The sequence below is a fragment of the Vibrio sp. 10N.286.55.E10 genome (genome assembly GCF_002872555.1).
GTDB classification, from domain to species: Bacteria; Pseudomonadota; Gammaproteobacteria; order Enterobacterales; family Vibrionaceae; genus Vibrio; species Vibrio crassostreae.
In genome coordinates this window covers 1-50,304 of sequence record NZ_MCSD01000012.1, presented here as the reverse complement: position 1 = coordinate 50,304, position 50,304 = coordinate 1, and the positions used below count along the sequence as shown (strand labels likewise).

Genomic DNA, 50,304 nt, shown 5'->3' with positions numbered 1-50,304 from the left:
CATCTCTCGCATCTCTCGCAGTATGTTACAAGCAATAAAAAGCCCCGCAAGCTTTCACTTGCAGGGCTTTTTTAGTTACTTGAGAAAAGGGCTAATTACTTACCAGCTTCTTTTTCTGCTTTAACTTTTGCAATCACTTCGTCAGCAACGTTAGTTGGACATGGTGCGTATTGTGCGAATTCCATAGAGAATTGGCCACGACCAGAAGTGATAGTACGTAGGTGACCGATGTAGCCGAACATCTCAGAAAGAGGTACGTCAGCTTTAATACGAACACCAGTTACGCCAGCTTGTTGATCTTTGATCATACCACGACGACGGTTAAGGTCACCGATAACATCACCAACGTGATCGTCTGGAGTGAACACGTCAACGTTCATGATAGGCTCAAGAAGTTGCGCGCCAGCTTTAGGCATAGATTGACGGAATGCGCCTTTCGCTGCGATTTCAAATGCGATTGCAGATGAATCGACTGCGTGGAAACCACCATCGAAAAGTTCAACTTCAACGTCTAGAGTTGGGAAGCCAGCTAGTACGCCGTTTTCCATCATAGATGCGAAGCCTTTCTCAACTGCAGGCCAGAATTCTTTAGGAACGTTACCGCCCACAACTACAGAGTTGAACTTGAAGCCAGAACCTGCTTCGCCTGGTTTGATACGGTAATCGATCTTACCGAATTGACCAGAACCACCAGATTGCTTCTTGTGCGTGTAGCTATCTTCAATTGCTTGAGTGATAGTTTCACGGTAAGCAACTTGAGGAGCACCTACAGTTAGGTCAACGCCGTATGTACGCTTAAGGATATCTACCTTGATGTCTAGGTGAAGTTCACCCATACCTTTCAGGATAGTTTCGCCAGTCTCTTCGTCAGTCTCAACTTGGAAAGATGGATCTTCTGCAACCATTTTACCGATCGCGATACCCATTTTCTCAGAACCGCCTTTATCTTTTGGAGATACAGCGATTGAGATTACTGGAGTTGGGAATACCATTGGCTCAAGCGTTACTTGGTGCTTAGGATCACATAGAGTGTGACCAGTTTGCACGTTCTTCATACCAACGATCGCAATGATGTCACCAGCTTGTGCGCTAGTTAGTTCGTTACGGTCATCAGCTTGCATCTCAACCATACGGCCAACACGTTCTGTTTTGCCAGTGAATGAGTTAAGAATCGTGTCACCTTTGTTCAGTTTACCAGAGTAAATACGAACGAAAGTTAGAGCACCGAAGCGGTCATCCATGATTTTGAATGCAAGCGCTTTGAAAGTTTCTTCTGTAGAAACGATAGCGTGTTCGCCAGTTTCTTCGCCAGCTTCGTCCATTAGAGGTTGAGGATCAACTTCAGTTGGAGAAGGTAGGTAATCTACAACAGCGTCAAGAACGATTTGTACGCCCTTGTTCTTGAATGCAGAACCACAGAAAGTTGGGAAGAATGCTAGGTCACGAGTACCTTTACGGATACAACGCTTAACGTCTTCGATAGAAGGCTCTTCACCTTCCATGTAAGCTTCCATTAGGTCATCGTCTTGCTCTACAGCAGTTTCGATTAGCTCTTCACGGTATTGCTCTACGTCATCTACCATGTCCGCAGGAACATCTAGAATTTCGTAGTTTTCAGGAAGACCAGTGTCATCCCAAACGTATGCTTTACGGCTTAGAAGGTCTACAACACCCACGAATTCATCTTCGCGGCCGATTGGTAGAACCATAACTAGAGGAGTAGCACCTAGAACGTTTTTAACTTGGTCAACAACGTTGTAGAAATCTGCACCCATACGGTCTAGTTTGTTAACGAAGATCAGACGAGATACTTCTGATTCGTTAGCGTAGCGCCAGTTAGTTTCTGATTGAGGTTCAACACCACCAGAACCACAGAATACACCGATACCGCCATCAAGTACTTTAAGAGAACGGTATACTTCAACTGTGAAGTCAACGTGTCCAGGAGTATCGATAACGTTTAGACGGTGACCGTTCCAGAAACAGCTTACAGCTGCTGATTGGATAGTAATACCGCGCTCAGCTTCCTGTTCCATGAAGTCAGTAGTTGATTCGCCATCATGTACTTCACCAGTCTTGTGGATTTGACCAGTTAGCTTAAGGATACGCTCAGTGGTAGTTGTTTTACCCGCATCAACGTGCGCGAAAATACCAATGTTTCTGTATTTCGATAAATCTGCCATTGTCTTACTCTGTTAATAGGATATAAAATGCGCGCAGAGTATATCACAATCTGTGAAGACTGATAGCTTTGCATGCATTTGGGACTAAAAAACTTTGCCTTTTTCTAACATATAGAAAAAGGCACTCAGTAGTAACAATCTAAATGATTGTTAATTATAGTGCTAACCCAAAGCCTAATCGGCGTTAAGGTTAGGCTGAATTGCTGCTGTATAGAGTAGCTGAAGTGAGTTCAATTACAACTCATCAAAAGCATTAATTGCTTCCGATAATTTTTTCACACCATGGATCTGCATTCCAGGAATGCCACCTTTAGGCATGTTCGCTGCCGGTACGATTGCTTTCTTAAAGCCGTGTTTAAATGCTTCATTTAAACGCTCTTGTCCGCTCGGTACAGGTCGAATCTCACCCGCTAGACCTACTTCTCCAAACACCACCACATCTTTTGGCAATGCGCGGTCTCTGAAACTTGAAAGTAGAGCCATCACCAACGCAAGATCAGCACTGGTTTCGGTTACTTTAACACCACCAACGACATTCACAAACACATCTTGGTCAGCCATTTGTAAGCCGCCGTGTTTATGCAGCACCGCTAATAATAATGAAAGCCTGTTTTGCTCAAGGCCGACAGCGACACGACGCGGATTTGCCAGCTGGGAATAATCCACCAGCGCTTGGATTTCAACAAGCAATGGACGAGTGCCTTCCCACACAACCATCACCGAACTACCCGAGGTTTCTTCTTCACCACGAGACAAGAAGATTGCGGATGGGTTACTAACTTCTTTTAGTCCTTGGCCTGTCATGGCAAATACGCCAAGCTCATTGACCGCACCAAAACGGTTTTTGTGGCTGCGCAGTGTTCTAAAGCGGCTATCTGTTCCGCCATCCAATAGAACAGAACAGTCAATAATGTGCTCAAGCACTTTTGGCCCGGCTAAGGTGCCGTCTTTAGTTACGTGTCCCACCAAGAACACCGCAACATTATTTTGTTTTGCGTAGCGCGTTAATGCGGTTGCCGATTCACGAACCTGAGCAACACTGCCCGGTGAAGACTGAACATCAGCAACGTGCATAACTTGGATGGAGTCGATAACCATGATCTTTGGCTGTTCTTTTTCAGCAACCTGACAGATCTTATCTACGTTGGTTTCAGAGAGCATCTTTAGGTGCTCTTTTGGTAATCCAAGTCGAGAGGCACGCATTGCAACCTGCTGTAAGGATTCTTCACCTGTTACATAAAGAGTCGGCAGTTGAGAAGAGAGCTGACACATGGTCTGCAATAATAGTGTTGATTTACCCGCGCCTGGGTTACCACCAATCAGGATCGCAGCTCCAGGGACAACACCACCACCGAGTACGCGGTCGAGCTCTTTGAAGCCACTACTAAAGCGTGGCACTTCTTGTAGATTAATTTCAGATAATGTCTGAACGCTCGATTCTGTTACTGCACCTGCATAACCAGATAATCTTTCATTGCGCGCTACTTGAGGTGAAGCGGCTAACCTAACTTCTGTAATCGTGTTCCAAGCACCACATGCGTTGCACTGCCCCTGCCAACGTGGAAAGTCAGCACCACAGTCATTACACACATAAGCTCGTTTTGCCTTAGCCATAAAACCTCAATAATTTACTCAGTTACACAATGATGTTGTCAATTTGTGACTTATTTGACCGTACGGGTGAAAATAAACGTTGCAGTCATACCACTTATACTTAAAGATCGATTTAAACTAGTCGATAACATAAATGCACCGTCCATTCTAACAAGAAAAGTATGCAGCAATCTGAAATTCTATCTGTAGCAGAACGTCTTATCCCGGCCTACCACGCCGAAGATTTCGAATTCCTTCTTTCTCAAATGACAGAAGGCGAATCTCCGTCTCTAAAACTGCTGGTTAAAATGGAACTGAATCGTATCATGGCTCCGTGTACAAAGAGCATTGATTTACGTGGGCGCATTGATAATGAATGTCGTCAGTTCACGTTAGACGGCCGTAAACACTGGCTCGATGACATCGCTTTAAACGCGTATCAACGTGGCACTAAAAAGTTTAAAGGTTACACAGAAGGCGCATGGGAGTTAGTAATGACTCCGCGAACTCAACCAATGAGCGTTGTTAAAACATCTTCTCAAGGTAACCACGACATTACTAGCGCCAATAGCCCGTACGAAGCTGAAGCGATTAATCTAGGTTACGACTTAAAGCGTCAAGAGAACAGACTCAAGATTAGCTCACAGGTTGAGATCACCACATCGAAAGGGCAAAGCCTACATGGTGTAACGGTTGATATTTCTCCGTCGGGCGCAAAGTTCAAGGTGCCAAGCGCCTTTCGATACAACCTCGGTGAGATCATCAGCGTTAAATTCTCAGAGCTTATCGAAAAGTCCCAAGAAAACGATGTTAACCAAGCTGTTGAATTTCGTGTTTTGGGTATCGACGAGTCTTATGAGAACAACGCGGTCAAATTTCTAAGAACCATCAAGGTAAGCGACAACAATGTTGTGGCTCGCTTACTCGATGAGTCTTTAAATAGCATCAGTAAGAAAACCAGCCATGAGAACCAAGATAGGATCATTCGAACTCGTACGCGAGGAATCGAACACACCTATCTAAAGCATACTTGTAACCTTCCGCTGTTCTTCAGCGGCAGTGAACTAAAGCTTGCCCTACTGACGGATAACAACCATCCGTTGTGGCAATACTGGCACGACGAGCGAAATCAACAAGCGCTGGGCACCCTGTTCAACGAGCAACGTATGAACCTGCTGGCGAAACCAGGAGTGAAGGGAACCAGTAACGTTATCTACTCTTTTACCCATGAACACCAAAACAAGACCTTGTTCTATTCAATGATGCTACCTGAAGCCTCTCGCGAACAAAGACAACTGTTTTGGCACATTGGCGGTAAACGTAAAAGTTGGAAGGCGTTCAAGTTCTCAGTTTTCGAACTTTCAGACACCGAGCAACAAGCGTTAGCCAAACACTCGGATACTCTGGCTCAAAGCTCAGCGCAACTGACGCATTGCGGTATCTTGCAAGAAATTGGCGATCACGAAAGTGCGGCTGATTATCTGTTAAGTGAAAAGCCACGTATTCCAAGCAGTGAACTGAACCGCTTTCGTCACCCACGCACTGTGGTTGGGAATATTCAAAGTATCTACTTTGATTCTCAGACTCGCCGTAAAGAACCGAGATACCAATTTAAATCACCGTTACAACTTACGTCACAAGATGGCGCTGCGGCAAGCGGACACACTTTAGATATCTCGAAGCGTGGACTGAGCATTAACCTTGAACACCCAATGGTCCTCAAGATTAATGATCCGGTATTGGTGAACTTCAATGAACTGCAGCTCTATGACAAGAACCTGCCATTGAGCACCGTGCCTTACCATGTGATCCGAGTGAGCCCGAATGGCCGCAACGTACAGCTGGTTATTGCTGAGAACGCGAAGACGATGCGTACTATCGCTTTCCTAAATGGGCTTATCGATCAGAACCAAAGCAAGCTGATTAAAAAGAAAGAGATACTGCCAACCAACTCGTTGCTCGAATCGTTACACAATATATTGCTTAGCAAGATGGTCAGTAACCCTATCTTCATTGATAAGCCAAGCTCAACATTGCGCTGTAAGATCATAGGCGTGAACTTCCCATTGAATAAGCACCTAACGTTGCTCGCTAAACTTGGACACAACCAAAAGTTCTCTCTAGAGCCGATCTTTAAAGGCCACACTAACTCGCTACTGGCCGAGCCACTGAAAAGAATCGAAGGCGCTGAGCCCAAACACCATGACGTGTATATTGCTGCGGTAAAGTTTGGTGACAAGATCCAATCGGTGCATACCAAGTTGGTGAAAGATTTCACCTCAGCAAAAGAGCGCATCTTATTCATCAAGAAGGCGCAGCACTTGGGTAATGTGTATGTATTGCGAGTCACCACGGCACCTATCTTTAACCCGCTAACAAGTTTATTCCAATCGGATTTAGAAGAGCTTTCACGCATCAGCATGCATCAAGCTAAGAAACTAGAGAACGAGATCACCGCTTTTATCGGCTATGGTGAGATTGAAGACATCACAGATGAAGTGTTGATTCGATTAGAGCTTACTCGTTAGGTTAATCTCCATTGACTGGATTGGAAAATAGAAAAAGCAGGCTCATCGCCTGCTTTTTTTGTATCTGATCTCGACTATAACTTCCGGCAAATACAACTTCCCAATCAAGCCTTAAGGTTTTGCCTGCCAGCTGATTTTTTGCTGCTTAGCTAATACACCCGACAAGATACAAAGCACACCGCCTAAACCTGCGTAACGAACAGCGGTTTGAGCTTGCTGCTCTACTTTTGGTTTCGCGTGGTAGGCAATGCCTAAACCTGCAGAGCCCATCATCACCAAGTCATTGGCACCATCACCAACGGCAACGGTATTGTGCAGTTCCAATTCGTACTCTTCAGCCAACTCTACCAAAATATCGGCTTTGGTTTGCGCCGAAACCACGTCACCCAACACTTCCCCCGTCAATTTACCCTTAACGATTTCTAGAGTATTCGACTGAGCATGGTCAAGATCCAAGGTATCTTTCAGGTAGTCAGAGAAGTAAGTAAAACCGCCTGATGCAATCGCCGTTTTCCAGCCAAGCTTATTAAGCGTGTTCACAAGCCCAACCAGATCTGGCATGAATGGCAAAGATTGGCGCACTTGCTCTAATATCGACTCATCCGCACCTTTCAGTGCTCCTACTCTTTGGCGTAAGCTCTGTTCAAAGTCGAGCTCACCTTGCATTGCTCGTTCGGTGATTTCAGAGACTAACTCTCCCACTCCAGCCAGTTTGGCAATCTCATCGATACATTCAATTTGAATCGCTGTGGAATCCATATCCATCACAATCAAACCTGGCTTAGATAAGTCTGGGACCTCGCTAAGGCAAGCATAATCAAGCTTTAGCGCTTGGAGGATTTCTTCATGTGCTGGTGTTAGGTTGCCTGACATCAAAGCCACTTCATAATGCCCAACTTTCCACGTATCGAGGATGGTGTTGTAAGTGCCAGTGAAAAAGTCGATGTCATCGAAAAATTGTGGAGATAGGTACTCACCAAACACAATCCAATTAGCTTTGGATTTAGCGAGTTGAGAAGCGAAACGAGTCTCGGGGAGTCGAGTTAATAATGTCGTATGCCTTTTTATCGGCAGATATTTCTGAGCGTCCATGTGTATGATTCCTAATTAACTATGCTAAACGTTAACCTATTGCAATTTGAAAACGCAAGTCTCAATATGTCTTAATCATAACATTTGTTTATTTCAGGCTTCGTGAAACATGAATGAATCATTGTTCTCAATACGTAACGCTTTACGAATGCTAGCCCTTATTTTGTTGGCTACCATGTTCGTTGTAACGATTAAAAATACGGTCGTGATCAGTAAAGGTAACGAGAAGATCCAAGCGAAACAGTTGGAAACCCTTACCAAGCTGCTTATCTCTCAGGCATCACTTTCGGCCAGCAAGATGATTACGCAACAAGACCAAGAGCGATTACTTGATCTTACTAATCAGCTGTCTCAAGACCGACTGGTGTTCGATACCACCATCTATGATGCAGAGGGTATCCGACTGGCTTCGAGTGAAAAAGCGCTCTCGGTGCGCGAGGTTCTTGGCTTAGATACGCCACTTTCAACAGCAAGTATTGGCAGACAACAATTAGTTGAACCTATTTATTCACCGGAGAAAACGATCATCGGCTTTATTCGAGTGACCTTCGAAACCGGTAAGATGACAGCAATTTCTGATCACCATTATCGAAAAAGTGATCGCTATATGATCGGTATGGTGTTGATGGGGTTTGTGAGTGGTGTGCTGTTCATTATGCTGATTCGCAGAAGGCCAACCAAGTCTGGTGAGAACTTACTGTTGAAGAATGTAAGCTCATAAACATCGCGTTTAACTTATCCAATAAAAAGCCCCGACGCTCAGGCAGCAACGGGGCTTTTTGTTATCTGTTCACTTATCAAGCTAAGACAAATCAAGATTATTCTTGGTCACCAAGCAACACAGAGTCTAGTGCGATAACCATCATGTCGTTGAAAGTCGTTTGACGTTCATCTGATGTAGTTTGCTCACCAGTCTTGATGTGGTCAGAAACAGTACAAATCGTTAGCGCTTTCGCACCGTATTCAGCACATACGCCATAGATGCCAGCCGCTTCCATCTCTACGCCAACAATGCCATATTTGTCCATCACTTCGAACATTTCTGGATCTGGCGTGTAGAACAACTCAGCCGAGAACAGGTTGCCAACTTTTACATCAACACCACGTACTTTTGCTGCATCTTCTGCCGCACGTACCATTTTGTAGTCTGCGATAGCTGCGAAGTCGTGACCTTTAAAGCGAATACGGTTCACTTTTGAGTCAGTACATGCGCCCATGCCAATAACCACATCACGCACTTTGATATCTTCGCTCACTGCACCACAACTACCAACTCGAATGATCTTTTTTACACCAAAATCTTTGATTAGCTCAGTCGCGTAAATAGAACAAGATGGAATGCCCATACCATGTCCCATAACCGAAACCTTACGACCTTTGTAAGTACCGGTGTAACCAAACATGTTGCGAACGTCGCACACTTGAACCACTTCTTCTAAGAAGGTTTCAGCGATGTATTTAGCACGTAGCGGGTCGCCTGGCATTAAAACTACGTCAGCGAAATCACCCATTTCAGCATTAATATGTGGAGTAGCCATTGAAAATATCCTTAATCTCAAAACAAAAAAGAAGAGAGAGGTTTCCCTCTCTCTTAGTTAACTATTATAGGAAGCTTGTACCGTGTCCCATTGGCGATGTGCCAAAGTATGACGCTAAGCTTTGGCCGATATCAGCGAACGTATCGCGACGACCTAGAGAACCCGCTGGAACCTTCTGACCGTAAACAATCACAGGGATGTGCTCACGAGTATGGTCTGTGCCTGGCCATGTCGGATCACAACCGTGGTCTGCCGTTAGGATAAGTACATCATCTTCTTTCATCATATCGATGATTTCATTGATGCGACCATCGAAGTACTCAAGTGCCGCTGCGTAACCAGCAACATCACGGCGGTGGCCGTAAGCTGAGTCGAAGTCAACGAAGTTAGTAAACACAATCGTGTTATCGCCCGCTTCATTGATCGCTTCTTTAGTCGCTTCAAATAGCGCAGGGATACCTGTTGCTTTAGTTTTCTGAGTGATACCACAGCCTGCGTAGATATCAGAGATTTTACCGATTGAGTGAACGTTACCGCCCTTCTCATCAGCAAGTTTCTGCAGGATAGTTGCTGCAGGTGGCTCAACAGAAAGATCACGACGGTTACCTGTACGCTCAAATTGACCTTTACCCGGGCCAACGAACGGACGCGCGATAACACGACCAATGTTGTAGTCTTCTAGCTCTTCACGAGCAATCTGACAAAGGTCTAATAGGTTTTGTAGGCCGAATGTCTCTTCGTGACAAGCGATCTGGAAAACAGAGTCCGCAGAAGTGTAGAAGATTGGCAGGCCAGTCTTCATGTGTTCTTCACCTAAGTTATCTAGGATTTCAGTGCCTGATGAGTGGCAGTTACCCAAGAAACCAGACAAACCTGCACGCTCAAGGATGCGGTCAGTCAGCTCTTTTGGAAAGCTGTTCTCTTTGTCGGTGAAATAGCCCCAGTCAAACAATACTGGTACACCAGCGATTTCCCAGTGACCTGATGGCGTGTCTTTACCAGAAGACAGTTCAGCAGCGTGACCGTAAGCGCCGATGATTTCAGCGTCTGCATCCATACCAGGAGCAAAACGACCTGTAGACTCTTTATGAGCCATTGCTAAGCCTAGCTTAGACAGGTTTGGTAGCGTCAGAGGACCTTTACGATCTGCATTGTCGGCAAGACCTTGGTCACAATGATCTGCGATGTGACCCATAGTGTCAGAACCTACATCACCGAATTTATCTGCATCCGCTGTTTCACCGATACCGAATGAATCTAAAACTAAAATAAATGCTCTTTTCATTTTCTTCACCAACTTATTGCTCTTTGCACCAGAACTCTGTTTATCGGCATACACGAGGTATGCCGATACCTGTTATTTACACGTCTTCAGAACGAATCTGACGGTAAACATCTGGCGTTGCTGTATATTCTCCGCCCACAGTGATTGCATTTTGTAATGCTGTTGCAGCTTCTTGCCACTGTTGTTCGTTGCGAGCATGAATCATTGCTAATGGTTTATCTTCACTTGCTACTTCACCAAGACGAATGAAGTGATCAAAACCGACTGCGTAATCAATGCTGTCAGTTGCTACGCGGCGACCACCGCCCATACCAACTACAGCCATACCAATTGCACGAGTATCCATTGCTGATACTACACCGCTTTCTAGCGCGTACACTGGCTTAACAATTTCTGCTTTTTCTAGGTAGTTATCGTAGTTCGCTACGAAATCTGCTGGGCCACCAAGGCCCGCTACCATCTTACCAAAGCACTCTGCTGCTTTACCGTTATCCAGTACTGCCATCAGTTTTTCGCGCGCTTCGTCTGAATCTTTTGCAAGGTTACCCAACACCAGCATTTCAGCACACGATGCCATCGTAATTTCTAGCAAACGTGGGTTTCGGTATTCACCCGTTAAGAATTGAACCGCTTCACGAACCTCTACTGCGTTACCCGCTGAAGAAGCTAGAACTTGGTTCATGTCCGTTAGAATTGCTGTTGTTTTAGTACCTGCACCGTTTGCTACTGCAACGATAGATTTCGCTAGCTCTTCTGACGCTTCGTAAGTCGGCATGAAAGCGCCTGAACCTACTTTTACATCCATCACTAGAGAATCAAGGCCAGCGGCCAGTTTCTTAGATAGGATTGAAGCCGTAATTAGCGAGATGTTATCTACGGTTGCTGTGATATCACGAGTTGCGTAAACACGCTTGTCAGCAGGAGCTAGATCGCCTGTTTGACCGATGATAGCCACGCCAGCATCTTTCGTTACTTCACCGAACACTTCGTTGGTTGGTGTAATGTTGTAACCCGGGATAGATTCTAGCTTGTCTAGCGTACCGCCAGTGTGGCCTAAACCACGACCAGAGATCATTGGAACGAAACCACCACATGCTGCCACCATAGGGCCAAGCATCAGAGAAGTTACGTCACCAACACCACCAGTAGAGTGTTTATCAACGATTGGGCCATCAAAGTTCATGTGGCTCCAGTCAATCACCATACCTGAATCACGCATTGCACAAGTTAGTGCGATACGTTCTGGCATTGTCATTTCATTAAAAAAGATAGCCATTGCAAATGCTGCAATTTGGCCTTCAGAAACCGTGTTCTTAGCTACGCCTTGAATGAAGAAGTTAATTTCTTCTGTGGTCAGTACTTCGTTATCACGTTTTCTGCGAATAATTTCTTGAGGTAGATACATTAGTGCCTCCCAAACTCTAGTGAGTATGGTTTGTAGGGAAAGAGGTAATATGGAGTGACTTAACGTCACTCCATCAAACAGACTTGTTATTTTCAATACTCTAAATATTTGGCGTTACAGCTAGGCGACCAGTGAGTTCATTCCTATGAGCATAGAGGCTCTATGTGATTAGGACGGCCGGCGAACCGGTGAACTTACGCAGTCAACAACGCTGCGGCGTCAAATATGACGAGTAAATTAGTATGCTGCTGGATCAGCAGTTTGGTCTGTCACTTCTAATGTATTAAGAAGGTTAGTCAGTAGGCTTGAAGCACCAAAACGGTAGTGCATGTTGTCTGCCCACTCAGCGCCTAGTAGCTCATCAGCCATTGCTAGGTAAGCTTGAGCATCTTCAGCTGTACGAACGCCACCAGCTGGTTTGAAACCAACTGTTTTAGCAACGCCCATGTCACGAATAACTTCAAGCATCATGCGAGCGTATTCTGGAGTCGCGTTTACTGGCACTTTACCTGTTGAAGTTTTGATGAAGTCTGCACCAGCTTCGATACAGATTTGAGAAGCTTTCTTGATCAGTGCTTCTTCTTTCAGTTCACCTGTTTCGATGATCACTTTAAGCGTAATGTCACCACAAGCTGCTTTACACTGTTTAACTAGCTCAAAGCCAACTTCTTCGTTGCCAGCAATAAGAGCACGGTATGGGAATACTACGTCAACTTCGTCTGCGCCGTACGCTACCGCTGCTTTTGTTTCTGCAACAGCAATTTCGATGTCGTCATTACCATGAGGGAAGTTAGTTACAGTCGCAATGCGTACTTCTGGAGTACCTTGCTCACGCAACGCTTTCTTAGCTGCTGGGATAAAGCGAGGGTAAATACAGATTGCAGCTGTGTTGCCTACTGCAGTCTTCGCGTCATGACAAAGCGCCACTACTTTCTCAGTAGTATCGTCATCATTTAGCGTAGTTAGGTCCATAAGTTTAAGTGCACGTAGAGCTGCTGCTTTTAAATCGCTCATTTCTATCTCCGATCAATATATTCAAATAGTTAACTACTTCGCCATCCATCCAGTATAGATGGATATTTTAGTAATGCTCAGTAGTCACAAATGAACGGACTTGGTTCCTTGAAGACTTGATAACTTTCGCTACCAATTGCAATCCTTGTCACCGCACAGTACCAGTTTGGTCTATGGCACAACAAATCAGTCATGTTGTGTCTAACATCTATAGCGTATCGCTAATTTTGGCTTAATCCCAGAAGAATAACGTTCGAGTTGATTTCGAGGTTACTTTCTTGCCAACAGAGACATCCTATCCCTTTAGCTTATACATTATAGGTATCCATCAATAAATTGTAGTGCTCCTTAGAACGCAAACGGTTTGTATCTCAAAAAAACATTCTAGACCCATTATTGAATCCCAGCATCGCTCGTGCTCATACTAAAAATCACTAGGCCTAAAAACAAAAAAGCCCCGCAGCAATTTCTTGCTACGGGGCGATATTATTATGGCGTCTATATATCTAAATCTACTTGATTAGAAAGATAGGAAGAAGCCAGCAATTGTTGCTGCCATCAGGTTAGATAGAGTACCAGCAATAACCGCTTTAACACCCATACGAGCGATGTCGTGACGACGAGCTGGTGCAATACCACCTAGACCACCAAGAAGAATCGCAATTGAAGAAAGGTTTGCGAAACCACATAGTGCGAATGCGATGATAGCTTGAGTCTTCTCAGACATCACTTGACCAGTTGCTGCAACAACTTGAGCATTTTCACCAACGTATGGTACGAAGTTTAGGTATGCAACGAATTCGTTAACAACTGTCTTCTGACCAATGAAAGAACCAGCGATAGTTGCTTCTTCCCATGGAACACCAATGATGAATGCTAGCGGTGCGAAGATCCAACCTAGAAGAAGTTCTAGAGTTAGGTTTTCCATACCGAACCAACCACCGATGCCACCTAGGATACCGTTGATTAGAGCAATTAGACCGATGAATGCTAGTAGCATTGCACCAACGTTAAGAGCTAGTTGTAGACCAACTGATGCGCCACCTGCTGCTGCGTCGATAACGTTAGCTGGTTTGTCATCGCCACCGTCCATTTCGTCAGCGATGTTGTCGTCTGGCGTATCTGTTTCAGGCTTGATGATTTTAGCGAATAGTAGACCACCAGGTGCTGCCATGAATGACGCTGCAACTAGGTACTCTAGAGGTACACCCATAGATGCGTAACCTGCTAGTACACCACCAGCTACAGAAGCCAAACCACCACACATTACTGCGAATAGTTCAGAGTTAGTCATTTTAGGAACAAAAGGACGAACAACTAGAGGTGCTTCTGTTTGACCAACGAAAATGTTTGCTGCTGCAGACATAGACTCGGCGCGAGAAGTACCTAGAGCTTTCTGAAGACCACCACCAAGAACTTTGATTACAATTTGCATTACACCAATGTAGTAAAGTACAGAGATAAGTGCAGAGAAGAAAATCAGAGTTGGTAGTACTTGGAAAGCAAAGATGAAACCGATACCGTCAACTGAGAAGTTAACTAGGCTGCCGAATAGGAAACCGGTACCGTCTTTACCGTAGTCGATCACGTTTGCTACACCAGCAGAGAAACCTGCAAGTAGATCACGACCCCAAGGGATGTAAAGTACGAATGCACCAAGTGCGAATTGGATAGCGAAAGCGCCACCCACTGTTCTTAGATTAATAGCTTTGCGGTTGTCAGATAGTAGTACTGCGATTGCAATCAGTGCAACCATTCCGACGAGGCTCATAAACAGGCTCATAGTTTATGACTTCCTTATTAGTTATTTATTGGCGTGTTACAAAATGGGGCTATAAAGCGGAGGCAATTATACTCATGCGACCACTAATAAAGTAATGCCATCCTCACACTTTCGTACAAGATTCATGTACCATTCACACACAAATGTGAGCTAAATCACAAGCTCAATGCAATTTACGCAAACGATAAACAAAAACCCTCGATTTTATTCACATATACCGAATGTGCGATGGCTATTTTGCCATATTTGCGCTGCAACCGATTGCTTTGTCTCATTTCTAAGCAAAATAAGTTCATTTAATATCGTAACTAAATATTTGGAATGATTAACATTTCCTTGGTTTCCGTACACCGGCATGTCCGGAGCATCCGTTTCCAATACCAAGCATTCAAGGGGCAATTTTGCGATAGTTGTGCGTGTTTTTTGCGCTCTTGGGTAAGTTATCGTTCCACCGACGCCAATATAGAAACCGAGCTTGATCCACGCTAAAGCTTGCTGTTCACTCCCTGAAAAACCGTGAATCACCCCACCAAAAGTAAAATTATGCTGCTTTATTAACTCGATCAGTCGGTTGTAAGACTTCCGTTCATGGATGATTAAAGGCAACTCAAAGGTCTTAGCTAGCTCCATTTGCTGGACAAAAAAACGCTCTTGTTTTTCCCTTTCGACGCCCACAAAGAAGTCGAGTCCGCACTCACCTATCGCGACACATTGGCTGTTTTTTGAAGAGAGTAATTGGCGAAGTTCTTCAAATTGCACCTCATCCGCTTGCTCTAAAAAGTAAGGATGGAAGCCTAGCGCGTAATAAACATTCGGGTAGGATTGCGCAATTTTTTCAAGCTTACGCCAGTTATTTTGGCCTATAGAAGGGATGAGTATTTTCTCAACTTGGGCTTGTTTCGCTTCTTCAAGGTAGCGATCAATACTTTGATCAAGTGTAGTTCCCTGATCAATTACAATATGTTGCTCAAACGCCTCAAAATCCGCATGGCAATGAGTATCAAACAGCGGAAAGTCACTTATTTGCTGTGTCATATTTTCCATTCTCTGCTTTCTGGCCTTGAAGGTCACGACGATAAGGTACACAGCTACGCTTATTTTCAGGCGTTAAGCCAAGCTCTTCACACCACTTATCGTATTTCTTAATCCAAGTTTTTATCCAACCCAACATACTTGCCTTTAACCTCAGCTTTTGAACCTTAAATAAAACGCATTAAAAAACGCCTATTGCAGAACAATAGACGTTTTTGTTTAACTCGAATAGAGCGCGGAGTAATTAGTGCTCGCGCGTCGCTCGGAATTGAACTTCAGGGAAACGTTCAGAAGCTAGATTCAAGTTCACCATAGTTGGTGCGATGTAAGACAGGTTGTCACCGCCATCTAGCGCAAGGTTAGATTGGTTCTTACGTTTGAATTCTTCTAGTTTCTTAGCGTCATCACATTCAACCCAACGAGCTGTTGCAACGTTAACACCTTCGTAGATAGCTTCTACGTTGTATTCCGCTTTCAAGCGCGCTACAACCACGTCGAACTGAAGTACACCAACTGCACCAACGATCAGGTCGTTGTTCTGCATAGGACGGAATACTTGTACTGCGCCCTCTTCTGAAAGCTGAACTAAGCCTTTTAGAAGCTGCTTCTGCTTCAGTGGATCACGTAGGCGAATACGACGGAATAGCTCAGGTGCGAAGTTAGGAATACCAGCGAACTTAAGGCTCTCACCTTGAGTGAAGGTATCACCAATCTGGATTGTGCCGTGGTTATGCAGACCGATAATATCGCCCGCGTATGCTTTTTCAGCACGTGCACGGTCACCCGCCATGAAGGTTACCGCATCAGAGATACTTACGTTCTTGCCAGTACGAACATGGTTCATCTTCATGCCTTGGTTGTAAGTACCTGATACGATACGCATGAATGCGATACGGTCGCGGTGTTTAGGGTCCATGTTTGCTTGGATCTTAAAGACGAAACCAGAGAACTTCTCTTCTGTCGCTTCAACATCACGCTCGTTCGCTTGACGCGTTTGAGGAGCAGGTGCCCATTTCGTTAGACCATCAAGCATGTGGTCAACACCGAAGTTACCTAATGCGGTACCGAAGTAAACCGGCGTTAGTTCACCAGCAAGGAACAGTTCGTGGTCAAACTCAGGGCAAGCACCGATAACAAGCTCTAGCTCTTCACGTACGCTTTCCGCAAGATCAGAGCCTACCGCTTCATCTAGCTCTGGGTTATCTAGACCTTTGATGATGCGAACTTCTTGGATCTCATGGCCATGGCCTGATTCATATAAGATCGTTTCATCACGGTGAATGTGGTAAACACCTTTAAACTCTTTACCACAACCAATTGGCCATGAGATAGGAGCACAAGCCATACCTAGCTCGCTCTCAACTTCATCAAGCACTTCCATTGGGTCACGAACGTCACGGTCAAGTTTGTTCATAAACGTTACGATTGGCGTATCACGTAGACGTGTTACTTCCATTAGTTTACGAGTACGATCCTCGACACCTTTCGCAGCATCGATAACCATCAAACAAGAGTCAACCGCTGTTAGCGTACGGTACGTATCTTCCGAGAAATCTTCGTGTCCTGGAGTATCTAATAGGTTTACTAGGCAATCATTGTATGGGAATTGCATTACCGACGTAGTTACCGAGATACCACGTTCTTTTTCCATCTCCATCCAGTCAGATTTAGCGTGCTGGTTAGAGCCACGGCCTTTTACGGTACCCGCTTTTTGAATCGCGTTTCCGAATAAAAGAACTTTTTCAGTAATCGTGGTTTTACCCGCATCCGGGTGAGAGATAATCGCAAACGTTCTACGTTTGCTCACTTCTTGTTGGAAAGACATAGTCGCCCTTTGCTGATCTAAAGCGTAAAAAGGGCAAGTAGATAATACTTGCCCTTGAATTCTGTGTGCAGATTATACAGAAAGCGTGTCACTTTCTAAAGGGTCAGTTTACACCCTATTTTGTCGCTTATTCTCTGCTTAGCGAAAAGCGACAAGATGACTAGCTAAAAGACATAAAAAGATAGCTCATAATGATCGCATCTTCGTTGCCTTGCTTAGTTGGGTAATAGTTACGACGACGATCGACTTCATTAAAGCCCGCTTTTTCGTAAAGATTAAACGCATTCACATTACTTTCGCGAACCTCTAGCCAAGCGCTTTCCGCGTCAGCTTGTTCGCATATATCAAGGAAATGTTCAGTTAACGCTTTACCATACCCTTTGCCTTGTTGGCTTGGGTCTACCGCTATATTAAGTAACGTGACTTCACCAACGATGTTTTGCGCGAAGAAGTACCCGACCACTTGCCCATCGACTTCGAGAACATGATGACAAGCGCCTCGACTCTCAAGATCTCGAATCATGGTTTCAGACCAAGGATGAGAATGTGCGGCCTGCTCAATCTGCCAAATGGCGTCTAGGTGTTGTTGTGAAGTCGGTAAAAATTGATTAGTCATAAGCACAAATTTGTTGCCATAAGTCGCGGCGATGTTGGTTATTACCGTTAATGTCAGACAGTAATGGCGATTGTAATGTTTTAGCCTTCAGCTCTTGAGTCGGCTCACACCCCGCAAACCACACCCACTCAACCGCCCCTAAATCCACCGAAGATAGGTGCTGAGGCTGAATGTGTAATGCCTGAAATAAGTCGAGCTTGATACTTTTGAGTACTCGTTCAAACATCACGGCGAGATCTTCCTGAGGCTTTTCAGGCGAAACCAACAGTAGCTTGCAGTCATTTGAGAGTGGCATCAATTCAGATTCATAACCCGCTAAACGCTCTGGGTGGCTAAGCTCCCATTGGCTAATGCCCATCTCTTGCAGGTATTGTGCGTGTGTTTGTGACATATCTAGCGGTGTAACCTTAGGTTTATAGTGGGCGATTTATTAGAGCGAAGTTAAAAACGAGCTCATCAGAGCTGGGCTGATACTAACAAAAAATAAAGGAGCATCAAGCTCCTTTATTTAGACTAAATCAGTTTGCATCATATTGCGTGGGAAATGGGCTTATAAGTCATTGAACTCAGGACTGTAAGCAATCTCACCAGAATGCCCAGCAAGCGCACCTTCAACTAACTCGATAGCTTGAAAGGCTCCCTCTGGCACATTCCAAGTGCAGCTCAAACCAAACTCACTCGCAGCCTTGAAACCAAAGCGGCCGTAATAGGCAGGATCACCAAGCACAACACAGGCTGGGTAACCAAAATCAACCAAAGTAGAGAAAGCATCTTCAACCAGTGATTTAGCAATGCCTTGGTTGCGGAACTCTTCTTTCACAGCAAGCGGTGCAAGCCCCTGCCAATTGTGATCGTCACCTTTAAGCGTGATAGGGCTAAACATCAGGTGACCAACCACCTCGCCTTCGTCAGAACAAGCCACCAGCGATAGCGTTAAATGACTATTCTCACGCAGGCTCATAACCAAATTAGCTTCTGCATCTGTTTCAAAAACAGATTTCAATAAACGATCAATGACAAGTATATCTGCCGGTGCTTCAGTTCGAATAAGCATTCATTACCTCACTTTGTGTATCTGGGGATTGTACTCCCTTCTGCACAAAATCAGCTAATTGATTTAACAAAGTTTTCATAGGAGTCGGCAATAAGTCCAAATCTACGCTATCCATCAAGTTTTTGACTTCTAAACCAAGCTCGGTATCGCCTTCAATAGACAGTCTACGTTGGAAGAAAAGCGTATCTGGATCTTCTTTACGCCCCGCAATCAACACAAGGTCATTAAGATTCCCGCTAAAGCTTACATCTTCAGCCACCTCTTTATCAGCTACAACTAGTTGCTCATTTTTGTAACTAATACACCAACTTAACCCCATATCTTTTATTGAGACTTTAAGCCACTTATCTTCTAAGAACTCAAAGTCACCGTCCTCTAAAGCTTCCTTAAAGACATTCTTAAGCGCCTCCAACAAGGCTCTTTTTTGTACTGTTTTAGGCAATAACTGGACTGGAGATCGCAAAATTGATGCGGCATTTTGAACTAGTTGAGTGCGAATCTTGTTTATCACGTGACTTATCCGTAACTTTGTCAATAATATGGAATGCATCATAGATGATGTTAAGATCTCAGTTACTGTTATGTATCAAATTAACTTCTGTTTGATGCTCGACCTTTAATATCCTGAAAATCACAGTTATAGTAACTCAGGTAATGAGAATTACAGCGGATCGCTGCACTCACAGGTAAATATCGATAGCCACACAAAAAGTAATAAATATTTATCGATAGTGAATATTCAAGCTCTTGGAGAATTGGTAGTACTTTGATGCCTCCCCAGCAACTACAACATTGGTTTACCCAGCTAACTGCAAATAGTCCGTTCTTTTTTGCAGTACTTGATGCTCAACATAACTATTTTATGGTGAATGAGCGTTACTGCGATATTGCTGGTTTGAGTCAAACAGAGCTTGCAGGCATGAATGACCGCCAAACATTGGGCGAACAATTTTACCAACATCTTAAGCCTTACTATGAGCGTGCATTCAGTGGCGAAACGATTGAGGCCGAAGTCACCCTTAACGAAACTGACCTCGATACCAGCCTTCATTTCAGCCTATCTCCGCTTACCAATGGCAACAAAACCGACTACATCGTCTTTCACGCCTTCGACACATCAGAAAACCAAGTACTTGTCCGTTCTTTAGAAGAATCCGAAGCTAAATTCCACAAGCTATCTCAACTACTCCCAGACGGATTACTGCTCGTTGAAAGTGACTACATCTTGTCATCCAACCCAGCAGCAGCTCGCTTGCTTGGCTTTAACTCAACCACAGAGTTAATTGGCGAAGAATTGGGACGCCTATTTATCGATGAACAAACCAAAACAGTTTTCAATAATAACCTCACTTCTATTATTTCTGAGTCTGGTTTGGTTTGCTTAACGGGTGCCCGATGCGGCTTTGAACGTAAGGTTCAGCTCAACATCGACTCCACCACTGTTCTTGGAAGTAATACTCAGTTGGTGCTTATCCAAGACGCACAAGAAACCGCAAAACAATATACACCGGCAAACAGTGAAGATGCCTACATCGACGCACTGACTAAGCTCTATAACCGAGTTGGGTTTACAAAGCGTCTTGAGCAGTTCATTCACAACGATACGCCAGTGGTGATGCTCTACTTAGACATTGATAACTTTAAGAATATCAATGATTCACTTGGTCATCACATCGGTGACAAGGTGATTAAAGAGGTCGCTTCACGCCTTAAACGCTTACTGCCCCGTAAGGCTGTGATTGGGCATTTAGGCGGGGATGAGTTTGGTATTATCCTGCCAGAACCTGAACATCAGCGAACACCTGAAATGCTCGCTGAAAAGATCATCTCCCTGATCAATCAACCCTTCGATCTTCACCACTTCAGTAAACGCTTGGCCTGCTCGATTGGTAGCGTGAACTTCCCTCAAGATGGTACTGATGCTCGTATCTTGTTGCAAAATGCAGACACAGCAATGTATGAAGCGAAAGATCGTGGTCGCAACCGCTTGATCAAGTTCAACGAACAGATGAACAAAGAAGCGCGTATGCGACTGTGGCTGGAGATTGAGCTTCAGAAAGCGCTGCAACAAAATGGACTCGAGGTTTGGTACCAACCAAAAGTAAATGCCCGTGATTTCACCATCAACGGAGCAGAAGCTCTAGTTCGTTGGAAACACCCTGTCGAAGGCTACATCAGCCCTGCTGCTTTCATCCCAGTTGCAGAACGTGCAGGTCTTATCGAGCAGCTTGGTCGTGTGGTGATGCGTGAAGTATTCGCAACAGTTAAACGCTGGAAGATGCAGGGGATCCTACCTGGCCGTGTGGCAATCAACCTTTCTCCTGAACAGTTTGGGAACCCGAAACTGATTGATTACATGGAAAAACTGCTGCGTTCGACAGAACTAGACCCAAGTGCGATTACATTTGAGCTAACGGAAAGCGCGGTGATGAGTGATAGTGAACACACACTTCAAATGCTTAACGCCATCAAGAAACTTGGCTTTGCTCTCTCCATCGATGATTTTGGTACTGGTTACTCTTCACTGTCTTACCTTGCTCGCTTCCCAATTGATGAGCTAAAGATAGACCGTGCTTTCATCTCCGATATCGATACCCTACCAAAGCAAATCACCGTAATTGAAAACATCATCAACCTGGGTAAGTCTCTCGATTTAACTGTGGTTGCTGAAGGTGTCGAAACTAGTGAGCAAGCGACTCTGCTGTCTAATCTCAACTGTAGTTCGATTCAAGGCTTCCACTTCTACCGTCCGCAACCAAAACAAGATGTCGAAGAGTTGTTTGCCCAAAACCGCCGTCATAAGAACTAACTAACCGATTCAAGTACCTCATATTTAAACCAAGCCAACATGTAAAACGGTCACTCGTCAGTACCTCAAACGGAGTAAAAGCAGATTTATCCATCTAAACCTGCCTTACATCAATTCCGTCATTCACAATTCTTCATAAAATGCTCGCTTCAACTCAATTCTACTGGTAGTGAGCAAATGGAACTCTTATGCCCAGCGGGTAACTTACCTGCTTTGAAAACCGCTATTGATTGTGGTGCGGATGCTGTCTATATCGGATTCAAAGACGATACCAATGCCCGACACTTTGCAGGCCTAAACTTTGCGGGTAAAAAGCTCGATCGTGCTGTGCAGTATGTGCATGACCACAACAAGAAAATTCATGTTGCCCTAAACACGTTTGCTCACCCAAATGGCTTCGACCGTTGGACCAATGCCGTAGACAACGCTGCTGCGCTAGGTGTCGATGCACTGATCATCGCAGACATCGCGGTGCTTGAGTACGCAGCAAACAAATATCCAGATCTAGAACTGCATCTATCGGTACAAGCATCAGCGACCAATGCCGCTGCTATCGACTTCTACCATAAAAACTTCAATGTTAAGCGTGTGGTACTGCCGCGTGTATTATCGATCCATCAGGTCAAACAGCTTTCTCGTAATATCACTTCTGACGTTGACCTTGAAGTATTCGCTTTCGGTAGTTTGTGCATCATGGCAGAAGGTCGTTGCTACCTCTCTTCATACATGACTGGCGAATCACCAAATACGGTTGGCGCTTGCTCTCCTGCGAAATACGTTCGCTGGCAAGAAACAGAAACAGGCCTCGAATCTCGCTTGAACGAAATCCTTATCGATAAATATGAAGCAGGTGAGAACGCAGGTTACCCAACGCTGTGTAAAGGCCGCTTTGAAGCAGAGATCGATGGTGAACGTAAGCGCTATCACGCACTTGAAGAACCAACCAGCCTAAACACGCTATCAATGCTGCCAGAGCTTTTCGCTGCCAATGTTGCTTCAGTGAAAATTGAAGGTCGTCAGCGTAGCCCTGCTTATGTAGAGCAAGTTACTCGTACGTGGCGCGCTGCTATTGATCGCTACTTAGCAAACCCTGAACAATACCAAGTAGAACAAGCTTGGAATGCGACACTGGCGAATGTATCGGAAGGTACACAAACCACGCTTGGCGCTTATCATCGTAAATGGCAATAGAGCCAAATGGAGAACTCAATGAAATACGCATTAGGCCCTCTACTTTATTTTTGGCCAAAACAAGACGTTGAAAGCTTCTATGAGCAAGCGAAATCAAGCTCTGCTGATATCATATATCTCGGTGAAGCCGTGTGTTCAAAGCGTCGTGAGATGAAAGCAAAACACTGGATGGACATCGCTAAAGAGCTGTCTGCTTCAGGTAAGCAAGTGGTACTGTCGACCATGGCGTTGCTCGAAGCGCCAAGTGAAGTCAACATCATGAAGAAGTACATCGATAACGGTGACTTCGCGATTGAAGCAAACGACGTGTCTGCAATTCAACTGGCCAGCGAAAGCAAAGTCCCTTTCGTGGTTGGTCCTGCGGTGAACACCTACAACGCACGCACCCTGAACCTGTTCTTGAAACAAGGTATGACGCGTTGGTGTATGCCGGTTGAGCTTTCTCGCGAATGGTTAAGTAACGTAATGACCCAGTGCGAAGAGCTCAATATTCGTAATAAGTTCGAAGTAGAAGTATTTAGCCACGGCTACCTACCGCTTGCTTACTCAGCACGCTGCTTTACCGCTCGCGCTGAAAACAAAGCTAAAGACGATTGCGAAACCTGCTGTATCAAGTACCCAACAGGGCTACAAGTAGAAAGCCAAGAAGGCCAATCAGTATTCAACCTTAATGGTATCCAGACCCAATCAGGCTACTGCTACAACCTAGTCAATGATTTGCCGAACATGCACGACCTGGTTGATGTGGTTCGCTTAAGCCCACTCGGCGTTGATACCTTCTCTGAGATCAATAACTTCAGAGCGAACGAACAAGGTCAAAACCCGATGAAGATTGAAAGCCGACAATGTAATGGCTACTGGCATCAGCTTGCAGGTTTAGACGTCAAAAACATCTAAATACTATTTTCAAAACGAAGCGATTTTCAAAACGAAAAAGGTCTAGCACATGCTAGACCTTTTTAGTTCGTCTCAAGAAAATCGACCTATGCCGTTGCGGTTTCCATCGGCGAGGCGTCGAGCTTCTTTACGTCTTTGTAGAGCATCACCATTACCACCGCGCTCAACGCGATATTAGACAGTGGATATGCAATCCAGATCCCCGGCACACCGTACAACTTAGGCATAATGTACAAGAAAGGTAACTGGATCAGCATATTGCCTATCGTTACAAACATCGCCTTGCTGCCCTTGTTTACCGCTTGGTAATAAGCGCCCGCTACCACTAAGAAACCATCAAGCGCCAATGCAAACATGTGTAGTCGAATACCTAATACTGTGTACTCAACTAACTGAGGTTCGTCCGAGTTAAAGACTGATACAAACTCACGTGGGAATGCGTTCAGAAGCAGCACGAACGCCACACCAATCAATACCGAACTCAGCATCGCAATCTTAAGTAACTTACGAATGTTCGCTTGGTTACGCGCACCATGGTTGTAGCTCACCAAAGGTTGCATGCCATTGGCGATACCTTCAGCCGTGAGATAATAAACCGTCACGATGTAGCCCAAAATCGCGTAAGCACCAATCATCAACTGGTCGCCATATTGGGAGAACAACGCATTGTGCAGCGCCACCATCATCGAACCATAAGCGTACATAAAGAAGCTTGATGTACCAATGGCGAAGATCTGTGGGATAACCGATAGCTTCAGTCGTAACTCATTCCAACGTAAGCGTAAATTTGCTCGACGTGAAAAGAAGTAAGCCAGACCTAAGCCCGTTACCACAAATTGTGCGATAGCTGTTGCTAGTGCCGCGCCCATCAACTCCCAACCATACAGAGCGATAAACAGGTAATCGAGTACGATATTAATCACAGCACCAACGATCATCAATATCGTCGCTAAATTAGGGCTGTCATCGTTACGCAGTAGAAACGGCATCGCGATCGAACCTAGCGTGAAGACACTAGCACCAATAAGAATGTGTAAGTACTGCAAGCCAAGTTCATACACTCGCCCTTCAGCGCCCTGCCAAAGCAAGAAGTTATCAGCAAACAAAAACAGCAATGCGGAGACAATAGGCGTTATCGCTAACAACAGGGTTAAGCCCGTTGCTAAGATCTGCTTAGCGCCTTGAGTATCTTTTTCACCTTGGCGAATCGAGACCAGTGCACCGGTACCCACGCCCACCAACATACCAATACCGAGAATCGAACCAATCACAGGCCACGCAACATTGATACCTGCAAGTCCATCAGCCCCCACATAGCGGCCAATGAAAATGCCATCCACCACTTGGTACAGGCCATTAACCAACATGGCTGCCACGGTAGGGATTGTGTATCGCCAAAACTGACGACTAATTGAGTTACTCATTTCTTACTCTACTTTCATTTGTGAGTCGCATATCAACAAGATATGACTCGAAAAATTAGTTAATAAGGCTAACTAAATATCTAAATTATTTACTTCAAAGCTTTATTTAATAATAGGTTTAGCTGCTGAGATTCTTGCTCAGACAAACGACTTTCCAGTATTTGTGCCATGACCTGATAGATCTTACTTTCTTCTTCTAAGCCGACTTCAGCTTTGCTGGTCAGTACAACCAACTTAGACCTCGCATCTTCGAGCGAAGCTTTACGCTCAACAAGCCCCTTTCTCTCTAGTCTCTGAACCATAGTGGTTGCTGAAGGCTTGGTCACCTGCATCTCAATCGCAAGATCAGTCAATCGGATCGGTTCAGGAGAAGATTGAATGACCTTCAAATAGTCATACTCATTGAAGCTCAATTGGCAAATAGGGTCTTCATTTACCTGAGTTCGCCATATCTTTGAAGCGAAGCGCTCAATCTTTTCTAAATTCTGGTTTAGCATACTCACCCAATCAAAAAATGGCATTTAGTTAGCAAGGCTAACTATTTTAGTATTGTTTAAATAAAAAGCAATCAAAACGAGATGAAGAGCATAAAAAACCGCTGACAGGCAGCGGCTTCTCGGAGTCAAAATGTATTGCTTACTTAGCGCTGGCTTCTTCTTCAGCCTCAGCTAACTTAACTTGTGCTAAGTGCTCGGCTTTAAGCGTGGTGAAGATACGGCTTAGCTCTAAGAAAGAGTAACGGTGCTCTACATATTCATACACGTTGAAAGAGACTGACAACTTGTACAAAGAGATCGCATTCGCGTAGTCACCATTCATATGGTAACGCTTAGCAAGGTAGAAGTACGTCTCTGTTAGACGCTGCGCTAGTAACGTGTTGTCACGAGTACCGGTTAAGATCGCCTTAAAAGCCTGCTCTTCAGTAATGTCATCAAGCATAATCGCGACTAATACCCAGCCCCACTGCTCATCGCGACTCTCGTAACGTTTTTGTAAATCAAGCTTAGCTTGCTCTGGCGTTAGCTCATGCTGAATGATGTACAACCACAGAGCGCGAAACGGATCGCTAGGATCATCGGCATAGTGCTTCATCATCTCTTCATTAGCTAAGTCGTAACGTTCGCCATAATAAAGCGCGATAGAACGGTTTCTTTCTGCGTAAGAGTTTGCAGGATCAAGCTCTAACGTAGAATCAAAAGATTCATAAGCCGCATCAAACTCCCCTACCTGCGTAAAGTAAACACCCAAAAGATTGAAGATATCAGGTTGAGCTGGGTTCAATGAAAGAGATTGGTTGAAGTCGAGACGCGCGAGATCACGCAGGCCAACACTGTCGTAGTAGTTACCCCGTTCAAACAGCATCTTAGCTCGAACTTCATCGTTCAAATCTGGGCGCTGTAATAACTGACTAAGACGTGCAATTTGAACTTCTTGCTGAACGCTTGGTTGCAGTGGCACAGCCATCGGTGGATAAACCCAACGTGAGGCGTTATCTGATGTTGTCGCACAACCTGTTAGTACAAGCAGTAAACACATACTCGCGGTTTGAAACCATTTCACAAATAATTACTCCTGTTATGACCGCAATAAAAAAGGGGAGCGATATGCTCCCCTTTATAACATGCTTTGTTGACGATAGGTTAGAAATCACTAAAAAGCGATATCACCATCGACACACTGAGAATTACTCAGCAGCAGGTGCTTCGCCTTCAGCTGGCGTTTCAACTGCTTCTTTCATGCTTAGACGTACACGGCCTTGACGGTCAATTTCAAGAACCTTAACAGGAACTTCTTGACCTTCAGTTAGGTAGTCAGACACTTTCTCAACGCGCTTGTCAGCGATTTGAGAGATGTGTACTAGACCATCTTTACCTGGAAGGATAGTAACGAATGCACCGAAGTCAGCTAGACGAGCAACTTTACCTTGGTAAATGCGGCCAACTTCAACTTCAGCTGTGATCTCTTCGATACGACGGATAGCTTCTTTAGCAGCTGCGCCTTCAGTAGCAGCAATCTTGATTGTGCCATCGTCTTCGATTTCGATTGTAGTACCAGTTTCTTCACAAAGAGCACGGATAACTGCGCCGCCTTTACCGATAACATCTTTGATCTTATCAGAGCTGATTTTCATTGTGTGGATACGTGGAGCAAATTCAGAGATATCTTCACGAGCACCAGAGATAGCTTCATCCATTACAGAAAGGATGTGCTTACGTGCACCTTGCGCTTGGTTAAGTGCAATTTGCATGATCTCTTTAGTGATACCTTCGATCTTGATGTCCATTTGAAGTGCAGTGATACCAGCATTAGTACCTGCTACTTTAAAGTCCATGTCACCTAGGTGATCTTCGTCGCCAAGGATGTCAGAAAGAACAACGAAATCGTCGCCTTCTTTAACAAGACCCATTGCGATACCCGCAACAGAAGCTTTGATTGGAACACCAGCATCCATAAGAGCTAGAGATGTACCACATACAGAAGCCATTGAAGAAGAACCGTTAGATTCAGTGATTTCCGATACAACACGAACTGTGTATGGGAATTCTTCAACAGAAGGCATTACTGCTTGGATACCACGCTTAGCTAGCTTACCGTGACCAATTTCACGACGCTTAGGAGAACCAACGAAACCAGTTTCACCTACACAGTATGGAGGGAAGTTGTAGTGTAGAAGGAAGTTGTCTTTCTTCTCACCCATTAGGCTATCGATGATTTGAGCATCACGTTGTGTGCCAAGCGTTGCAGTAACAAGTGCTTGAGTTTCACCACGAGTGAATAGAGAAGAACCGTGTGTACGTGGAAGAACACCAGTACGTACGTCTAGCGCACGAACCATGTCTTTTTCACGGCCATCGATACGTGGGTTGCCAGCGATGATGCGGCTACGTACTACGTTTTTCTCTAGAGAACCAAGCATGCCGCGGATTTCGCGCTCATCTAGGTTTTCGTCTTGTGCGATTAGAGCTTCAACAACGTCGTTCTTGATTGCGCCAACTTGCTCGTAACGAGCCATTTTTTCAGTGATCTGGTACGCGTCAGATAAACGTGTTTCAGCAAGTTCAGCAACTTGAGCTTTAAGCTCAGTGTTAACTGCTGGCGCTTCCCAGTTCCAAGCTGGAGTTGCCACTTCAGCAGCAAACTCGTTGATTGCTTTGATTACAACTTGTTGTTGGTCGTGACCATAAACAACAGCTGAAAGCATTTCTTCTTCAGATAGGTTATCTGCTTCAGATTCAACCATTAGTACTGCGCCTTCTGTACCAGACACAACTAGGTCTAGTTTAGAGTTTTCAAGCTCAGTATTTGATGGGTTAAGAACAAGTTCGCCGTCGATGTGACCAACACGTGCAGCACCGATAGGGCCATTGAATGGAGCACCAGAGATAGCAAGTGCAGCAGACGTTGCGATCATAGTGATCATGTCTGGGTTTACGTCAGGGTTGATAGAAACAACCGTAGCGATAACTTGAACTTCGTTTTTAAACGCACTTGGGAAAAGTGGACGAATTGGACGGTCAATCAGACGAGCTGTTAGCGTTTCGCCTTCAGAAGGACGACCTTCACGCTTGAAGAAACCACCAGGGATTTTACCCGCAGCGTATGTACGCTCTTGGTAGTTAACTGTTAGAGGGAAGAAGTCTTGACCTGCAACAGCTTCTTTCTTAGCAACAACAGAAACGAATACTGATGTATCGTCCATAGTCGCCATTACAGCAGCGGTAGCTTGACGTGCAATTACGCCCGTTTCTAGAGTAACGGTGTGGTTACCGTACTGGAACGATTTTACAACTGGTTTTTCAAACATTGTATATCCTTAGCTCTAAAGTCAGACTTTAGATTAAGTGAATAATGACTCAAGACATTACCAATCGCGACTAGTGAAAAGGGACTTAGGATGGTGACTCTTTGTATGCGTTCATACGCCGAATTAAGACCAAATCCGCCTTTGAATAGTCGCGACCTATTGGCCGACATCTGTGACTGTAATCTCTTGAGAGGTTGATTGCCAAACGCTGAAAACGCTATAGGCGGGCGTAGTATAAACTATTTTTATTAGGAGATATATTTCCTATCAGAAAAAGCCAGATGATATTCTGAGCATCCGGCCTAGCATTTTCTTACAGGCACAAAAAAAGGAGCATAAATGCTCCTTTTCTTCAAACTGTCTTTGCAGACATCGCTATTAGCGACGTAGGCCTAGACGCTTGATTAGGTCTTGGTAACGAGCAAGGTTTTTGCCTTTCAAGTAATCAAGAAGCTTACGACGGCTAGAAACCATACGTAGTAGACCACGACGGCTGTGGTGATCGTGTTTGTGCGCTTTGAAGTGACCTTGTAGGTGGTTGATAGAAGCAGTAAGTAGTGCTACTTGTACTTCTGGTGAACCTGTGTCGCCTTCAGATTGTGCGTATTCTGCAACGATTGCTGCTTTAGTTTCTGCATTCAGAGACATAATTCTCTCCTGATAAGAGTAAGTTTATATTTGTAGCAGCCAATCTCTGATTCAGCCGCTACGCGAGCCGAGGATTATAGGGAAGTTTGTCAGTTGGTGCAATAACAATCGAACCCATTAAAAACGAAAAAAGCGAACCACCTATATTAGGCGTTCGCTTTCTGTCTTATTTGCTCACTTTTCAAAACGAACCGCTAAGATTTGATTCGATGTCAGCGCTACGCTTGTGGTTCTTCATCTCTGAAAACAACCAAACGCTTCGGTGCAACTCGGCCATCTTCAGCAATCTGAGCAACGCCGACAAACAGCTTCTCTTCGCCACTTGTCATACGAACCGTGCCTTCAGTTGGCGCACCAGCAACCTGGACGGGCATACCGTGCTGAACAAGGTCAGTCAGTTCCGCGTTCAGGTTTACTTCTGGTAAATCTTCAACGGCAGTGTCCATTGGCATCAGCAGTGGGTCAAGCAGCTCTTTCGGTGCAATTTCTTGCGCCTGTGCTTGCTCTAAGATCTCGTTTAACTGCTCCAAAGTCACCATACGCTCGTATGGGTACTTCGCGACACCTGTACGACGAAGCATGGTCACGTGAGCACCACAACCGAGCATTTCACCAAGATCGTCGGTAATTGTACGGATGTATGTGCCTTTCGAACAATGCACTTCCATTTCAACTTCATCACCTTCAAAGCGAAGCAATTCAATAGAGTACACAGTGATTTTACGAGACTCACGAGGAACCTCGATACCTGCACGCGCGTATTCGTACAAAGGCTTACCTTGATACTTCAATGCCGAAAACATTGATGGTATCTGATCGGTTTCACCCTTGAAGCTCGCAATGCAACGCTCAAGCTGTTCTTTAGTCACGTTGACATCACGTGTCTCTACCACTTCACCATCAGAGTCAGAGGTATTGGTACGCTCACCAAGCTTAGCGATAACAACGTAGCGCTTATCAGAATCTAGAAGAAACTGAGAGAACTTCGTTGCTTCACCAAGACAAATTGGCAGCATGCCAGTCGCAAGAGGATCCAGAGCACCTGTGTGCCCTGCCTTCTCTGCAAAGTAAATACGCTTTACTTTTTGCAGTGCATCATTAGACGAAATGCCTGTCGGCTTATCTAATAGAATTACCCCGTTGATAGGGCGACCTTTACGACGGCGAGCCATTACTCTTCGCCCTTAGACTGAGTTTCGTCAGTGCGGCCAGCTTCTTCTTGCTTACGCTTGTCGTCGTTCAGAACTTCACTTACTAGGTTAGACATACGCATGCCTTCGACTAGTGTGTTGTCATAAGTAAAACGAACTTCAGGCGTTAGGCGGTGGCGAATACGCTTACCAAGAGCCATACGAACTGGCACTTCATGCTCTTTAAGAGCTTTAAGACATGATTCAGGTGTTTGCTCACCAACACATAGGAAAGTCACGAACACTTTTGCGTAAGCAAGGTCACGAGACACTTCTACGTCTGAGATAGTTACCATACCAATACGTGAGTCACGAACTTCACGTTGGAGGATAAGAGCAAGTTCTTTTTGAAGCTGCTGAGACACACGTTGTGTGCGGCTAAATTCTTTTGACATTTTCTTTTCTCACTTAGAAAGATGGGGGGCTTGGTAATTACCAGCCCCCCATGGTGTATTCAACAACCGATTACTTATTACCTTTATTAGTAATGTTAGTAACCTTAGTCAATATGTCGAGTCGTACAGACTGATTAGTCTAGAGTACGTTTAACCTCAACGATTTCGAATACTTCGATCTGGTCACCAACGCGAACGTCGTTGTAGTTCTTAACGCCGACACCACACTCGTAACCGTTCTTAACTTCTTGAACGTCATCTTTAAAGCGACGAAGTGACTCTAGTTCACCTTCGTAGATAACAACGTTTTCACGAAGTACACGGATTGGGTTGCTACGCTTAATCGTACCTTCAGTAACGATACAACCAGCGATTGCACCAAGTTTAGGCGACTTAAATACGTCACGAACTTGTGCAAGACCAATGATCTCTTGACGGAATTCAGGAGCAAGCATACCGCCCATCGCCTGTTTAACTTCGTCAATCAGTTGGTAAATAATTGAGTAGTAACGCAGATCTAGGTTTTCGTTCTGAACCGTGTTACGCGCAGTTGCGTCAGCACGAACGTTGAAACCAAGGATGATAGCGTTAGAAGCTGCTGCAAGAGTTGCATCAGTTTCAGTAATACCACCAACACCAGAACCTACGATGTTCACTTTAACTTCGTCAGTTGACAGCTTCAGTAGAGAGTCAGCAATTGCTTCTACAGAACCTTGAACGTCAGCTTTAAGTACAACGTTAAGTTCAGCAACTTCACCAGCTGTCATGTTCGCGAACATGTTCTCTAGTTTCGCTTTTTGTTGGCGAGCTAGTTTAACATCACGGAATTTACCTTGACGGTAGTTCGCAACTTCACGTGCTTTACGCTCATCACGTACAACAGTCGCTTCGTCACCTGACGCAGGTACGCCAGAAAGACCTAGAATTTCTACAGGGATAGATGGACCTGCAGTTTCGATGTCTCTGCCGTTCTCATCGCGCATTGCACGAACACGGCCGTACTCTTGACCACAAAGAACGATGTCGCCTTTGTTTAGAGTACCAGACTGTACTAGTACTGTTGCAACTGGACCGCGACCTTTATCAAGACGAGATTCAACAACAACACCAGACGCCATGCCTTCTTTAACCGCTGTAAGCTCAAGAACTTCAGACTGAAGAAGGATTGCTTCTAGAAGACCATCGATGTTTGTCCCCTGTTTTGCAGAGATGTGAACGAAGATGTTCTCGCCACCCCATTCTTCAGGGATAACGTCGTATTGAGCTAGCTCATTCTTAACGTTGTCTGGGTTTGCACCCTCTTTATCGATCTTGTTCACAGCAACAATCAGAGGAACGCCTGCCGCTTTCGCGTGCTGGATTGCTTCGATTGTTTGTGGCATTACGCCATCATCTGCTGCAACTACTAGTACAACGATATCTGTCGCTTGAGCACCACGAGCACGCATAGCTGTAAACGCCGCGTGTCCAGGAGTATCAAGGAAAGTGATCATGCCGTTGTCAGTATCTACGTGGTAAGCACCAATGTGCTGCGTGATACCGCCAGCTTCGCCAGAAGCAACGTGTGCTTTACGAATGTAATCAAGTGTTGAAGTTTTACCGTGGTCAACGTGACCCATGATAGTAACAACAGGAGCACGACCTTCAGCGATAGCATCGCTATCACGGTCAGCTAGTACTGCTTCTTCAAGTTCGTTTTCTTTACGCAGGATTACCTTGTGACCCATTTCTTCAGCAACAAGTTGTGCTGTTTCTTGGTCGATCACTTGGTTGATAGTCGCCATAGCGCCCATCTTCATCATTACTTTGATAACTTCAGTTGCTTTAACTGACATTTTGCTCGCCAGTTCAGAAACAACGATAGTTTCGCCGATAGCAACGTCAGATTTAGCAACAGTCGCTGACTTATCGAAGCCTTGCTGCATTGAAGTTGGTTTAGCAAGCTTACCTTTACCGCCACGACCACGTTGGTTACGACCACCACGGTTGTTTGCAGGTTGGTTAGCAGGAGCTGCTTTCTTCTTGCGACGACGAGGTGCTTTCTCATCTTTCTTATCTGCCGCATCTTCAGCTTCACGAGCGTAAGTAGAAGTAGTCACATGGTAATCCGCAGATTTCTCTTGCTCTTTCTTCTTCTTCTCTTCTTCAGACCAACGTTCTTGGTTCTCTTCTGCTAACTTACGAGCTTCTTCAACAAGCTTAGCTGCTTCAGCTTCTGCTTTACGAGTTGCTTCTAGCTCTTGACGAGCTTTAAGTTCATCCGCTTCTTTTTTCGCTTGTGCGTTAGCGTCTGCATTTTTTGAATTCATGTCTTTTTTAGCCTTTTCAGCTTGTGCGCGTTGAGCCTTCTCTTCAGCTTCACGTTTTGCATCCGCTTCACGTGTTACTTTTTCTTCGGCTTCGCGCTGTGCTTTCTCTGCAGCATCACGTTTCGCTTGCTCTTCAGCATCGCGTTGTGCTTTCTCTTCCGCTTCACGATTAGCCGCTTCCTCAGCTTCACGTTTCGCTTCATCTTCAATAGTGCTGCGCTTCACGTAAGTACGTTTTTTACGTACCTCTACTTGAACATCCTTACTCTTACCGCCTCCAGCGGCAACACTTAGCGTGCTGCGGGTCTTGCGTTGAAGAGTTAAACGAGTCGGTTCTGTTTCACCAGAAGTATCGCCGTGCTCCTTTTTAAGGTGCGTTAGCAATGTTTGCTTCTCTGAATCAGTCACTTGATCCGACCCTGATTTCTTCATGCCTGCATCAGCAAGTTGTTCAATTAAGCGGTCAACTGGCGTACCAATCTCTTCACTCAGTGCTTTAACTGTTAATTGTGTCATACCGCTTTCTCTCCTTGCTGAATTATTCTTCGTCGCCGAACCAACAGATGTTACGCGCAGCCATAATTAGCTCGCCTGCGCGCTCTGCAGTTAGGTCTTCGATGCCTTCTAGTTCATCAACGCCTTGGTCAGCTAGGTCTTCCAATGTCGCAACGCCTTTTGCTGCTAGCTTGTAAGCCATTTCACGCTCAAGACCTTCAAGTGCAAGTAAGTCTTCAGCAGGCTCAACACCATCGAAAGTTTCTTCTTTCGCTAGCGCTAGAGTAGTCAGTGCGTCTTTCGCGCGGTTACGTAGTTCTTCAACGATACCTTCATCTAGACCATCTACTTCAAGAAGCTCGTTCACAGGAACGTATGCTACTTCTTCAAGCGTAGAGAAGCCTTCTTCAACAAGCATTTGAGCAAAGTCTTCTTCAATGTCTAGGTGCTTCATGAAGTTTTCAATAGAAGCAACTGCTTCTTCTTGGTGCTTCTTCTCAAGGTCAGCAACAGTCATTACGTTCAGTTCCCAACCAGTAAGTTGAGAAGCTAGACGTACGTTTTGACCGCTACGACCGATAGCTTGTGCTAGGTTATCCGCTTCAACAGCGATATCCATAGAGTGTGCGTCTTCATCAACGATGATTGAAGCAACATCAGCAGGAGCCATTGCGTTGATTACGAATTGAGCCGGGTTATCATCCCAAAGAACGATATCAATACGCTCACCGCCAAGATCGTTAGAAACAGCTTGCACACGTGCACCACGCATACCAACACACGCACCAACTGGGTCAATACGTTTGTCGTTTGTTTTCACAGCGATTTTAGCACGAGAACCCGCGTCACGTGCAGCACCTTTAAGTTCAATTAGCTCTTCACCAATCTCAGGCACTTCAACACGGAATAGTTCAGCTAGCATTTCTGGCTTCGAACGAGTAACGAAAAGCTGGAAACCGCGAGCTTCTGGTTTAACTGCGTAAAGAAGACCACGAACACGGTCACCTGGACGGAAGTTTTCACGAGGAAGTTGGTCATCACGAAGGATTACCGCTTCAGCGTTGTTACCTAGGTCTAGGATAATAGTGTCACGGTTAACTTTCTTAACTGCACCAGTTACTAGCTCACCTTCGTTATCAATAAACTGTTCAACGATTTGAGCGCGTTCAGCTTCACGTACTTTCTGTACGATAACTTGCTTAGCCGTTTGAGTGGTAATACGGTCAAACGTTACTGATTCGATGTCATCTTCAATGAAACCGCCAAGTTCGATCTCTGGGTCATCGTACTTTGCAGCTTCAATAGAGATTTCTTTTGTTGGGAATTCAACTTCCTCAACAGCTTCCCAACGACGGAAAGTTTCGAAATCACCCGTTTTACGGTCGATTTCAACACGAACTTCAATTTCTAGTTCGCTTTTCTTTTTTGTTGCCGTTGCAAGCGCGATTTCAAGCGCTTCAAAAATACGCTCACGAGGAACTGCTTTCTCATTAGAAACAGCTTCTACTACCGCCAAAATTTCTTTGTTCATTAATCTAGCCTCTTAAGCTCTTCTCTCTAGGAGAACTAAAATTTAGGGATCAGGTTAGCTTTCGCAATATTGCTCAGGACGAATTCTTCTTCTTGTCCTTCAACCAATACTTTCACTGTCTCGCCTTCGATAGATTGGATATCACCTTTCCATTTACGACGGTTGCCGACAGCCATTTTCAAAACGATGCTTACCTCGTGACCAATAAATTGTTGGTAATGCTCTGCTTTGAACAGTGGTCTCTCTAAACCTGGTGAAGACACTTCAAGGTTATAAGCCACTGAAATTGGATCTTCAACGTCCATTACGGCACTTACTTGGTGACTAACTTCAGCGCAATCATCTACATTGATACCGTTTGGTGAATCGATGTAAATACGTAGCGTTGAGTGCTCACCAGCACGAATAAATTCTAATCCAACTAACTCATAACCTGATGCTGCTACTGGAGCGTCAAGCATTTCAGTAAGTTGTCTTTCTAAACCAGTCATTTAACCACTCCAGAAACAAAAAAAGGGCTCAAAGCCCAATTTAAATTCCAAGCAAACATTATCTAAGCGCATTTATAAATGCTTAGATAACAAAAAACCCCGTATAAGCCGGGGTTTTTGTTGCTGGACCCTTATATGTTAAGTGCCATCACATTCGATATCACACTTAACTCACAGTGAGGTTCACACTGTGCAAACTTGCTACCAATACAAGCTATATAATAGCATTGAAATTGGTTGCGGGAGCCGGATTTGAACCGACGACCTTCGGGTTATGAGCCCGACGAGCTACCAAACTGCTCCATCCCGCGTCCGACTTGCGAGCATTATACGCCCAACAAGATGTTTTACAAGTTTGTAAACATGGTGCCGAGAGAGGGACTCGAACCCTCACACCCTAAGGCACTAGCACCTCATGCTAGCGTGTCTACCAATTTCACCATCTCGGCATCAAATCTTTACAGATTATTGTGGAATTTCGTCGCCTTGCGCCGGAACTTCACTCACTGCATCATCAGCTTGTTGAATTACCTGACCTTGAGTCGGGTCAATCCATTGTGACTCAGTTTTATGTGTAGACATATTACCAAGCACTAAGCTAAGGATAAAAAATGTAGTTGCAAAAATTGCAGTCATTCGGGTAAGGAAATTTCCTGAGCCACCAGCACCAAACACAGTGTTTGAAGCGCCAGCACCGAAAGAGGCTCCCATATCTGCGCCTTTACCTTGTTGAATCAACACTAGGCCAATTACACCAAGCGCTGCCAACAGGTAAATCACAAGTAGAACTGTAAACATTTTTCCACCTATGTTCCTAATTGTTGAGCCAGCGCCGTTCAAAAAACTATTTTTAAGAACAAGGCTAGCGACCTCCTAACTGAAGGCCGAGCAATACTAGCGAATGCGACGATGGCTGACAAGGAGAATTTGCTAAAAAATAAGCCTTTACCAAGTGAATGGTCAAAAAAAGGTCAAAAGCGGCACAAAACTCATTTACGTCTCTTTTGACCGTTATATAAGTCAATCACTTCTAATCACAGGCGCTATTCATTGCGCCTGTTTAGTAAAAGGTTAAATTAGCAGTTTGCTTTTACTGCATCGGCAATCTTAAGCGCGGATGCTTGAACAAGCTCAGCATCTTCGCCTTCAACCATCACACGCAATAGTGGCTCTGTACCAGACTTACGTAATAGCACACGACCTTTCTCGCCAAGTTCAGCTTCAACTTCAACAACAGCTGCTTTTACTGCTTCTGCTTCTAGTGGGTTTGAGTCTCCACTGAAACGAACGTTTTCTAGAACTTGCGGGTACAACGTCATGCCCTGAGACAGCTCATTCAGAGTCATTTCGCTATCAACAACTGAAGCCAATACTTGCAGCGCAGCAACGATAGCATCACCCGTCGTTACTTTATCTAATAGGATAACGTGACCCGAGTTCTCTGCTCCAATCTTCCAGCCTTTAGCAAGAAGTTGCTCCATTACGTAACGGTCACCAACTGCAGCACGAACAAACGGAATACCTAACTGCTTAAGGCCATTTTCCATACCCAGGTTGGTCATTAGTGTACCAACAACACCACCTTTCAACTCACCACGACGCAGTGCATCGCGTGCAATGATGTAAGCGATTTGGTCACCATCAACTTTGTTGCCTAGCTCGTCAACCATGATGATACGGTCGCCGTCACCATCAAAGCCCAGACCTAATGCCGCTTTTTCTTCAAGCACTTTAGCTTGCAGAGCACGTACATCCGTCGCGCCTACTTCGTGGTTGATGTTAGTACCATTTGGCTCAACACCAATAGCCACAACCTCAGCACCCAGCTCTTTAAATACAGCAGGCGCAATGTGGTAAGTGGCACCATGGGCACAATCGATAACGATCTTCATGCCAGCTAATGTCATTTTATGTGGGAACGTACTTTTACAGAACTCGATGTAACGGCCAGCGGCATCGTTCAAACGTACTGCTTTGCCTAGCTCCGAAGAATCAACGCATTCAATGTCTTTGTCCAGTTCAGCTTCAATCGCCAACTCGATATCGTCCGGTAGCTTTGTTCCCTCAGAAGAGAAGAACTTAATACCGTTATCGTAGTAAGGGTTGTGTGATGCTGAGATAACAATACCAGCTTCAGCGCGGAACGTTTGTGTTAGGTAAGCCACGGCTGGTGTTGGCATTGGGCCAGTAAAAGTAGCCTGAAGACCCGCAGCAGCGAGACCAGCTTCTAGAGCAGACTCCAGCATGTAGCCAGAGATACGGGTGTCTTTACCAATGATGACTTTCTTAGTGCCCTGTTTCGCAAGAACACGACCCGCAGCCCAGCCAAGCTTCAGAACAAAATCAGGTGTAATCGGGTATTGGCCAACTTTGCCACGTACACCATCTGTGCCGAAGTAACGTCTCTTATCAGACATATTGATTTTCCTTAATTATGATTAGTGATTGTTATTCATCACTTCGATTATCTTCATCGCTTCCAATGTATCTTCAACATCGTGAACGCGAATAATTTGTGCACCTTTGATTGCAGCGATGGTAGCGCAAGTGACGCTAGCAACCATGCAATCTGCTGGAGCTTTGTCTAGTAGCTTAAAGATCATAGACTTTCTCGACATCCCCGCTAAGACTGGCAACCCAAGCCTGTGAAATTTTTCAAGGTGCGCTAATAGGTGGTAATTATGCTCAATGGTTTTACCAAAACCAAAACCAGGATCCAAAATCAGCTGATCTTTTGGTATGCCAACAGCCTCACACGCTTCTACCCTTTCTTTTAAGAACGCTTCAACATCCGTTAGGACATCATCGTAATTTGGGTTGGCTTGCATGGTTCTTGGCTGACCTTTCATGTGCATCAGGCAAACTGGCACATTAGCATCGGCGGCTGCCTCTAGAGCTCCGGGCTCTTGCAATGCGCGCACATCATTGATCAAATCAGCCCCTGCTTCAACGGCTTGGCGCATCACTTCAGCTTTACTGGTATCAATAGAGATCCACACATCGAACTTGGCGCGAATTGCTTTAATGGCAGGTATAACGCGAGCGAGCTCTTCTTCTAAAGATACGTCAGGTGCTCCCGGGCGAGTTGACTCACCACCAATGTCAATAATGCTAACACCTGCTTGAATCATTCGCTCTGCTTGCAGTAAAGCATTATCTAATGAATTGAATTTCCCGCCATCAGAGAAAGAGTCAGGCGTAACATTGAGGATACCCATCACATGTGGGCGGTCTAAAACGAGCGTTTTATTATGTGCTTTTAATATCATGGAAGGTGGGTCTTAAAGGTAAAAACATCTTGGGCTATAAACAGAAAAACCCTGAGCGTACTCAGGGTTTTAATTTAAAGCCTAGTGATTAAGAATCTTTGTTTTGAGCATCATCTGATTCAGACTTAACTTCTTCAACTTGCGACTCTTCAGCTTTTGGTTCGGCTGCTGCTTCTTCTGATTTCGCTTCAGGTTTAGCTTCTTCCTTTGCAGGTTCTGCTTTCGCCTGATCACCCCAACCAGCTGGCTCACGAATGTCGTCTTTACGTTCCATCAAGTCATCAATCTGACCTGCATCAATCGTTTCAAACTTCATTAGCGCGTCTTTCATCGAGTGCATGATATCCATGTTCTCTTCAAGAATTTGCTTCGCACGAGCATAGTTGCGGTCGATTAGAATACGAATTTCTTCATCGATCAGCTTAGTCGTATCGTCAGAAACATGTTTCGCTTGGCTCATACCGCGACCTAGGAAAACTTCGCCTTCTTCTTCAGCATATAGAAGAGGACCCAGTTTTTCTGAGAAGCCCCACTGCGTTACCATCTTACGAGCAATATCAGTTGCACGTTCGATATCGTTAGACGCACCAGTCGAAACTTTGTCTTTACCGTAGATAAGTTCTTCAGCAAGACGACCACCGTACAAACTAGAGATCATTGATTCTAGATGTTGGCGAGACATGCTTACGCGGTCTTGCTCAGGTAGGTACATAGTTACACCAAGCGCACGACCACGTGGAATGATTGAAACCTTGTACACTGGATCGTGTTCAGGCACCAAGCGACCAACAATTGCGTGACCCGCTTCGTGGTAAGCCGTTGACTCTTTCACTTCTTCAGACATCACCATTGAACGGCGCTCTGCACCCATCATGATTTTGTCTTTAGCTAGTTCGAACTCAACCATAGATACATTACGCTTGTTACCACGAGCAGCAAACAGCGCCGCTTCGTTCACAAGGTTCGCAAGATCTGCACCAGAGAAACCTGGAGTACCACGAGCAATCAGAGATGGTTCAACATCACCCGATAGTGGCACTTTACGCATGTGTACTTTAAGAATCTGTTCACGACCACGTACATCTGGTAGACCAACCACAACTTGACGGTCAAAACGACCAGGACGAAGTAATGCAGGGTCTAGTACGTCTGGACGGTTAGTCGCAGCGATAACGATAATACCTTCGTTACCTTCGAAACCATCCATCTCAACCAGCATTTGGTTCAGTGTTTGTTCACGTTCATCGTGACCACCACCAACACCAGCGCCACGTTGACGACCTACAGCATCGATTTCATCGATAAAGATGATACAAGGTGCCGCTTTCTTCGCTTGTTCGAACATGTCACGCACACGAGATGCACCAACACCAACAAACATTTCAACGAAGTCAGAACCAGAGATAGTAAAGAACGGTACTTTCGCTTCACCGGCAATCGCTTTTGCAAGCAATGTTTTACCCGTACCAGGAGGACCAACCAACAAGATACCTGTCGGGATCTTACCACCTAGCTTTTGGAAGCGGCTTGGGTCACGAAGGTAATCCACAAGCTCTTTCACGTCTTCTTTTGCTTCGTCACAACCAGCAACATCAGCAAACATCGTTTTGATTTGTTCTTCGCTCATCATTCGAGCTTTACTCTTACCGAAAGACATCGCGCCTTTACCGCCGCCGCCGCCTTGCATTTGACGCATGAAGAAAATCCATACACCAATCAGTAAGATCATAGGGAACCATGAGATGAAGATAGTGCCAAGCAGGCTCTGTTCTTCAGGTGGTGTACCCTGAACTTTTACGTTTTGATTAATTAAGTCATCAAGTAGCTTTTGATCATAAACAGGCATGTAAGTTACATACTTAGAGCCACCACCACGACGTGTGAAAGTGATTTCGCTGTTATTGAACTGTGCGTCTTGAATCTGGCCTTGGCCAACTTCCTGTACAAACGTGGTGTAATCTACTGCTCTGCCGTTACTTTCCCCAGGGCCAAAGCTCTGGAATACCGACATCAACACTACCGCGATAACAAGCCACAGAATTAAATTTTTTGCCATGTCACTCAAGGTGTAAGCCTCTCGATAACTAATTGTAATTAAAGGTAGGGTACTACAGTTTGTAACCTGTAGCCATGTTGTTAACTCTCACTATTGGAAGAGAATCGTTAACCTTTGTAACCAGTGGCTACGATAAACACTTCACGAGATCGAGCTCGAGAAGAGTCGGGTTTTCTAACTTTTACTGTTTTAAACATCTCGCGGACGTCCTTAACGTATTGGTCAAACCCTTCGCCTTGGAATACTTTTACAACAAAACTACCATTGGTAGCTAGAACTTGTCGACACATATCCAAAGCTAATTCAACTAAATACATAGCTCTTGGCTGATCCACAGAATTGTTGCCTGCTATATTAGGTGCCATATCTGACATCACGACATCAACCATGTTTGGTTGTATACGCTCCAACAAGGCATCTAGCACAGCTTCTTCGCGGAAATCGCCTTGTAAAAAGCTAACGCCAGCAATCGGGTCCATTGGTAACAAGTCACACGCAATGATTTGTCCGTTGTCTCCAACAATCTTAGCAGCATATTGAGACCAACCGCCAGGTGCTGCACCCAAATCCACAATGGTCATCCCAGGAGACAGCAATTTATCTTTCGTTTGAATCTCTTCCATTTTGAAATAAGCACGTGAACGATAGCCTTTCTTTCTTGCTTCATTTGCGTACTTGTCGTCGAAGTGTTCCTTCAACCAACGGCCTGAACTGGCCGAGTGTTTCTGTTTGCTCATTGGATACCTAAATTGGAGGAAAGTACTAATTGCTGAATAAATTATAGTCTTCAGCTTTAGATGGCGTTAAAATAGGTTTTTTCAACCCTAATAGTAAAGAAAATTGGCCGCGTAATGAACCTAAGTACCAAACAAAAGCAGCATCTAAAGGGCCTAGCTCACAGTTTAAAACCTGTTGTGCTAATGGGCGCAAATGGACTTACTGAAGCTGTTCTAGCGGAAATCGAATTAGCTCTAGACCACCACGAACTGATCAAGATTAAAGTTGCATCAGAAGACCGTGAGACTAAGCAACTGATTATCGATGCAATTGTACGTGAAACTAAAGCTGAGAAAGTACAGACTATCGGTAAAGTTCTAGTACTGTTCCGTCAGTCAGAAGCACGTAAAATCGAGATTCCACGTAAATAAGCGAGCTTAATATAAGCTAACTTCACTAAATAGGAAGCCACAGCGCTTATCTTTTAGTGTAGCGTGAGAAACGAAAAAGGTCGCATTTAGCGACCTTTTTACTTATTAGAAACAAAGAAAATTCAATTAGATATATTCTACTTTGTCGATTTCGAAATCTTTGTCGCCACCTGGGGTAGAGATCATAACTTCGTCACCTTCCATTTTACCGATAAGGCCGCGAGCAATTGGCGATTTCACAGAAATACGACCCGTTTTGATGTCTGCTTCGTCTTCTGAAACGATTTGGTAGCGGTACTCTTCGTCTGTATCCACATCGATTAGCGTCACTGTCGTACCAAAGATAATCTTGCCCGTATTATCCATTTGCGTTACATCGATGATCTGAGCCAGTGATAACTTATATTCAATATCACGGATCTGAGCTTCACAAATACCCTGCTCTTCACGAGCGGCGTGGTATTCAGCATTCTCTTTCAGATCACCTAGTTCACGTGCTTCACCAATAGCTGCTGAGATAACAGGGCGTAGCTTAAGTAGGCGATCTAATTCGTCACGTAGCTGCTGAGCGCCACGTACTGTCATTGGAACCTTTTCCATTTTTTACCTCTATGCCAAAGCTTTCTTTGGCCAACATAAATACACCCAACATAGTTATTAGGTGATAGAAACAAAACGATTTGGCTTAGTGTAAACAAACTTTATGGCTAAATCACCTTTATTCCACTTTGCGTTATAAAAGCTTTATCTAGGTCTAAATTACAGACATCACAAAAATGAATAATAACCTCCCCATCAATAAGCCCAGAAACAAATACCTAAAAAAACAAAAAACAAACAAAATAAACACAGATCACACTTTTGTAAAAATCAATTTAAAACATAAACTTAAATAACAAGAGATATAATAAAACAGTGTTCATTTTTTAGTTTTATATCATTTTACTAACTGACTATGGAACTTTAGAGGTAAAAAGTAACCCATGGATTGCACTGGCATTTTTCAGACTTCTGTTCTAATCATGGTTATGAAGCCTGATTAATACAGGCAATACACAAAAGGGTTCAAATCCTTGATAAAACTTCTATGGACAGTAATTAGGAAATAATAACATGAACAAGACTATGATTGCGCTTGCTGTATCTGCTGCAGCTCTTGCTACTAACGCAGTGGCAGCCGACGGTAAACAAGCTGGTGGTATTGACGGTACTTCTGTATACAGCTCAAACGGCACTTCTCTAGAGATCGGTGGTCGTGCGGAAGCTCGTCTATCTCTAAAAGACGGCAAAGCTGAAGACAAAACACGTGTACGTCTTAACTTCCTAGGTAAAGTGGAAATCCAAGACGGCCTATACGGTGTTGGTTTCTACGAAGGCGAATTCACAACTGCTGAAAACGGCGGTTCTACTGATAACAACGACGGTGACATTACTAACCGTTACACGTACGCTGGTATCGGCGGTGCATTCGGTGAAGTGACTTACGGTAAAAACGACGGTGCACTAGGTGTAATCACAGACTTTACCGATATCATGTCTTACCACGGTAACTCTGCGGCGATGAAAATTGCTGTAGCAGATCGTTCAGACAACATGGTTTCTTACAAAGGTCAATTCCAAGACCTAAGCGTTAAAGCAAGCTACCGTTTTGCTGACCGCACAGAAAACAAAGTTGGCGACACTGTAATTTCTTACGATGATAATGATGCAGATGGTTACTCTCTATCTGGTATCTACGCTATCGGTGACTCTGGCTTCAAGCTAGGTGCTGGTTACGCTGATCAAGACGAGCAAAACGAGTACATGCTAGCGGCTTCTTACCGCACTGACGCTCTATACTTTGCTGGTACATTCACAGACGGTGAGCTAGCGAAAGATAACGGTGATTACACTGGTTACGAATTCGCAACAGCATACACACTAGAAAAAACTGCATTCACGCTAACGTACAACAACGCAGAAACAAACGGCGACACATCTGCTGACAACGTTGCTATCGATGCGACTTACTACTTCAAGCCTAACTTCCGTACGTACATCTCGTACAACTTCAACCTAATCTCTGAAGGTGACAAGTTCGGTACAGCAGGCATTCCAGCTAACTTCGGTGCAACTAAAGCACAAGCTGAAGACGAGCTAGCTCTAGGTCTACGTTACGACTTCTAATTCTGATTATCTAATTGATTAATTAGTTAATTGAGAATCAAAACGCCCGCTAGATAGCGGGCGTTTTTTTATATCTGTATACTGAAAACATCAGCCATCCAAGAAATCTTCTATGCGCCTTCTATCCACACTACTTGTATGTAGTTTTTCCATTAGCGCTTTCTCAGTTAACGCTTTCGCTTACCCCCCTCTAAATAAACTGCCTGATGGCAGTAGCACCAGTGTAATTTTGGAATCCCTGAAAGGCGATTCAAACAAAATGAATTCCAACAGTGATGGCTTCTATCCCCCCGCTAGTACTTTAAAGCTGGTGACAGCGTTGGCGGCTAAGTTGGAGTTAGGGGATGACTTTCACTACACGACCAGCATTGCTCGTTCTGGGAATGACTCTATCATTTCATTTAGTGGCGACCCAACCTTGCAACGAGAACAGCTTAAAAGCCTTTTAGCTCAATACGCTAAGTCTCAATCCAGAGCCATCAAAGGCAACTTATACCTCGATAACTCGGCTTATACCGGCTATCAGCGAGCCGTTGGTTGGCCTTGGGACATTCTAGGCGTTTGTTACAGCGCGCCTTCTAGTGCAATGACCTTAGACAGTAACTGCGCACAAGCCTCTATTTATACAAAAGATAACGGCAGCACTCGCGTCTATATTCCAACCCATTACCCAATCGACGTGACAACCAATGCAGCCACTGTGACGCGCTCAGGACAAAAAGCCACACAGTGCGACTTAGAGCTCATCACCACACCAAACAACTCGTACACGCTATCTGGTTGCTTAGTGGAACGTAAGAAGCCATTACCACTAAAGTTCGCTATTCAAAATCCTGAGCTTTACACCTCTCAAGTGGTGAGATCACTACTTAAAGAGCTGAAAATACAAGTAAAGGGGGATGTGATCATTGGAACTAAGGAAAGCACAAACAAGACGACGTTAGTGGCTAGCCATCACTCAGAAAAGCTTCCTGAACTGCTCGATATCATGCTCAAGAAGTCAGATAACCTTATCGCAGATAATCTAACTAAAACGCTAGGAGCCACATTTTATGTTCAACCAGGCAGTTTCAATAACGGTACTGAAGCGATAAAGCAGATATTGCTGACCAAGGCTAATATTGACCTCAGTAAAGCGCAGCTCGTCGATGGTTCAGGGCTATCTAGAAATAACCGAATGAGGTCACAGACCATGGCTCAAGTGCTTCGTTATATCTGGGAAAACGATCAACAGCTCAACCTAATTGAGGCTATGCCTACATCAGGCACTGATGGAACGCTCAAATACCGTCAAAGCATGAGAAAAGCACCGATTCAAGGCAACATCACAGCCAAAAGTGGTTCTTTGTACGGAACGTACAACATGGCGGGATATGGTTTAGATGAGTCCGGGAAACCAAACTCTTTGTTTGTGCAGTTTATTCGTGATTACTTCCCTGAAGAGCAAGATCCAGACAGACCGGTAGAGGCTCCAATCACCCAGTTTGAGCGTGCTTTCTACAAAGATGTAGTTGAGTTCAGTCAAACACAAAGCAAATCGAAGTAATGTTTGGCTCTTTGTAAACCTCTACCTAAAAAATGGCGCTGAAGACCTTCAATCTTCAGCGCCATTTTTATTTCTCAGATGTATTTAGCTATTTTTATCAGCTTTTAAGCAATTCCTAGGAATGAGTTCACGACAGTGAAATAGATCCACATTCCTGAGATATCAACTATCGAAGCAAGCACTGGACTCACTAACACCGCTGGATCCAGCTTGAATAGCCTAGCAACGATCGGTAACCCTCCGCCGAGCACAGTTGATATGGTCACCTGAATAAACAGCGCTACCGCAATCGCTAACGCAATCATGTTGATGTCATAGCCACCTGTCGATTGGTTTTCGCTAAATAGCAGAATACGTCCAATCATCACCACAGCAATAGCTAAAGCCAAACAAATAGCGACTCTAAACTCTTTCCACAGAACGTTAGCCCATTGGCGTTTTTTTAACTCACCTGTGGCTAAGGCTCTGATAACCAAAGTCGCAGCTTGTGTCCCGGTATTACCACCAGCTGCAGCAATTACCGGCATGTAGATAGCCAAAAGTACCAACTGACTGAGAATGTCTTCATATTGAGCGATGATAAGCCCTGAGACGATGCCCAATAGTGCTAACGCAATAATCCAACCGATACGCTGTCTAACGTGGCTCATGACGCCAGTAGAAAGATAGCCCTGCTGAGGTTCTACCTCTGAGTAAATCAGCCCTAGTTGGTGAGCTAGATGTCGAGAGCGCTTCTCAAAGCCCTGCTCTTCTAGCTCACTAAGTAAAGTCTGAATCGTACTAAGAGAGCATTGCCCCAGCACTAACACCGCATCTTCGAGCGGCATTCGGTTCAAAAGGTTAATTTGTTGTTCACGTCCGTACTGTTGAAATGCATTCGACACAGCTTGGATGTCTTGCTCTGAGTACAGAGCTTCAATAGATAAAAAAGTGTTGTTCATTACCGTCATGGCGAATCTCCCGATTGGCAAAGGTAACGACCATCAAAACAAATAGCATAGATTTATAGATTTATGCGCACCAAGAGCTGAAAGCTACTGGTGTGTCTACTTGTTAGAATCTAGTGTGTGGAAAAGAATGAGGGGGAAAAACAAAGATACCCTACCTGAACGGCAGGACAATAGATCAATACCGAGACAGGTTATTCTTCTCCATTCAAACTAGGAGGATGGTCGGTATTGTTCATAAAAATCTCCAGAATTACTGTCAATTTGACAGCGCGCATAGTGTAGCAATAGGCGTTTCAAAGTTTCGTCAACTTTCGGTCAATAAAAAAGGCATCCGTGGATGCCTTTGGCTCAATCATTGATGTGCATTATTACTTAATAGTAATACGAGCAAACTTACGCTTACCTACTTGGTAAACGGCAGTACCTGCTTCAGGTACGAATTTGCTGTCTTCAATCTTCTCGCCTTCAAGCTTAGCCGCGCCTTGCTTGATCATACGCATCGCATCAGAAGTCGAGTTTACAAGACCTGCTTCTTTTAGAACGTTCGCAATTGGCAGGCCAGCTTCGAATTCGAATTCTGGCATTTCATCAGGAACTTGGTTCTTAGCAAAACGGTTAACGAACTCTTGCTCTGCTGCATCAGCATCTGCTTCGCTATGGAAACGCGCGATGATCTCTTTAGCAAGAAGTACTTTAACGTCACGCGGGTTCTTACCTGCATCAACGCCAGCTTTCAGTTCCGCAACTTCTTCAAGAGGACGGAAAGACAGCAGCTCGTAGTAGCTCCACATCAGATCGTCAGAGATAGACATGATTTTACCAAACATCTCGCTTGGTGCTTCGCTGATACCTATGTAGTTGTGCGCAGACTTAGACATCTTCTTAACGCCGTCTAGACCAACAAGTAGTGGCATCATCAGTACCGCTTGTGGTTTTTGACCTGACGCTTTTTGCAGTTCACGACCCATTAGAAGGTTAAACTTCTGGTCAGTACCGCCAAGCTCAACGTCGCTCTCTAGTGCAACAGAGTCGTGACCTTGTAGAAGTGGGTACATGAATTCGTGGATTGCGATCGGTTGACCACCAGCATAACGCTTTTTGAAGTCATCACGCTCAAGCATACGAGCAACAGTTTGGTTAGAAGCAAGACGAATCATGCCTTCAGCGCCAAGCTCAGATAGCCATTCAGAGTTGAAACGAATTTGCGTTTTCGCAGGATCTAGAATCTTGAATACTTGTTCTTTGTAAGTTTCAGCATTCTTCAATACGTCTTCACGGCTTAGCGGTGGACGCGTTGAGTTCTTACCTGATGGGTCACCAACCATTGCAGTGAAATCACCAATAAGGAATGTCACTTCATGACCAAGCTCTTGGAAAGCACGAAGCTTGTTAAAGATAACCGTATGGCCTAGGTGGATATCTGGAGCTGTTGGATCGGCACCCAGCTTAATGCGTAAAGGACGACCTTCTTTTAGTTTTGCAATCAGTTCGTCTTCTGGAATCAGTTCTTCTACGCCACGTTTGATCTCGGCTAGTGCAGCTTCAATACTCGCCATTCTTGTTCACTCCCACAGATTTGGCAAAAATACATTAATTAGACATCTTACTTGAATAGCGATGTATTTTGAAACCAGTTACACTATTCCGTCGTCGATTTTCATAATATTTACAGAACGAACCGGAACATGTTGTCTATTTTTGCACGCCTTCCTATTTTGCACCGGGCTTTTATCGCATTTTTTAGTGCCATAATTTTCGTCGCGATTTTCTTACTCCCCGACGTCAACAGTTTGCGTGACGATTCGGGCGCTTTAGTTGTGGGAAAACATTATCCACTGACTATTGATGCATCTGCGCTTGTTAGCTCAAGTGACGCACCACCAACGGCAGTACTCAATTGGGAAAAATACACCGTTCGTTCAGGCGAAAGTACCTCTGTTTTATTCGAGCGTATTGGCCTTTCATACCGCCTGCTGATCACGCTACTCAATACCAATAATGATATTAAGAAGCAGTTGTCTAATCTAAGGCCTGGCGATGTCTTGCAATTTGGCTTCGATGAAAACAACGACCTTATTCAGTTAAAGCGACAACTTAGTGCGTTTGAAAGCTTCAAGATCACTAAGTCTGGCGATTCTTTCTCCTCTAGCTTCGACAAAAAAGAAGTGGCATACCAATACAACTATGCCGAAGCTAATATCACCTCTAATTTCTGGAACGCTGGTGTAAGCGCAGGTTTAACCGCAAACCAAATTATGGAACTGGCAGGTATCTTTGGTTGGGATATCGACTTTGCATTGGATATTCGTAAGAACGACAGCTTTAAAATCTTATACCAAGAGAAAGTGGTTGAAGGCGAAGTGATTGGTCGTGGCAAGATCATGGCGGCAGTGTTCAAAAACCAAGGTGATTCATTTACCGCGGTATTGGACGATAAAACTGGTAACTACTACGACGAAAATGGTCGTGCGATGAAGAAAGCGTTCTTGCGCTCACCAATTGATTTTCGTCGCGTAACATCGAACTTTAATCCTACCAGAAGACACCCAGTAACAGGTAAGGTTCGAGCTCACCGCGGCACTGACTATGCTGCCCCTGTTGGCACTCCGATTTGGGCGGCAGGTGACGGTATTGTTCAAAAGTCGGGTTACAACCAATTCAATGGTAACTACGTGTTTATCCGCCACAGCAACACCTACATTACCAAGTACCTGCACATGAAGCGACGTATGGTGAAAACTGGTCAGCGCGTAAAACAAGGCCAAACCATTGGTACTTTGGGTGGAACAGGTCGTGTAACTGGCCCGCATTTACACTATGAATTCTTAGTCAATGGCGTGCATAAAAATGCGCGTACCGTGAAGTTGCCTCAATCAAAATCGTTAACGGGTAAAGCAAAAGCAACATTTATTGCGAACTCAGAGATTCGACTAAATAACCTTGAGCGATACGGTCAGTTACTCGCAACCAATTAGGTTGATAGCCATATAAACCAACGAAAAGAGCGCCCACCAAGGCGTAATGCCAGTCAGTTAA

General features: G+C 44.7%; 42 protein-coding genes and 2 tRNA genes. 9 read left to right on the top strand and 35 right to left on the bottom strand.

Annotated elements, in window-relative coordinates:
- Positions 1–95: 95 nt before the first annotated feature.
- Positions 96–2,183 (bottom strand): elongation factor G, encoded by a 2,088-nt coding sequence (gene fusA, locus BCV39_RS09020; protein ID WP_050633924.1) that lies wholly within the window; start codon positions 2,181–2,183, stop codon positions 96–98.
- A 234-nt stretch (positions 2,184–2,417) separates the two neighbouring features.
- Positions 2,418–3,797: a DNA repair protein RadA gene (gene radA / locus BCV39_RS09015; RefSeq protein ID WP_017058826.1), complete on the bottom strand. Its 1,380-nt coding sequence runs from the start codon at positions 3,795–3,797 to the stop codon at positions 2,418–2,420.
- A 161-nt stretch (positions 3,798–3,958) separates the two neighbouring features.
- On the opposite strand from radA, the gene BCV39_RS09010 reads away from it, so the two are divergent.
- Positions 3,959–6,304 carry a PilZ domain-containing protein gene (locus BCV39_RS09010; RefSeq protein ID WP_102433375.1) on the top strand — a complete coding sequence of 782 codons (2,346 nt, stop codon included), beginning with the start codon at positions 3,959–3,961 and terminating at the stop codon, positions 6,302–6,304.
- Between the two features lie 111 nt (positions 6,305–6,415).
- Here BCV39_RS09010 and serB read toward each other — a convergent pair whose 3' ends face one another.
- Positions 6,416–7,396 carry a phosphoserine phosphatase gene (gene serB / locus BCV39_RS09005; protein WP_102433376.1) on the bottom strand — a complete coding sequence of 327 codons (981 nt, stop codon included), beginning with the start codon at positions 7,394–7,396 and terminating at the stop codon, positions 6,416–6,418.
- 109 nt (positions 7,397–7,505) lie between these two features.
- Here serB and BCV39_RS09000 point away from each other — a divergent pair, with 109 nt between their 5' ends.
- Entirely contained in the window at positions 7,506–8,117 is a 612-nt protein-coding gene (locus BCV39_RS09000; protein ID WP_076655999.1) for a YtjB family periplasmic protein, read from the top strand.
- Between the two features lie 97 nt (positions 8,118–8,214).
- On the opposite strand, the gene deoD is transcribed toward BCV39_RS09000, so the two are convergent.
- The 12 genes from deoD to BCV39_RS08945 form a co-directional block, all read right to left on the bottom strand.
- Positions 8,215–8,934 (bottom strand): purine-nucleoside phosphorylase, encoded by a 720-nt coding sequence (deoD, locus tag BCV39_RS08995; protein ID WP_102433377.1) that lies wholly within the window; start codon positions 8,932–8,934, stop codon positions 8,215–8,217.
- 64 nt (positions 8,935–8,998) lie between these two features.
- On the bottom strand, positions 8,999–10,219 hold the full coding sequence (locus BCV39_RS08990; RefSeq protein ID WP_048658145.1) for a phosphopentomutase: 1,221 nt from the start codon (positions 10,217–10,219) through the stop codon (positions 8,999–9,001).
- Between the two features lie 76 nt (positions 10,220–10,295).
- On the bottom strand, positions 10,296–11,624 hold the full coding sequence (gene deoA, locus BCV39_RS08985) for a thymidine phosphorylase (RefSeq protein WP_102433378.1): 1,329 nt from the start codon (positions 11,622–11,624) through the stop codon (positions 10,296–10,298).
- A gap of 237 nt (positions 11,625–11,861) precedes the next feature.
- Positions 11,862–12,638 carry a deoxyribose-phosphate aldolase gene (gene deoC, locus BCV39_RS08980; protein ID WP_102433379.1) on the bottom strand — a complete coding sequence of 259 codons (777 nt, stop codon included), beginning with the start codon at positions 12,636–12,638 and terminating at the stop codon, positions 11,862–11,864.
- 520 nt (positions 12,639–13,158) lie between these two features.
- Positions 13,159–14,421 carry a NupC/NupG family nucleoside CNT transporter gene (locus tag BCV39_RS08975; protein WP_060982613.1) on the bottom strand — a complete coding sequence of 421 codons (1,263 nt, stop codon included), beginning with the start codon at positions 14,419–14,421 and terminating at the stop codon, positions 13,159–13,161.
- A 204-nt stretch (positions 14,422–14,625) separates the two neighbouring features.
- Positions 14,626–15,456 carry a TatD family hydrolase gene (locus BCV39_RS08970; protein ID WP_102433380.1) on the bottom strand — a complete coding sequence of 277 codons (831 nt, stop codon included), beginning with the start codon at positions 15,454–15,456 and terminating at the stop codon, positions 14,626–14,628.
- Positions 15,437–15,592 (bottom strand): DUF5363 family protein, encoded by a 156-nt coding sequence (locus tag BCV39_RS23060; RefSeq protein WP_157933150.1) that lies wholly within the window; start codon positions 15,590–15,592, stop codon positions 15,437–15,439. The genes BCV39_RS08970 and BCV39_RS23060 overlap by 20 nt, the downstream gene beginning before the upstream one ends.
- A gap of 105 nt (positions 15,593–15,697) precedes the next feature.
- Complete coding sequence (gene prfC, locus BCV39_RS08965) at positions 15,698–17,278, bottom strand: peptide chain release factor 3 (protein ID WP_048658149.1); 1,581 nt, start codon at positions 17,276–17,278, stop codon at positions 15,698–15,700.
- 160 nt (positions 17,279–17,438) lie between these two features.
- On the bottom strand, positions 17,439–17,894 hold the full coding sequence (gene rimI, locus BCV39_RS08960; RefSeq protein WP_102433381.1) for a ribosomal protein S18-alanine N-acetyltransferase: 456 nt from the start codon (positions 17,892–17,894) through the stop codon (positions 17,439–17,441).
- Positions 17,887–18,285 carry a DNA polymerase III subunit psi gene (locus tag BCV39_RS08955; protein WP_102433382.1) on the bottom strand — a complete coding sequence of 133 codons (399 nt, stop codon included), beginning with the start codon at positions 18,283–18,285 and terminating at the stop codon, positions 17,887–17,889. Before BCV39_RS08955 ends, rimI begins: the two co-directional genes overlap by 8 nt.
- Before the next feature lie 159 nt (positions 18,286–18,444).
- Complete coding sequence (locus tag BCV39_RS08950; RefSeq protein ID WP_102433383.1) at positions 18,445–18,948, bottom strand: N-acetyltransferase; 504 nt, start codon at positions 18,946–18,948, stop codon at positions 18,445–18,447.
- A complete protein-coding gene (locus BCV39_RS08945) occupies positions 18,932–19,501 on the bottom strand; it encodes an SCP2 domain-containing protein (RefSeq protein ID WP_086775327.1) in 570 nt (189 codons plus the stop codon). Before BCV39_RS08945 ends, BCV39_RS08950 begins: the two co-directional genes overlap by 17 nt.
- A 216-nt stretch (positions 19,502–19,717) precedes the next feature.
- Between BCV39_RS08945 and BCV39_RS08940 the strand changes: the two genes are divergently transcribed.
- The 3 genes from BCV39_RS08940 to BCV39_RS08930 all read left to right on the top strand — a co-directional run bounded on the left by BCV39_RS08940 (position 19,718) and on the right by BCV39_RS08930 (position 23,845).
- Complete coding sequence (locus BCV39_RS08940) at positions 19,718–21,757, top strand: bifunctional diguanylate cyclase/phosphodiesterase (protein ID WP_048658152.1); 2,040 nt, start codon at positions 19,718–19,720, stop codon at positions 21,755–21,757.
- A 177-nt stretch (positions 21,758–21,934) separates the two neighbouring features.
- Positions 21,935–22,948, top strand: a complete 1,014-nt coding sequence (locus BCV39_RS08935; protein ID WP_017068227.1) for a peptidase U32 family protein — start codon at positions 21,935–21,937, stop codon at positions 22,946–22,948.
- Between the two features lie 18 nt (positions 22,949–22,966).
- Positions 22,967–23,845: a U32 family peptidase gene (locus tag BCV39_RS08930; RefSeq protein ID WP_008218800.1), complete on the top strand. Its 879-nt coding sequence runs from the start codon at positions 22,967–22,969 to the stop codon at positions 23,843–23,845.
- Positions 23,846–23,931: 86 nt separating this feature from the next.
- Here the strand turns inward: BCV39_RS08930 and BCV39_RS08925 are convergent, their stop codons facing one another.
- From BCV39_RS08925 to rlmE, 17 genes are all read right to left on the bottom strand, one after another.
- The gene (locus BCV39_RS08925) at positions 23,932–25,269 is read right to left on the bottom strand and encodes an MATE family efflux transporter (protein ID WP_055319586.1); all 1,338 of its coding nucleotides are present in this window, start codon (positions 25,267–25,269) and stop codon (positions 23,932–23,934) included.
- Positions 25,270–25,358: 89 nt separating this feature from the next.
- Positions 25,359–25,766 (bottom strand): MarR family transcriptional regulator, encoded by a 408-nt coding sequence (locus BCV39_RS08920; protein WP_009847536.1) that lies wholly within the window; start codon positions 25,764–25,766, stop codon positions 25,359–25,361.
- Positions 25,767–25,905: 139 nt separating this feature from the next.
- Entirely contained in the window at positions 25,906–26,829 is a 924-nt protein-coding gene (gene nlpI / locus BCV39_RS08915; RefSeq protein WP_048658156.1) for a lipoprotein NlpI, read from the bottom strand.
- Between the two features lie 124 nt (positions 26,830–26,953).
- Complete coding sequence (pnp, locus tag BCV39_RS08910) at positions 26,954–29,074, bottom strand: polyribonucleotide nucleotidyltransferase (RefSeq protein WP_060982624.1); 2,121 nt, start codon at positions 29,072–29,074, stop codon at positions 26,954–26,956.
- 378 nt (positions 29,075–29,452) lie between these two features.
- Complete coding sequence (rpsO, locus tag BCV39_RS08905; protein WP_010436144.1) at positions 29,453–29,722, bottom strand: 30S ribosomal protein S15; 270 nt, start codon at positions 29,720–29,722, stop codon at positions 29,453–29,455.
- Positions 29,723–29,940: 218 nt separating this feature from the next.
- Complete coding sequence (gene truB, locus BCV39_RS08900) at positions 29,941–30,894, bottom strand: tRNA pseudouridine(55) synthase TruB (RefSeq protein ID WP_102433384.1); 954 nt, start codon at positions 30,892–30,894, stop codon at positions 29,941–29,943.
- Complete coding sequence (gene rbfA / locus BCV39_RS08895; RefSeq protein WP_017065964.1) at positions 30,894–31,307, bottom strand: 30S ribosome-binding factor RbfA; 414 nt, start codon at positions 31,305–31,307, stop codon at positions 30,894–30,896. The genes truB and rbfA overlap by 1 nt, the downstream gene beginning before the upstream one ends.
- A gap of 134 nt (positions 31,308–31,441) precedes the next feature.
- Positions 31,442–34,132, bottom strand: a complete 2,691-nt coding sequence (gene infB / locus BCV39_RS08890) for a translation initiation factor IF-2 (protein WP_055319587.1) — start codon at positions 34,130–34,132, stop codon at positions 31,442–31,444.
- A gap of 22 nt (positions 34,133–34,154) precedes the next feature.
- A complete protein-coding gene (gene nusA, locus BCV39_RS08885; RefSeq protein ID WP_017059230.1) occupies positions 34,155–35,642 on the bottom strand; it encodes a transcription termination factor NusA in 1,488 nt (495 codons plus the stop codon).
- 35 nt (positions 35,643–35,677) lie between these two features.
- Positions 35,678–36,133: a ribosome maturation factor RimP gene (gene rimP / locus BCV39_RS08880; protein ID WP_004738265.1), complete on the bottom strand. Its 456-nt coding sequence runs from the start codon at positions 36,131–36,133 to the stop codon at positions 35,678–35,680.
- A gap of 234 nt (positions 36,134–36,367) precedes the next feature.
- Positions 36,368–36,444 (bottom strand) — tRNA-Met (locus BCV39_RS08875).
- 53 nt (positions 36,445–36,497) lie between these two features.
- A tRNA-Leu gene (locus tag BCV39_RS08870) sits at positions 36,498–36,582 on the bottom strand.
- A 16-nt stretch (positions 36,583–36,598) separates the two neighbouring features.
- A complete protein-coding gene (gene secG / locus BCV39_RS08865) occupies positions 36,599–36,931 on the bottom strand; it encodes a preprotein translocase subunit SecG (RefSeq protein ID WP_017059392.1) in 333 nt (110 codons plus the stop codon).
- 278 nt (positions 36,932–37,209) lie between these two features.
- Positions 37,210–38,550 (bottom strand): phosphoglucosamine mutase, encoded by a 1,341-nt coding sequence (gene glmM / locus BCV39_RS08855; RefSeq protein ID WP_017059393.1) that lies wholly within the window; start codon positions 38,548–38,550, stop codon positions 37,210–37,212.
- Between the two features lie 21 nt (positions 38,551–38,571).
- Positions 38,572–39,402, bottom strand: a complete 831-nt coding sequence (gene folP / locus BCV39_RS08850; protein WP_102433385.1) for a dihydropteroate synthase — start codon at positions 39,400–39,402, stop codon at positions 38,572–38,574.
- Between the two features lie 88 nt (positions 39,403–39,490).
- Positions 39,491–41,458, bottom strand: a complete 1,968-nt coding sequence (ftsH, locus tag BCV39_RS08845) for an ATP-dependent zinc metalloprotease FtsH (RefSeq protein WP_048658160.1) — start codon at positions 41,456–41,458, stop codon at positions 39,491–39,493.
- A 107-nt stretch (positions 41,459–41,565) separates the two neighbouring features.
- A complete protein-coding gene (gene rlmE, locus BCV39_RS08840; RefSeq protein ID WP_017059396.1) occupies positions 41,566–42,195 on the bottom strand; it encodes a 23S rRNA (uridine(2552)-2'-O)-methyltransferase RlmE in 630 nt (209 codons plus the stop codon).
- A gap of 114 nt (positions 42,196–42,309) precedes the next feature.
- Between rlmE and yhbY the strand changes: the two genes are divergently transcribed.
- On the top strand, positions 42,310–42,606 hold the full coding sequence (gene yhbY, locus BCV39_RS08835; RefSeq protein ID WP_004738252.1) for a ribosome assembly RNA-binding protein YhbY: 297 nt from the start codon (positions 42,310–42,312) through the stop codon (positions 42,604–42,606).
- 126 nt (positions 42,607–42,732) lie between these two features.
- Here the strand turns inward: yhbY and greA are convergent, their stop codons facing one another.
- The gene (greA, locus tag BCV39_RS08830) at positions 42,733–43,206 is read right to left on the bottom strand and encodes a transcription elongation factor GreA (RefSeq protein WP_102433387.1); all 474 of its coding nucleotides are present in this window, start codon (positions 43,204–43,206) and stop codon (positions 42,733–42,735) included.
- A 513-nt stretch (positions 43,207–43,719) separates the two neighbouring features.
- Between greA and BCV39_RS08825 the strand changes: the two genes are divergently transcribed.
- Together BCV39_RS08825 and dacB are read left to right on the top strand one after the other, a co-directional pair.
- Entirely contained in the window at positions 43,720–44,772 is a 1,053-nt protein-coding gene (locus BCV39_RS08825; protein ID WP_048658162.1) for a porin, read from the top strand.
- A 112-nt stretch (positions 44,773–44,884) separates the two neighbouring features.
- Positions 44,885–46,318, top strand: coding sequence for a serine-type D-Ala-D-Ala carboxypeptidase (gene dacB, locus BCV39_RS08820; RefSeq protein WP_102431661.1), 1,434 nt, complete (start codon positions 44,885–44,887; stop codon positions 46,316–46,318).
- A gap of 104 nt (positions 46,319–46,422) precedes the next feature.
- Here dacB and BCV39_RS08815 read toward each other — a convergent pair whose 3' ends face one another.
- Together BCV39_RS08815 and tyrS are read right to left on the bottom strand one after the other, a co-directional pair.
- Positions 46,423–47,268: a magnesium transporter gene (locus BCV39_RS08815; protein WP_017068902.1), complete on the bottom strand. Its 846-nt coding sequence runs from the start codon at positions 47,266–47,268 to the stop codon at positions 46,423–46,425.
- A gap of 368 nt (positions 47,269–47,636) precedes the next feature.
- Positions 47,637–48,824 (bottom strand): tyrosine--tRNA ligase, encoded by a 1,188-nt coding sequence (gene tyrS, locus BCV39_RS08805; protein ID WP_102431660.1) that lies wholly within the window; start codon positions 48,822–48,824, stop codon positions 47,637–47,639.
- 129 nt (positions 48,825–48,953) lie between these two features.
- Between tyrS and BCV39_RS08800 the strand changes: the two genes are divergently transcribed.
- Positions 48,954–50,243, top strand: a complete 1,290-nt coding sequence (locus BCV39_RS08800; protein ID WP_102431659.1) for a peptidoglycan DD-metalloendopeptidase family protein — start codon at positions 48,954–48,956, stop codon at positions 50,241–50,243.
- Positions 50,244–50,304: the final 61 nt, after the last annotated feature.

Excerpts from the sequence above, each read along its gene's own strand:
- rpsO (WP_010436144.1), bottom strand. The coding sequence starts at position 29,722 with ATGTCTCTGAATGCAGAAACTAAAGCAGCAATCGTTGCAGAATACGCA.
- BCV39_RS08815 (WP_017068902.1), bottom strand. The coding sequence starts at position 47,268 with ATGACGGTAATGAACAACACTTTTTTATCTATTGAAGCTCTGTACTCA.
- serB (WP_102433376.1), bottom strand. The coding sequence starts at position 7,396 with ATGGACGCTCAGAAATATCTGCCGATAAAAAGGCATACGACATTATTA.
- deoD (WP_102433377.1), bottom strand. The coding sequence starts at position 8,934 with ATGGCTACTCCACATATTAATGCTGAAATGGGTGATTTCGCTGACGTA.
- rimP (WP_004738265.1), bottom strand. The coding sequence starts at position 36,133 with ATGACTGGTTTAGAAAGACAACTTACTGAAATGCTTGACGCTCCAGTA.
- truB (WP_102433384.1), bottom strand. The coding sequence starts at position 30,894 with ATGGCTCGCCGTCGTAAAGGTCGCCCTATCAACGGGGTAATTCTATTA.
- BCV39_RS08990 (WP_048658145.1), bottom strand. The coding sequence starts at position 10,219 with ATGAAAAGAGCATTTATTTTAGTTTTAGATTCATTCGGTATCGGTGAA.
- pnp (WP_060982624.1), bottom strand. The coding sequence starts at position 29,074 with ATGTTTGAAAAACCAGTTGTAAAATCGTTCCAGTACGGTAACCACACC.
- BCV39_RS09000 (WP_076655999.1), top strand. The coding sequence starts at position 7,506 with ATGAATGAATCATTGTTCTCAATACGTAACGCTTTACGAATGCTAGCC.
- radA (WP_017058826.1), bottom strand. The coding sequence starts at position 3,797 with ATGGCTAAGGCAAAACGAGCTTATGTGTGTAATGACTGTGGTGCTGAC.
- BCV39_RS08970 (WP_102433380.1), bottom strand. The coding sequence starts at position 15,456 with ATGACACAGCAAATAAGTGACTTTCCGCTGTTTGATACTCATTGCCAT.
- BCV39_RS08920 (WP_009847536.1), bottom strand. The coding sequence starts at position 25,766 with ATGCTAAACCAGAATTTAGAAAAGATTGAGCGCTTCGCTTCAAAGATA.
- rlmE (WP_017059396.1), bottom strand. The coding sequence starts at position 42,195 with ATGAGCAAACAGAAACACTCGGCCAGTTCAGGCCGTTGGTTGAAGGAA.
- greA (WP_102433387.1), bottom strand. The coding sequence starts at position 43,206 with ATGGAAAAGGTTCCAATGACAGTACGTGGCGCTCAGCAGCTACGTGAC.
- BCV39_RS08800 (WP_102431659.1), top strand. The coding sequence starts at position 48,954 with ATGTTGTCTATTTTTGCACGCCTTCCTATTTTGCACCGGGCTTTTATC.
- ftsH (WP_048658160.1), bottom strand. The coding sequence starts at position 41,458 with ATGGCAAAAAATTTAATTCTGTGGCTTGTTATCGCGGTAGTGTTGATG.
- BCV39_RS08935 (WP_017068227.1), top strand. The coding sequence starts at position 21,935 with ATGGAACTCTTATGCCCAGCGGGTAACTTACCTGCTTTGAAAACCGCT.
- fusA (WP_050633924.1), bottom strand. The coding sequence starts at position 2,183 with ATGGCAGATTTATCGAAATACAGAAACATTGGTATTTTCGCGCACGTT.
- folP (WP_102433385.1), bottom strand. The coding sequence starts at position 39,402 with ATGATATTAAAAGCACATAATAAAACGCTCGTTTTAGACCGCCCACAT.
- yhbY (WP_004738252.1), top strand. The coding sequence starts at position 42,310 with ATGAACCTAAGTACCAAACAAAAGCAGCATCTAAAGGGCCTAGCTCAC.
- BCV39_RS08940 (WP_048658152.1), top strand. The coding sequence starts at position 19,718 with ATGCCTCCCCAGCAACTACAACATTGGTTTACCCAGCTAACTGCAAAT.
- BCV39_RS08825 (WP_048658162.1), top strand. The coding sequence starts at position 43,720 with ATGAACAAGACTATGATTGCGCTTGCTGTATCTGCTGCAGCTCTTGCT.
- tyrS (WP_102431660.1), bottom strand. The coding sequence starts at position 48,824 with ATGGCGAGTATTGAAGCTGCACTAGCCGAGATCAAACGTGGCGTAGAA.
- BCV39_RS08925 (WP_055319586.1), bottom strand. The coding sequence starts at position 25,269 with ATGAGTAACTCAATTAGTCGTCAGTTTTGGCGATACACAATCCCTACC.
- deoC (WP_102433379.1), bottom strand. The coding sequence starts at position 12,638 with ATGAGCGATTTAAAAGCAGCAGCTCTACGTGCACTTAAACTTATGGAC.
- rimI (WP_102433381.1), bottom strand. The coding sequence starts at position 17,894 with ATGACTAATCAATTTTTACCGACTTCACAACAACACCTAGACGCCATT.
- prfC (WP_048658149.1), bottom strand. The coding sequence starts at position 17,278 with ATGTCTTTCCAACAAGAAGTGAGCAAACGTAGAACGTTTGCGATTATC.
- secG (WP_017059392.1), bottom strand. The coding sequence starts at position 36,931 with ATGTTTACAGTTCTACTTGTGATTTACCTGTTGGCAGCGCTTGGTGTA.
- dacB (WP_102431661.1), top strand. The coding sequence starts at position 44,885 with ATGCGCCTTCTATCCACACTACTTGTATGTAGTTTTTCCATTAGCGCT.
- deoA (WP_102433378.1), bottom strand. The coding sequence starts at position 11,624 with ATGTATCTACCTCAAGAAATTATTCGCAGAAAACGTGATAACGAAGTA.
- BCV39_RS08945 (WP_086775327.1), bottom strand. The coding sequence starts at position 19,501 with ATGATGCATTCCATATTATTGACAAAGTTACGGATAAGTCACGTGATA.
- BCV39_RS23060 (WP_157933150.1), bottom strand. The coding sequence starts at position 15,592 with ATGTTGGGTTGGATAAAAACTTGGATTAAGAAATACGATAAGTGGTGT.
- infB (WP_055319587.1), bottom strand. The coding sequence starts at position 34,132 with ATGACACAATTAACAGTTAAAGCACTGAGTGAAGAGATTGGTACGCCA.
- glmM (WP_017059393.1), bottom strand. The coding sequence starts at position 38,550 with ATGTCTGATAAGAGACGTTACTTCGGCACAGATGGTGTACGTGGCAAA.
- BCV39_RS09010 (WP_102433375.1), top strand. The coding sequence starts at position 3,959 with ATGCAGCAATCTGAAATTCTATCTGTAGCAGAACGTCTTATCCCGGCC.
- rbfA (WP_017065964.1), bottom strand. The coding sequence starts at position 31,307 with ATGTCAAAAGAATTTAGCCGCACACAACGTGTGTCTCAGCAGCTTCAA.
- BCV39_RS08950 (WP_102433383.1), bottom strand. The coding sequence starts at position 18,948 with ATGCTTATTCGAACTGAAGCACCGGCAGATATACTTGTCATTGATCGT.
- BCV39_RS08975 (WP_060982613.1), bottom strand. The coding sequence starts at position 14,421 with ATGAGCCTGTTTATGAGCCTCGTCGGAATGGTTGCACTGATTGCAATC.
- nusA (WP_017059230.1), bottom strand. The coding sequence starts at position 35,642 with ATGAACAAAGAAATTTTGGCGGTAGTAGAAGCTGTTTCTAATGAGAAA.
- BCV39_RS08955 (WP_102433382.1), bottom strand. The coding sequence starts at position 18,285 with ATGTCACAAACACACGCACAATACCTGCAAGAGATGGGCATTAGCCAA.
- BCV39_RS08930 (WP_008218800.1), top strand. The coding sequence starts at position 22,967 with ATGAAATACGCATTAGGCCCTCTACTTTATTTTTGGCCAAAACAAGAC.